We start from the raw sequence: 55635 nt of genomic DNA, 5'->3' as shown, positions 1-55635 counted from the left end.
ATCGAGATGCCCGGCGGCTACCGCATGCAGGTGCTGGTCGACGGCACCGGCGTCGAACCCGGCGAGCAGCTGACCCTGGGCGTGCGCCCGGAGCACTTCGTCGCCAGCGAGCAGGCCGACTTCGCCTTCTACGGGCAGATCAGCGTGGCCGAGCGCCTCGGCGATCACAACCTGATCTACCTGAGCCTGGAAGGGGTGGAGGACATCATCACCCTGCGCGCGGATGGCGATCGCCGCGTGGCGGTGGGCGAGACCTTCGCCGCCGGGCTGATGGCCAACAAGTGCCACCTGTTCCGCGCCGACGGCCAGGCCTGCCCGCGGCATTACCGCGAGCCGGCGATCTATGGTTGAACGACGCGATATTCCAGCGACTTCAGAATGCTGGGAAAGAACAGAGTTGGAATACCCCGATAGGCACGGCGAATATGTTCATCCAAAGAGAATGTGGATGTGGCTAGAGCCGCAGCAGAACATGGATCCGGAAAAATTTAGGGCGCCTCTTGGATGCCCCTAGCGGCGTGTCAGTTGTCATATCTGAACTCCGAAAAGGCTATATGAATGCTGAATGGACCCAAGGGAGGGTGAACTGCCAACTGATTCTCGGAGCAAACGTCAGGGGGCTGCGGTCAGAAGCAGTCAGACAACTTGATCTTCGATCGGTAGTTATTTGGCTTGATAGCGAGACGGCCAGCTACGCTGAGCAGTTGAATTTGATCTGACAGTCTTATGTTTCAAAACTGCCAGATCAAATCCTGACCATTGGATGGTTGCGACATTGGGTCTGCATGCTGCAACGGTCACGTATCGACAGCGGGCAACTGCCTAAGCCGTTGGTGTCGCGATATCAAAGAAGCTGGCCTGGCCTTGAAGGTTTTCACCCGTAATCGCTGCCCCTTCAATGTGGTAGACCTTCGGTTCCTCCGAGAAAAATTTCTCCAAACCCATCATGAATGTCTGATGGTCTGCACTCGCTTCGAAACCCGGGGCGTGGTCCTCAAGGGATTGCCAGCGCACGATCAGGTTGAAAGTCTCGGGGCTTTCGATTCCTGGCGCGAGCATATGACCGCCATAACCCTTGGCGCGTTTGAGCAAGGGAGCCACTTCGGCAAATGCCTGTTTGAACTGTTCGATATGTTCACTGTGAACGGGCAGCAGTGCGATTTCATAAATCATGGGGCATTCCTCCAGAGTAAGTTCTGCGGTTAAACGCGCGCACCGGCCAGGTGGGCTTGGGGCTCGACTGCAATTGCGATTTTTCCCTGGAGGCCATTGTTTGGGCTCTCCAGTCGGGCATGGGCGAGTGGGATGTCGGCAAGCGAGTACACTGCGCCTACATGCGGCCGCAGCTGTCCGCGCTCGACCAATGCGCTGAGTTCATCGAGCTTGCCGCGGTTCTGTCGGGTGAAGACGAAGTGATAACTGGCGTTCTTGCCCCAGGCCTGAATGAGGTTTTGTGGTTGGGCGATGTCCACGATCGAGACCACCCGGCCAAGCTGTGCGAGCGCGTCGGGGCTGCGCGACAGGGTGTTGCCGCCGATGGTGTCGAAGATCACATCGACGCCCTGGCCATCGGTTTCCCGCAGGATGGCGTCCACGTAGTCCTCTTTTTCGTAGTCGATGACCACGTCGGCGCCCATGCGTCTCGCGAACTCGAAGTTTGCTTCGCGCACGGTGGTGAATACCCTGGCGCCCACGGCTTTTGCCAGCTGGATCGCCACATGCCCGACGCCGCCCGCGCCGCCGTGCACCAGGATGCTCTCACCCACTCTGAGCGCCGCACGCACGACCAACGCTTCCCACGCCGTCCCGCCCACCAGCGTCAGGCTGGCCGCCTCGAGATGGCTCAGCGAGGCAGGCTTCTTCCCGACAATGCTTTCGGCAGCAACGTGGTACTCGGCGTAGCTTCCGGGGCCGTCAAAGATCTGCGGGGTGTACCAGACTTCGTCGCCCGGCACGAAGCTCGTCACCCCCGGGCCGACTGCTTCGACGACACCGGATACGTCATGGCCGGTAATGGCGGGGAGGGGAACGTAGTCGACGTAATCGCCACGTCGTACCTGGAAATCCAGCGGGTTGATGGAGGTTGCGTGTACCCGCACCAGAACTTGTCCTGCGTGGGGTAATGGTTTGGCCACGTCGCTCAGCTCGAACGATGTCGAGCCGCCAAAGGATTTGAGAATTTGCGCTTTCATTGTAGATACTCGTTTCTGGAAAAAGGGATATAGGGAATTTTCGATGTAATGAATTGAAAAATTTACGCGGCGCTGCCTATGCTCTCTCCATCGTGAATCCTCGTTTCGGCTAAAAGAGATATCGAGAATAATCGATATATTGAGTGAAAAAATTACAGCTCCTTGCCTATGATCTCGGCCAGGGCACGGATGTTGGCTTCATTACGCTTGTAGTAGGTCCATTGTCCGATCCGACGGACTTCGACCAGGCCAACTCGTTGCAACGTTGCGAGGTAATCGGACACCGTCGACTGCGACAGACCGACGCCTTCCTGAATACTGCTGACGCAGACGCCCACGGTATGAACGTCCCCTTCATCCTGTGGAGGAAAGTTCTTCGCCGGATCCTTCAGCCCCTTGAGGATTCCAAGGCGCGTAGGATTGGAGAGGGCTTTGAATACATTGATCAGTTCCATGGCGCGATAATATCGAGATTTACCGATATGTCAATTCAAGAATCAGCCGTCCGTCAGGAAAACAGGGGGCAGATTCATTCTCCATCACGAATGTCCGCATCTGACAGGTTGTTGAGCGCGCCGACCGAATGATATCGGGCGGTTCCGGCCCTTGATGATGGCTCCTGTCGACCGCCGGGTCTTACCCGCGCGTTGCCGCCATCCTCCTGCACCAGGTTCGAGTTCAGCCGCCCTGGCATCGCGGTACGTGCGGTGCACCCTACGAGGTTATGCTCGCGCTTCGTTCTACGGCCCGGAAAGGATTTCGCCATGCATGCTCCCGTCGTCTTTATCCACGGCCTGATCGGCACCCTGCAGCTGCCCGAGTTAAGCGCCGCCTTTGTCCCGGGGCGCTTCCTGGCGCCCGACCTGCTCGGCTATGGTGCGCTGCGCCAGGTATCGGCCGAGGCGATCGATCTGCCGGCGCAGGTCGCGCATCTGCATCGGGTGATCGAGGCGCAGTTTCCCGGCGAGGCGGTGCACCTGCTCGGCCATTCGGTCGGTGGGGCGGTCGCCATGCTGTTCGCCCAGGCCCATGGCGAGCGGGTGCGCAGCCTGGTCAGCGTGGAGGGCAATTTCAGCCTGGACGACGCCTTCTGGTCGGCCGCGGTGGCGCGCATGTCGGTGCTCGAAGCCGAGGCAATGCTCGATGGCTTTCGCGCCGACCCCGCCGCCTGGCTGACGCGCGCCGGGGTCGCCGTCGATGCCCGCAGCCTGGGCATCGCCGAGCGCTGGCTGGCCCAGCAGCCGGCCAGCACGCTGCAGGCCATGGCCCGTTCGGTGGTGGCGCTGACCGCGCCGGACAGCTATCGGGATCGCCTGCGCCGGGTCTTCGCCGATCATCCCGTGCATCTGCTGGCCGGCGCCCGCTCGCGCGGCGGCTGGCACGTACCGGCCTGGGCCGAGCGGGCCGCCGCCAGCCAGACGCTGATCGAAGGTAGCGGCCATCTGATGATGCTGGAGCAGCCGCAGGCCTTTCTCGCCGCGGTGAAGCGCGTCTTGCAGCTGGCCTGAAAAAAGGTTCTTCGCATAGTTTAAGGAGGGTGTGGGCTGACACCAGACTGGCAAGTTTGTGTGCGCATCGCTTACCGGCTTAGCACTATCCATCACCGCGCCTACCGAACGTTTGGGTTGCGCCCCTTACGGGCGCCACACCTTTCTTGCTTGCCCAAGAAAGGTGTGCCAAAGAAGGGCACCCGGCATCCGGGTTTCGCTACGCGAAACTTCCCTCGTTCCGGTGCCGCTCCGGGGGGCGGCTTACAAGGGCCGTCCCTGGCCCTTTAAGCCTCTCGCCGCATCCATGCGACTCGTCCCCCTACGCGACACCTCCACTCGGCCTCCTGACGGGACCGGGGCGCGAGCTTGCGTAATCTCCGAAAGATTAAACTCGGCGGCGTCTGGCTTCTGCTTTTCAACTGCGATCTCACAGACGACGCCAAGTCCCCTTCAGGAGGCCGAGTGGAATCACCATGGAAGGGGTTGAGCGACATGGATGTCGCGAGAGCCACGATGGGCCAGGGATGGCCCTTCGTGGCGGGCCTCTGGAATGGTGATGGAGCGAGGGAACCCCGGCGCAGCCGGGGCCGGATGTCGGGGTGCCCTTCTCTTTGGTTACTTTCTCTTGGGCAAGCAAGAGAAAGTGACTCGCCCGTAAGGGGCGAAACCCATCAGGCCAGACGGCGCATTAATGGATAGTGCCAAGTTGTCCGCAGCACACACTTAGTTGCCAGTCCGGTGCCAAGCGGATCTTCCCCACAAAATGCGAAAACCTGAAAAAACTTCCGCGCCCTGTCGATTCGTCCGTCGCCCGCTCGACTAGTCTTCAGAACCCCAGCCATGGGTTCAGTGTCAGCCGTAGGGAGACCCCTGCGCTACTTCGACTCGAACAAGGAGAAAGGCGATGCGTTTTATGGTGATAGTCAAGGCCACCGCGGATTCCGAAGCCGGCGTGATGCCCAGCGAGGAGCTGCTGGCGGCGATGGGGCGCTACAACGAGGAACTGGTGGAGGCCGGGGTGATGCTCGCCGGCGAAGGCCTGCAGCCCAGCAGCAAGGGCGCGCGGGTGCGTTTCTCCGGCAGTCAGCGCACGGTGATCGATGGCCCGTTCATGGAGACCAAGGAGCTGGTTGCCGGCTTCTGGATCTTTCAGTGCGAGTCGCTGCAGGCCTGCATCGACTGGGTCAAGCGTTGCCCCAACCCCATGCCTGGCGATTCCGATATCGAGATCCGCCAGATCTTCGAGGCCGAGGATTTCGGCGAAGAGTTCACCCCCGAACTGCGCGAGCAGGAAGAGCGTATTCGCGCGCGCATCAGCAGCGAAAACTAAGGAGAGTTGCGATGAAGATTCATGCCTATCTGATGTTCGACGGCCAGTGCGAGGCCGCCTTCAACCGCTACGCCGAGGTCTTCGGCGGCCAGCTGGAGATGATGCGTTACGCCGACAGCCCCGAGGACATGGAAATCCCGGCCGAGTACCGGCAGCGCGTCATGCATGTGTGCCTGAGCGTCGGCGACCAGTTGCTGATGGCCTCCGACAATCTGCCGCAGTATCCCTATGAGGGCATCAAGGGCTGTTCCGTTTCCCTGCAGGTGGACAACCTGCCGGAGGCCGAGCGCCTGTACGCCGCGCTGTCGGCCGGTGGTTCGGTGCAGATGGAGCTGCAGGCCACCTTCTGGGCCACCCGTTTCGCCATGTTCACCGATCGTTTCGGCGTGTCCTGGATGATCAACTGCGTGGTGGATAGCCAGCAGGGTTGATTAGCCCTTACGGCGTCCCCGCGACTGTTGGCGGGCGGCGAAGCGTAGGGTGGATGTCGCTTTTCACATCCACCAGAAATGGTGGATCGATAGAGCGCGATCTACCCTACGCCTGGCCCACGTAGCCCGGATGCAATCCGGGAATGGGGCGAGGCGATTCCCCGGATTGCATCCGGGCTACGAGACGGTGCGCACCGTGCAGTTAGCTGGCCAGCACCAGCGCTTCCGGTTCCTGCTCCACAGCGACGCCGGCGAGGAACTCCTCGCCCCAGCGGCGGATATCGTTGTAGCAGACGATATCGAACAGCTCGCGCAGGCGCGCCAGGGCCTCGCTCGCGGGCATGTTCAGCGCCAGGTAGCAGGTCTGCGCCAGGTCGGCCGGGTCGTGCGGGTTGGTCAGCAGCGCGCCCTTGAGTTCGGCCGCGGCGCCGGCGAATTCCGACAGCACCAGCACGCCGCGCCCACCGAGCAGGCCTTGCGCGGCGACGAACTCCTTGGCCACCAGGTTGAGGCCGTCGCGCAGTGGGGTGATCCACATCACGTCGGCCATGGCGTACCAGGCGCTGACTTCCTCGAACGGCAGGCTGCGGAAGAAGAACTGCAGCGGCGTCCAGCCGATGCGGGCGAAGCGCCCGTTGATGCGGCCGACCGCCTGTTCGATCTGCGTCTGCAGCTCGTCGTAGATGGTCATTTCCTTGGCCGCCGGCACGCAGACGGTGACCAGGGTGACCTTGCCCAGCAGCTCCGGGTTGTCGGCCAGCAGGCGCTCGTAGGCGTTGAGCTTCTCCAGGATGCCCTTGGTGTAGTCGAGGCGCTCCACCGAGAGGATCAGCTTGACCCCCTGCATCTCCTCGCGCAGGTGCGCCATCAGCTCCTTGATCTTCGGCGCCTCCAGGGCACTGCGCACGCGCTCGATATCCAGCCCGACCGGGTGCGCGCCGAGCCTGACCTGGCGGGTGCCGGAGTCCAGCGCGGTGGTCATGCGCTCCAGGCCCACGGCGCAGCCGTAGGTGATGAAGCGCGGCGCACAGCTCTGCCGCTCCAGGGTCTTGAGCGGGAACACGCCACGGGCGACGTCGACGAAGTTCTCCACCTGGCGCGGGATATGAAAGCCGATGTAGTCGCACTGCAGCAGGCTGCCGACGATCTGCCGGCGCCAGGGCAGCACGTTGAACAGGTCGGCCGAGGGGAAGTAGGTGTGGTGGAAGAAGGCGATGCGCAGATCCGGACGCAGCTCGCGCAGGTAGGCCGGCACCATCCACAGGTTGTAGTCGTGCAGCCAGACGATGGCGCCTTCGGCGGCCTCCAGCGCGGTGCGTGCGGCGAAGGCGCGGTTGACCTTGAGGAACACCTGCCAGTCGTCCTCGTTGAAGGTGGCGCGCTCCCAGAAGGTGTGCAGGGTCGGCCAGAAGGCCTCCTTGGAGAAGCGCTTGTAGAAGATGTCGACTTCCTCCTTGCTCAGTTTGACCCGCGCCGCGGTGAGCTTGGGGTAGCGCTCGGCGTCCACCGTGGTGTGGCTGTCGAACGGCTCGGCGTCGTCCTCGTGCACGGCCCAGGCGACCCAGGAGCCGGGGCGGCCGTCGCCGAAGAAACTCAGCAGGGTGGGGATGATGCCGTTGGGCGAAGTCGGGCGGCGGCGCTGCAACTTGCCGGCGGCATTGCGGTATTCCTCGTAGGGCAGGCGGTGGTAGACCATCACCAGCTCGGCCTTGCCCGGCTGCGCGGCCTGGCGGCGTTCGGCGGCGATACCGTGCTCACCGAGAAAGCCGAAATGGGCGAAGGCTTCGAGGATGCCGCCGCAGCCCGGCCGACCGGCGTGCAGGGTGCGCGAGTGGTGGGCGGTGGCCTCCAGCAGCGCGGTTTCCGACTGGCCGACGCAGACGCCGTGGAAGCTGGCGCTGAGCATGGACAGGTCGTTGAGCGTATCGCCGGCGGCCAGCACCTGGTCGTGATCCAGCTCCAGCCAGTCGGCCAGGGCCTTGAGGCTGCTGCCCTTGTTTACGCCCTTGGGGAGGAAATCGAGATACAGCTCGGCGGAATACAGCAGGTCGCAACCCAGCTCGTCGGCGATCTCGCGCAGCGCCGGGTTGGTGGCCTGCTCGGGCGTGCAGAAGTAGGAGCAGCGGCGTGCCTGCGGTACGTCCTGGCGCTCCAGGGCGAAGGCCTCGATGGCGCTGGCCACCTGGCTTTCGCCGGGCCAACGGGCGTCGACCACGCTCTGCAGCGGCTGGATCGGTTGCAGGCTGTCGCCATGCACCAGGGTCGCGCCGACGTCGGCGATGATGTAGTCCGGCTGCGGCAGCGTAGGGTCGGCCAGCAGCGGCAGCACCGCCTCCAGGCTGCGCCCGGTGACGTAGGCGAGCTTGATCTCGGGGTGGGCGGCGATGGTCTGGTAGAGGCTCAGGCGATCCTCGGGATCGCCGGCGAGAAAGGTTCCATCCAGGTCGGTGGCTAATAGCATCGTTGTTTCTCCAGAAGCGGCGTCGTGCGCCGGTGTTCTGGCTGCTTGGGGTAGGCTCGGGGCCTTGCCGAAACAGCCGGTTGCGTGACTTCAGGACTGGGTCGTCTCCTCCGTCGAATCATGGGGCGGTGCATCGGGCATCAGCTCCAGCACCGTCGGGCTGGTGCGCAGCATGGGCACGAAGTGGGCGGCGTCGCCGCTGACCAGATCGCTGACATGGCGCAGGCGGTACAGGGTGTAGACGGCCAGCAGGCCGAGGGTGCCGGCGAAGTACAGCTGCAGCGCGCCGGCGCCGAGTTGCTCCATCAGCACCCCGGCCAGCAGCGGTCCGCACACCGAGCCGATGCCGTTGACCATCAGCAGGCTGGCGGAGCCGGAGAGGATCTCGTCGCTGTGCAACTGGTCGATCAGTTGCGCCACGGCGATGGGGTAGATGGCGAAGGCCAGACCGCCCCAGACGAAGATTGCGCCGAGCAGCAGCGGGCCGGCCGGCAGCAGGCTCATCGCCAGTGCCAGGCCGATCGCCAGCAGCACCACCCAGAGCAGCACCCGACGGCGGTCGTGGCGATCCGAGTAGAGGCCGATGGGCCATTGCAGCAGGGCGCCGCCGAGGATGGTGGCGGTCATCAGCAGGCCGACGCCGGGCGTGTCGAAACCGGCCAGGCTGGCGTACACCGGCGCCATGCCCCAGAACGCACCGAGCGCAAGGCCGGACAGGCCCGCCGCGACTATGGCCAGCGGGGCGATGGCCCACAGCTGGCGCAGGTTGCTCGGCGGCGTTTGCGGCAGGCTCGGCTGCACCTGGCGAGTCAGGGTGATGGGCATCAGCGCCGCGCTGATGAGGATGGCGGCGAGGGCGAACAGGGTGAACTGCACCGGGTCGGCCAGGTGCAGCAGCTGCTGGGCCAGGGCCAGGGCGCCGAGGTTGACCGCCATGTAAATGGCGAACACCTGGCCGCGCTGCTGGTTCGGCGCCTGGGCGTTGAGCCAGCTCTCGATCACCATGTACAGCGTCACCAGGGCCAGGCCGTAGAGCACGCGCAAGCATAGCCAGATCCACGGATCGATCAGCAGCAGGTGGAGCAGGGCGGCGATGGCGGCCAGGGCGGCGCAACAGGCGAACGCGCGGATATGCCCGATGCGCCTGACCAGCGGCGTCGCCAGCCAGGTGCCGAGGAGGAACCCGACGAAGTACCCGGACATGATCAGGCCGAGCATCGTGGTGGAGTAGCCTTCGGCGACGCCACGCAGGGTCAGTAGGGTGTTGAGCAGGCCATTGCCGAGCAGGAGCAACGCGACCCCGCTCAGCAACGAGCCGATGGGGGCAATCAGGGACCACATGCGGACTACCCTAGGCAACTGTGCCACCGATGGCAAGCAGGAAGTACGCCAATGATTAGCTGGGCAATTAATTAAGCCATTGAAAAATAAGAAGTAAATTTATCGATAAACGGTTCGTGGATTTTTTCTGCGCGCGGCGGCGCACCCTGTCGGTGCAGGGCTGGGTCGATAGTCCAGGACTGTCGCGAGCGGCGTTCGTGCGTGCGCCCGGAAAAAAGATCCGTCGGCGCTGTAACGCCCGGCAGGCTGCCCCGTCCATTTCGGCGAGGGGGCCAATCCGGCCCCACGCAGGAAAACTTCTGGAGAATTGCCATGAAACAGCTCAATACCCTGACCGCCACCCTGGGCGCCGCGCTGCTGACGTCCGTTGCCTTTACCGCCCAGGCGGCGGGCAATCCCTTCGCCGCCGAGGAACTCGCCAGCGGCTACAGCCTGGCCGCGCACGAGAAGGGCCATGAGGGCACCTGCGGCGAAGGCAAGTGCGGCGGCGAGATGAAGGCCGACGGCGAGGGCAAATGCGGCGAAGGCAAGTGTGGCGGCGAGATGAAGGCCGACGGCGAAGGCAAATGCGGCGAGGGCAAGTGCGGCGCCGAGAAGAGCGAATAAGGGGCGGGGGACGGATCATGCAGGCTCGTTTCGTCAGTGGCGCCGGCCTCGGCTTGCGTCGCGGCCTGCTCGCCGCCTTGCAAGAGGATGGAGCGAGCGGTGCGGACTTTCTCGAAGTGGCGCCGGAGAACTGGATCGGCGTCGGTGGGCGCCTGGGCAGGCAACTGCGCGCGCTCAGCGAACGCCGGCCGCTGCTCTGCCATGGCCTGTCCCTCAATCTCGGCGGCTTCGCGCCGCTGGATCTGGATCTACTGCGGGCCATCAAGGCGTTTCTCGATGCCCATGGCGTGCTCGGCTACAGCGAGCACCTGTCGGCCTGCGCCGACCACGGCCAGCTCTACGACCTGATGCCGCTGCCGTTTTCCGAGGAGTCGGTGGTGCGCATCGCCGAGCGCGTGCGCATTGTCCAGGATGTGCTGGAGCGGCCGCTGATCATCGAGAACGTCTCGGCCTATGCGCAGTTGCCGGGCGAGCTGGACGAGGCGAGCTTCGTCCGCGCGGTGCTGGAGCGCGCCGATTGCCAGCTGCTGCTGGACGTCAACAACCTCTACGTCAACAGCATCAATTTCAACTTCGATGCCCAGGCCTATATCGCCGCGCTGCCGAGCGAGCGCATCGCCTACCTGCACGTGGCCGGGCACTTTGATCAGGCCGCCGATCTCAAGATCGACACCCACGGCGCGCCGGTGATCGACCCGGTGTGGGCCTTGCTGGCGCATGCCTACGCGCGGCATGGCGTACGCCCGACCCTGCTGGAGCGCGACTTCAACTTCCCGCCGCTGGCCGAGCTGTACGCCGAGCTGGCGCAGATCCGCCGCCTGCAGGGCGCGGCCGCGGGTGCGCGCCGGTACGGCACATGAACGGCGTCGACCATCAGCGCGCCTTTGCCGCGCGCATCCGCCAGCCCGATGCCGAGCCCCTGCCGCCCGGCATCGCGGCCGAGCGCATGGCGGTCTATGAAGAACTGTTCTTCAACAATATCGAGGGTTTCGTCAGCGGCGCCTTCCCGGTGCTGCGTTCGCTGTTCGACGCGGCGCGCTGGCGGGCGCTGCTGCGCGCCTTTATCGCCGATCACCGGGCGGCGACGCCCTACTTTCTCGAGATCAGCCAGGAGTTTCTCGCCTGGCTGCAGCAAGGCTACCGGGCGCAGGCGGGCGATCCGCCGTTCATCCTCGAGCTGGCGCACTACGAATGGGTGGAGCTGGCGCTGGACGTCAGCGAGGCCGAGCTGCCGGCCCGCGGCTGGTCGCCGCTGGCCTGGCCGCTGGCCTATGCCTGGCCGGTGCAGCGTATCGGCCGCACGTACAGCCCCGCGCAGCCGCCGGGCGAACCCAGCTGCCTGCTGGCCTGGCGCGACGGCCAGGACAAGGTGCGCTTCATGCAGCTGGCGCCGTTCGCCTACCGCCTGGCGCTGCGCCTGCAGGCCGGCGAGGCGCCCGCTGCCGCGCTCGCGGCCCTGGCCGCCGAGCATGGCCTGGTCGCCGACGGCGACTACCTCGATAACGCCCGCGCGCTGCTGGACGACTGGCAGCGGCGCGATATCTGGTTTCCCTTTGCCGAGGAATGACCCTCATGCTCGCCGTGCTCAATCGCTGCCAGGATGCCCTGGACGCCACCCGCCGCCTGGATTTTCTCGCCCCGCTGCTGTTGCGCCTGTACCTGGTGCCGGTGTTCTGGATGGCTGGTACGCAAAAGCTCAAGGATATCGACGCCACCGCCGCCTGGTTCGGCAACCCGGACTGGGGCCTGGGCCTGCCGTTTCCCGAGCTGCTGGCCTGGGCCGCGGCGCTGACCGAGGCCGGCGGGGCGATTCTGTTGCTGTTCGGCCTGGCGCTGCGCTGGGTGAGCATTCCGCTGATGGTGACCATGCTGGTGGCGATCTTCGCCGTGCACTGGCCCTATGGCTGGCAGGCCATCGCCGACCCGTCCGCGCCCTTCGCCAACGAGCGGGTGCTGGCGGCGGCGGAGAAACTGGAGCGGGCACGGGCGCTGCTGCGCGAGCACGGCAACTACCAGTGGCTGACCGGCAGCGGCCAGTTCGTGGTGCTGAACAACGGCATCGAGTTCGCCGCCACCTACCTGGCGATGCTGCTGGCGCTGTTCTTCGGCGGGGCGGGGCGCTGGCTGAGCCTGGATTACTGGCTGGCGCGGCGCTGGCGGCGGTAGCAGCGGGCACGGGTGGACGGCGTGGCCTAGCCCGGGTGTAATCCGGGACAGTGATCGTTGGGCTTCGCTGCGCTCAGCGCCAACCTACATCTCCAGCCGTAGCTCGGATGTAATCCGGGAACGGTGGTTGTTGGGCTTCGCTGCGCTCAGCGCCAACCTACATCTCCAGCCGTAGCTCGGGTGCAATCCGGGACGGCGATCGTTGGGCTTCGCTGCGCTTAGCGCCAACCTACATCTCCAGCCGTAGCTCGGGTGTAATCCGGGAACGGTGGTTGTTGGGCTTCGCTGCGCTTAGCGCCAACCTACATCTCCAGCCGTAGCCTGGGTGTAATCCGGGAACGGTGGTTGTTGGGCTTCGCTGCGTCGGCGCCAACCTACGTCTCCAGCCATTCCTTGGGCACGTCGCGCTTGAGCGCCAGCTGGCACTGCTGGCTGTCGGGGTCGAAGACGATCACCGCCTCGCCCTTGTCGAGGGCGCGGCGCACCCGCTGCACGCGGGTCTCCAGCGGGGTCTCGTCGCCGTTGTCGGTGCCCTCGCGGGTGACGAAGTCCTCGATCAGCGCGGTGAGGGTGTCGGCTTGCAGCAGGTGGGCGGGAATCAGCACGGCAGGAAGGCTCCAGTCAAACGGCGCCCATGCTAGCGCGCGCGTCAGGCACTGTGCACCCGCAGAAAACGCTCCAGGGTGCTGTAGAGCAGGCCGCTGTCCAGCGGTTTGCCGAGAAAGTCGTCCATCCCGGCGTCCAGGCCGTGCTGGCGGTGTTCGTCGAGGATATGCGCGGTCAGCGCGACGATCGGCACCGCCGCCAGCTGCTGGCTGCGCTCCAGGCGGCGGATCTGCCGGGTGGCCTCGAAGCCGTCCATCAGCGGCATCTCGCAGTCCATCAGGATCAGCTGGATGGCGCCGGGGTCGCGGCTGTATTCGGCGACCGCGGCTTGGCCGTCGGTGACCAGGCGCACGCTGTAGCCGCGTTTCTTCAGGAACCCCTGGACCACCAGCTGGTTCACCGGGTTGTCTTCGGCCACCAGGATGCAGGGGGTGTCGCTGTCGTTGCTGCGTGTCTCTCTGACCAACTGATACACCTGTGCACGGGGTTCTTCGTAGAGTTCGCCCAGCGCCTGGCGCAGGGCGTTGACCGCCATCGGCTGGGCCAGGTGCTGCAGGCGCAGGCCCTGGCTGGCCGGCAGCTGCTGGCAGGCTTCGGGCGGACAGACCAGCAGCACGCGCTGCTGTGGCTGCAGCTTGGGTCGCAGCGAGTCGAGCCAGTGGTTGACGCTTCCCGGCCAGGGCGCCATCAGCACCAGCAGCGGCGGCGCGGCGAAGTCCTCCAGGTAGTCCTGCAGGCGCTCCGGGGTCTGGCAGCGTTCGGTGCGCATGCCCCAGCGGCCGAGCAGGCGGCTGGTGGCGTCCAGGCCGAGGCCGTCGAGCGAGGCGAGCAGGGCGGTGCGCCCGGCCAGCAGGCGGCCGAGTTCGTCGGGCGCCTCGCTCTCGCTCAGCAGCGGGATATCGAAGGCGAAGCGGGTGCCCTGGCCGGGGGTGCTCTGCACCTCAATGCGGCCGCCCATCATCTCCACCAGCTCCTTGCTGATGGCCAGGCCCAGGCCGCTGCCGCCGTAGCGGCGGGTGGTGCTGGAGTCGCCCTGGGCGAAGGATTCGAACAGCTGCGCCAGGGCCTGCTCGCTGATGCCGATGCCGCTGTCGCTGACGGCGAACACCAGGTGTGGCTGGCCGTGGCTGTCGCTACGGCGGCTGACGCTGATCGCCACGTGGCCCTCGGCGGTGAATTTCAGGGCGTTGCTGAGCAGGTTCATCAGCACCTGCTTGAGCCGCGTCGGGTCGCCCTGGATGCGCCGCGGCACGCCGCCTTCGAGGCTGACGTAGAGGCGCAGGCGCTTGTCCAGGGCCTGGCCGGTGAACAGGCTGAGGGTCTCGGAGATCAGGTCTTCCAGGTCGAATTCGATCTGCTCCAGGCTGAGCTTGCCGGACTCGATGCGGGCGTAGTCGAGGATGTCGTTGATCACCGCCATCAGCGAGCTGCCGGAGCTGGAGATGGTGTCGACGTAGAAGCGCTGGCTGCGATCCAGCGGCGTCTCGCGCAGCAGCTGCAGCATGCCCAGCACGCCGTTGAGCGGGGTGCGGATCTCGTGGCTCATCTTGGCCAGGAAGCGACTCTTGGCCTGGCTCTCGAACTCGGCCTGCTCGGCGGCGCGGCGCGAGCGGAAGCCTTCCTCCTTGAGCAGGTTGATGCGGTCGGCCAGGCCGATGGACAGGGTGATCAGCTCGATGGTCACACCGATCTTCACCACCGTGGCGCCGAACACGCCGAACACTTCCAGACCCAGCGAGCCGGTAGTGGCCTGGATGAAGGCGAACAGCAGGATGGCCCAGGCCAGGGTGTAGTAGGAGCCGTAGCGCACGCCCCGGCGCCAGACGTAGACGCCGGTGAGCAACAGGATCAGCGACACCAGCGAGACGGTGACGCTGGCCAGGATGTTCCAGGCGGAAAGGCCGATCAGCGGCGCCGACAGCAGGATGCCGGCGCAGGCCAGCATCAGCAGGCGCAGGCCGGTGTCCAGGCGCGGGAAGTACTGGCGCGCGTGGAGGAAGTGGCGGCTGAACTGGATGGCGGTCAGGCAGTGCAGGTACATCAGGATGTAGATGCTCACCGACTGGAAGGCCACGTGCTCGGGCAGCAACTTGAACAGCATGCCGTCGAAGCAGGCGGCGAGCAGGCCGACGTTGAGGTTGTAGGCCAGGTACCAGAGGTAGGCGGCTTCGCGCAGCGACAGGTAGAGGAACAGGTTGTAGCAGAACATGGCGAACAGCACGCCGTAGAACGCGCCGTTGAAGCCCATGAGGTTTTCCTGGGCCACCGCGCTGGCGCCGTAGGTGCTGAAGAACAGCGGCACGAACACCGTGCTGGTGGTGTCGACGCGCACCAGCAGGGTGCTGACGCCGGGCTCCAGCTGCAGCGGGAACCAGAAGTTGCGCACCTGCACCGGGCGCTGGGAGAAGGCGTAGCGGTCGCCGCTTTCCTGTTCCAGGCGGCGGCCGTCGGGGCCGACGAGGAACACCTGCAGGTGGTCGAGCAGCGGGTAGTTGACCTCCAGGTAGCCGCCCAGCTCCCGCGTCAGGCCGTTGACCAGACGCACCTTGAACCACCACACCGAGGCGTTCTTGCCCTGGTTGGCGTGCTCGCCCGTGATGCGGCGGAAGGCGTCGTCGTCCAGTGCCAGCGCCCGGTCGACGCTCAACTGGCCGCCGACGTCCTCGTAATAGCCGGTGTAGGGGCCGAGGGAAAGGCGCAGGTCGTCGCTATCCAGCGGCGCGGGTGGCAGGGCCCAGCTCGGGGACGTCAGCCAGAACAGCAGCAAAGCCAGGCACAGACGAGGCATCCGGAAACCTCAGTGGGCCACCAACAATGGCCGGGAATCATGTCTAACGTCGCGTCGCGACGGCCCGAGGGGTGACCGCCAGGGATGCCTGGCGGTTGCAGCGGGGGCGCTCGCGGCCCCCTGGTTCTTTCGCGCCACTTTGCCCGGATGCGCGGGCCCCTTCAAGCGTCCTTGTCGTGCTGACCGAGCAGGCTGTCCACCGGCGGGACGCGCGTCTCGCTTTCCATCTGCGCGTCGTGTTCGAGCTGGTGGCTGAAACGCTCCAGCGAGCCCTGCGCCGGCTGCGCGTCGCTGGCGAATACCGGCGGGCTGAGCAGGTAGGCGGTGAGCAGGCGGCTGAGCGCCTTGAGGCTGTCGATATGGGTGCGCTCGTAGCCGTGGGTGGCGTCGCAGCCGAAGGCCAACAGCGCGGTGCGGATGTCGTGGCCGGCGGTTACCGCCGACTGCGCGTCGCTGTGGTAGTAGCGGAACAGGTCGCGGCGCACCGGGATTTCCTGCTCGGCGCCCAGGCGCAGCAGCTGGCGCGACAGGTGATAGTCGTAGGGGCCGCCGGAGTCCTGCATGGCCACGCTGACCGCGTGTTCGCTGGACTGCTGGCCGGGCGCCACCGGGGCGATGTCGATGCCGACGAACTCGCTGACGTCCCAGGGTAGCGCGGCGGCGGCGCCGGAGCCGACCTCCTCGGTGATGGTGAACAGCGGGTGACAGTCGATCTCCGGCTGTAGGCCATGCTCCTTGATGGTCTTCAGCGAAGCCAGCAGGGCGGCGACGCCGGCCTTGTCGTCGAGGTGGCGGGCGCTGATATGGCCGCTCTCGGTGAATTCCGGCAGCGGGTCGAAGGCGACGAAATCGCCCACCGAGATGCCCAGCGACTCGCAGTCGGCGCGGGTGGTGGCGTAGGCGTCGAGGCGCAGCTCGATGTGGTCCCAGCTGATCGGCAGGCTGTCCACCGCGGTGTTGAAGGCGTGCCCGGACGCCATCAGCGGCAGCACGCTGCCGCGCAGCACGCCCTGGTCGGTAAATACGCTGACCCGGCTGCCCTCGGCGAAGCGGCTCGACCAACAGCCCACCGGGGCCAGGCCGAGGCGGCCGTTGTCCTGCACCTCGCGGACGATGGCGCCGATGGTGTCGAGGTGCGCCGACACCGCGCGGTCGCAGCGCTCGCAGTCGCTCTGGCAGCCCTTGAGGGTGGCGCGGATGGTACCGCGACGGGTCAGCTCGAAGGGAATCTCGAGGTCGTTCAGGCGTTCGGCGACGTAGCGCACTATGGTGTCGGTGAAGCCGGTGGGGCTGGGGATGGCGAGCATCTCCAGCAGCACCTTCTGCAGGTAGTCGAGGTCGGGTTCGGGTAGTGCTTGTTTCATGCAGACTCCTCTGGCGTGTTCGGCCCGGGTGCCCAGGCGTAGGGTGGCCATGGCGTAGCCTTGTCCACCGTCGGCTAGGAGATGGCGGACAAGCCTTCGGCATGTCCGCCCTACGGTCTGGAGCTCGGGCTGGCTTCAGCCCGTAGCCCGGATGCAATCCGGGGCGGTTGACGGAGGTTCCCGGATTGCATCCGGGCTACCGATCAGCACTCAGCTGATCACCTGGCTCAACGGGAACAGCAGGTCGACGAAGCGTTCGGCGGTCGGCTGCGGTTCGTGGTTGGCCAGGCCGGCGCGTTCGTTGGCCTCGATGAACACGTGCTGCGGCTGGTCGGCGGCCGGCACCAGCAGGTCGAGGCCGACCACCGGGATCTCCAGGGCGCGCGCGGCCTTGATCGCCGCCTCGCGCAGGGCCGGGTGGAGGATCGCGGTTACGTCCTCCAGGGTGCCGCCGGTGTGCAGGTTGGCGGTCTTGCGCACGGCCAGGCGGGTACCGGCCGGCAGCACGCTGGCGTAATCGAGGCCGGCGCCGTGCAGGGTGCGCAGGGTCTCGGCGTCCCTGGGAATGCGGCTTTCGCCGCCGGTGGCGGCCTGGCGCCGGCGGCTCTGGGCGTCGATCAGCGCGCCGACGCTGTGGCGGCCGTCGCCGATGATCTCGGCCGGGCGGCGGATGGCGGCGGCCACCACCTCATAGCCGATCACCAGCACGCGCAGGTCGAGACCCGGGTGGAAGCTTTCCAGCAGCACGCGCTGGTCGAACACCCGCGCCCGCTCGATGGCGTCCTGCACCTCGCCGGGCGTGCGCAGGTCGACCGCCACGCCCTGGCCCTGCTCGCCGTCCACCGGCTTGACCACCAGGGCGCCGTGTTCGGCGAGAAAGGCGGCGTTGTCCTCGGCGCTGCCGGCCAGGCGCTGCGCCGGCACGGCGAGGCCTGTGCGGGACAGGGCGCGGTGGGTCAGGCGTTTGTCCTGGCACAGGGTCATGCTCACCGCGCTGGTCAGGTCGGTCAGCGATTCGCGGCAGCGGATGCGCCGGCCGCCCTGGCTGAGGGTGAACAGCCCGGCCTCGGCGTCGTCCACCTGCACCTCGATGCCGCGGCGCAGCGCCTCGTCGACGATGATGCGCGCATAGGGGTTGAGTTCGGCCTGCGGACCGGGGCCGAGGAACAGCGGCTGGTTGATGCCGTTCTTGCGCTTGAGGCTGAAGGTCTGCAGTTCGCGAAAGCCCAGTTTGGCGTAGAGCTGCTTGGCCTGGCGGTTGTCGTGCAGGACGGAAAGATCGAGATAACTGAGCCCGCGGCTCATAAAGTGCTCGATCAGGTGGCGCACCAGCACCTCGCCGACGCCGGGGCGGCTGCACTGCGGGTCCACCGCCAGGCACCAGAGGCTGCTGCCGTTCTCCGGGTCGTGGAAGGCGCGCTGGTGATTCAGGCCCATGACGCTGCCTATCACCGCGCCGCTGTCCTCGTCCTCGGCCAGCCAGTAGGTGGGTCCGCCCTCGTTGTAGGGGGTGAGTTTCTCCGCATCGATCGGCAGCATGCCGCGCATCTGGTACAGGCAGTTGATCGCCTGCCAGTCGGCCTCGTTCTGCGCGCGGCGAATGCGGTAGCCGCGAAAGCCGCGGCGCGCCGGGCGGTAGTCGGTGAACCACAGGCGCAGGGTGTCGGAGGGGTCGAGGAACAGCTGCTGCGGCGCCTGCGCCAGCACCTGGTGCGGGGCGGCGACGTACAGGGCGATATCGCGTTCGCCGGGGCGTTCGTCGAGCAGGGCTTCGGCCAGCGCCGTGGCGTCCGGGTAGGTGTGGCCGATCAGCAGGCGGCCCCAGCCACAGTGCACGGCCAGTGGCTGGCTGGGCGGGGCGTTGTGGTCTTCGGCCAGACGCGCCTGCAGGCGTTCGTAGGAGGGCGTCTGGCCGCGCAGCAGGCGTTGGTTGTAGGCAGTGGCGCGCATTGGAATGGTCCTTTGCTGTCTGCAACGCCCGGACAGGGTCCGGGCGCGAATGGAGTCGTGACATCCCCGGATGGCATCCGGGCTACGGCTGTGCCGGGGCGCAGGGCGGATGCCGCTGTGCATATCCGACGGCATCCACCCTGCGCGGTTACAGGCCTTGCTCGCTCAGCCACAGGTTGAGCGCCGCCAGCTGCCACAGCTTGGAGCCGCGCAGCGGCGTCAGCTGGCCCTGCGGGTCGGTCAGCAGCTGGTCGAGCATGGCCGGGTTGAACAGGCCGCGATCCTGGCTGGGGTCGAGCAGCAGGTCGCGCACCCAGCCCAGGGTGGCGCCTTCCAGGTGCTTGAGGCCGGGCACCGGGAAGTAGCCCTTGGGCCGGTCGATCACCTCGCCGGGGATCACCTGGCGCGCCGCTTCCTTGAGCACGTGCTTGCCACCATCCGGCAGCTTGAAACGGGCCGGGATGCGTGCCGACAGCTCCACCAGGCGGTAGTCGAGGAACGGCGTGCGCGCTTCCAGGCCCCAGGCCATGGTCATGTTGTCCACCCGCTTGACCGGGTCGTCGACCAGCATCACCGTGCTGTCCAGGCGCAGCGCCTTGTCCACCGGAGCGGCGGCGCCGGGGGCGGCGAAGTGCTGGCGGACGAACTCGCCGGCCAGGTCGCCGGTCAGCCACTGCGGCTGCACGCAGGCGGCGTACTCGTCGTAATCGCGGTCGAAGAAGGCCGCGCGGTAGGCGGCGAAGGCGTCGTCGGCGCCATCCACCTGCGGGTACCAGTGGTAGCCGGCGAACAGCTCGTCGGCGCCCTGGCCGCTCTGCACCACCTTGCAGTGCTGGGCCACCTCGCGCGACAGCAGGTAGAAGGCGATGCAGTCGTGGCTGACCATCGGCTCGCTCATGGCGCGGAAGGCCGCCGGCAACTGCTCGATGATCTCGTGCTCGTCGATGCGCAGCTGGTGGTGGCGGGTGGCGAAGCGCTCGGCGATCAGGTCCGAGTACTGGAACTCGTCGCCACGCTCGCCGCCGGCATCCTGGAAGCCGATGGAGAAGGTCAGCAGGTTGTCCACCCCGGCCTCGCGCAGCAGGCCGACCAGCAGGCTCGAATCGACCCCGCCGGACAGCAGCACGCCGACGTCCACTGCGGCGCGCTGGCGGATCGACACCGCCTCGCGCATGCCATCGAGCACGCGCTCGCGCCAGTCTTCCAGGGTGAAGGGGATTTCCTCGCGCTGCGGGCCGAACTCCAGCTGCCACCAGCTCTGCTGCTGACAGTTGCCGTCGGCGTCGATACGCATCCAGGTGGCCGGCGGCAGCTTCTCCACGCCGGCGAGGATGGTGCGCGGCGCCGGCACCACGGCGTGGAAGTTCAGGTAATGGTTGAGCGCCACGGCGTCCAGCGTCCTGGCGATATCGCCGCCCTGCAGCAGGGCGGGCAGCGACGAGGCGAAGCGCAGGCGCTCGCCGGTGCGCGACAGGTACAGGGGTTTGACCCCCAGGCGGTCGCGAGCGATGAACAGACTCTGCTTGTCGCGCTCCCACACGGCGAAGGCGAACATGCCGTTGAGCTTGGGCAGCAGTTTTTCGCCCCAGGCGTGATAACCCTTGAGCAGCACCTCGGTGTCGCCGCCGGAGAAAAAGCGATAACCCAGCGTCTCCAGCTCGGCACGCAACTCGGGGTAGTTGTAGATGGCGCCGTTGAACACCATGGACAGGCCCAGGTCGCTGTCGATCATCGGCTGGCCGGAGGCTTCGGCCAGGTCCATGATCTTCAGGCGGCGGTGGCCGAGGGCGATGGGGCCCTGGCTGTGGAAGCCGTGGGCGTCGGGGCCGCGAGGGGCCAGGTGATGGGTGATGCGCTCGACGGCCGCCAGGTCCGCGGGGCGGCGATCAAAACGTAGTTCTCCAGCTATTCCGCACATATTTTCCTTACCGGTATTGCCGTTGGGGAGGGGCTCGGTGGTGGCCGAGCCTTTTACACCAAAACAAAAAAATGCTTTTATGTCAAAGCTTATGGTGCGATATATAGGTGTATATGAGCGATAAAAAAGTTCCTACTGAAATAGATTTGTCATCCGTGCTGGCCTTCGAAATGCCCCTGTTCCAGGCCTTGCGACGGCTGCAGCAGGCGGGCGAGGTGCACGCCAAGCGCCTGGCCCGTTTCGGCGGGCTGACGCCCATGCAGCTGCTGATCCTGCAGGTGCTGGCCAGTGAGACGCGCCTGACCGCCAGCGCCCTCAGCGGGCGGGTGAGTCTGACCGCGGCGACCCTGTCCGGCATGCTCGACCGTCTCGAGGAACGCGGCCTGCTGCAGCGTCAGCGCGACGACCAGGATCGCCGCCGCCAGTGGCTGCTGATCAGCGACGCCGGGCGCGAGTTGATCCAGCAGGCGCCGTCGCTGCTGCCGCCGGAGTTCAACCGGCGCTTCGCCGCCCTGGCCGACTGGGAGCGCCACGGCCTGACCGCCGCGCTGCTGCGCGCCGCCGAGCTGTGTGGGGAAATGGATTGAGGCGGCAGCGCTTCGGGGCGGCGCTGAAAAACCGCCTTTTTCAGAAAAAATTCAAGCAGGGTGTTGACTTAGCGTCGTCGCCTGCATAAAGTGCGCGCCTCGCTAAGGCACATGGGTGATTAGCTCAGCCGGGAGAGCATCTGCCTTACAAGCAGAGGGTCGGCGGTTCGATCCCGTCATCACCCACCATAGCCATAGAGAGAAGGACGAAAGTCCACCGACGCGCAGCGGTAGTTCAGTCGGTTAGAATACCGGCCTGTCACGCCGGGGGTCGCGGGTTCGAGTCCCGTCCGCTGCGCCATTATTTCCCAGATCGATGTTTCATCGGTTTGAGATGGCAAAGTCCGCAAGGGCGCCATTAGATGCAACAGAGTTTCAAGAGTTTTCTGGACGAAAGTCCAACCGACACGCAGCGGTAGTTCAGTCGGTTAGAATACCGGCCTGTCACGCCGGGGGTCGCGGGTTCGAGTCCCGTCCGCTGCGCCATATAGGAAAACCCGCTGATCGCAAGATCAGCGGGTTTTTTGTTGCCCATCGTCTGGGCGCCGCTTCTCGGTGGCGGCGCTCAAGCGGCGAGCTTTGCGCGGCTGTCGTCGCGGCTAAGGAAGCTCTGAAATAGCCGTCATTCCCGCGCAGGCGGGACAGCGGCTTTATCGCTGAACAGCGCTTGCGCTGGCCCGAAGGGGAATAATCCAGAGCCTGCGTAATCCCTGGGCTCCCGCCTGCGCGGGAGTGACGATAAGTGGCTTTTCAGAATTTCCCTAAAGCCCCTCCCACGCTACCTGTGGGGCAGGGCTTTCTTTCCGCCAGCCATGGCGCCCGGCAATTTTTCCTGCCCGCGGCTTTTCGTCATCTTGTCTTCATCCCGCCGTTCTAGCCTGATGGGCATGTTTCTTGTTTATCGTTGAACGGGTCAGGCGGGAGGAGCGAGCGATGGACGATTATCAGGAAGAACTGCTGGAACTGAGCGCCCTGGAGCAGGATGCGGTGGATAGCGTCGAGGACGCCACCGAGCTGTAACGGGCCATGGCGCCCCGCAATGGGGCGCCGGTCAGGCGGCGGCTCGCTCTCGTGGCCCGGATGCAATCCGGGCTACCCGCGTTCAGGGCGACAGGGCGTCCAGCACCTGGCCTATGGCCGTTTCCAGCCCGGCAATGGGCGCGTCCTGGTTGTCTTCGATCAGCACCAGGCGGCTGCCGCCGTCGCTGATCGCCTTGGCCAGCTCCGCCGAGGGCTGGCGTGGGGCGAGCACGGCGGCGACCTCGTTGCCGCGCAGCTCGGCGCTCAGTTGCGCCAGGGTCTCGGTCGTCCATTGGCCGTCTTGCGCCACGCTCAGCTCGATGCGGTCGAGGTTGAGGCCGCCGATCAGGTAATCGAAGTGATCCGACAGGCTGGCCACGCCGAGGTTGTCCAGCTCGGCCAGGCGGCTTTCGCTGGCGGCGCTGAGCTGGAGTAGGCGCTGCTTGAGCGTCGCCAGGTTGGCCTCGATCTGCGGCTTGGCCTCCGGCGCCAGGCGGCCCAGGTCGGCGGCGATCACATCGGCCATGCGCCCGAGGTTGTTGATATTGAGCCAGGGTTGGCTGGCCAGGGCGTCGCCGCCGTCGCTGCGCAGGGCGATGCCGGGCAGGGCGCCGTCCACCGGGCGCGCGCCGTCGACTTCGACGATGCGGATATTGCTGCGCCGCGCCAGCGGGTAGAGCGGGTCGTCCGGCCACAGCGAGCGCAGGCCGATCACCGCGTCGGCGTCGCGCGCGGCCTTGTCCAGCGCGCCCGCGCCGCGGCCGGCGAAGTACGAGGGTTGGCGGCTGGCCGGCAGGTTGGCCGGGGCGGCGCGTTGCAGCTGCACGGCGCTGCCGTCGAGCAGGCTGGCGCCGAGATCGTAGGTGATCGGCAGGCTGGCGAGAATGCGCACGGGCTGCGTTCCGGCGTGCAGCGGGCCGGCGAGCAGGGCGCAGGCGGCGAGGGCGAGGCTCAGGCGTTGCAGGTTCATCCCAGGTTCCCTTTCAGACTAGGCAGGATGCCGCGGGCGATGGCGGCGAGGGCGAAGGCGAGGCCGGCGACCATGATGATCGCGGCGCCGGAGGGGACCGGCAGCTCCAGGGCGATCGGCAGGAAGATGCCGGCCAGGGTACTGCAGGTGGCGATCAGCACCGACAGCCAGAAAAAGCCCTTCAGCGACTGGCTGAGCAGCCGCGCGGCGGCCGCCGGGATCACCAGCAGGGCGCCGACCAGGATGGCGCCGATGACCTTGACCGCGGCCACGGTGACCAGCGACACCAGCATCACGAACAGGTAGTCCAGCGGCTTCACCGCGACGCCGCGCACGCTGGCCAGCTGCGGGTTGAAGCTGGCCAGCATGATGCGGTTGTACAGCGGCAGCGCCAGGCCCAGCACCAGCAGCGAGACCAGCGCCAGCACCGCCAGATCCTGGGCGTTGACCGTCAGCACCGAGCCGAACAGCACGTTCTCCAGGATATGGATGTTGATCTTGCCGGCGAGCACCAGCAGCAGGCTGGCGCCGACCGCCAGCGACACCGAGAGGAATACGCCGATCAGGGTGTCCGGCGCCAGGCCGGTGCGGTTGCGCAGGTAGTTGAGCAGGATGCCGAACAGCAGGCAGTAGCCGAACAGGCTGCCGTAGGGGCCGGTGTAGGGCTCGCCGAGCAGGATGCCGATGGCCACGCCGGTCAGCGCGGCATGGCCGACCGCCTCGGAGAAGAAGGCGAAGCGCTTGACCACCACCAGGGTGCCGAGGCCGCCGAGCACCGGGCCGATCAGCAGGCCGGCGAGCAGGGCGTTGACCACGAAGCCGTAGGCCAGGGCCTCGGGCAGATAGCCGGCGCTGGCCCAGGCCTGGATCGCCAGGCGGATGTCTTCGAAACTCATGACGAGGCCTCTGGCTGGCGCGGATGGCTGGAGAACAGTTCGAGCAGCCGTTCGGGGGTCAGCACCTGCTGCGGCGCATCGTCGAACAGCACGCGGCGGTTGAGCCCGGTGACGCGGTCGGCGAGGCGGCCGACGGCCTGCAGGTCGTGCTCGATCCACAGCACCGTGGTGCCGGCCTGGCGCCAGTCGCGCAGCAGTTGCTCGAACACCTGCACGCCCGGCTCGTCCAGTGCCGACATCGGTTCGTCGAGCACCAGCAGTTGCGCCTCGGGCACCAGGCCCTGGGCCAGCAGCACGCGCTGGCGCTCGCCGCCGGACAGCGCGCCCATGCGCCGCTTGCGCTTGTCGAGCATGCCAACCCGCGCCAGCGCCTGTTCGATGGCCGGGGCGTGGCGTCGCGACAGGCCGAGGAAGGCCGGGCGGCGCTGGCACATGGCAGCCATGAAATCGTCCACCGTCATCGGCAGGCCGCGGTCGAACTCCAGCGCCTGCGGCACGTAGCCGATGGTGCCGGGGCTGGCCGGCCAGTGCAGGCGCAGCTCGCCCTGGTGCGGCATCTGCCCGAGCAGGGTCTTGATCAGCGAGCTCTTGCCGCCGCCGTTGGGGCCGACCAGGGCGTGCACGCTACCGGCGCGCACCTGAAAGCTGACCTTGTCGAGAATCCGCGTGCGGCCGAGGTTGAGATCGACACCGGCGAATTCGACGCCGGGGCCCTGCAGGCGCGGCGGCGCGGTTTCGAGGGCGGTCATGCGCCTTCGTCCTGAATGGCGCGTACCACGGTGTCGAGGTTGCGCGCCATTTCCTCTTCGTATTTCCTGGCGGTGTACTCGCCGTAGGAAATATGGGTCAGCGGGTAGATCTTCACGCCGGACTCGCGCTGGATGGTGTCGACATAGCTGGAGGGGAAGTCCAGCTCGGAGAAGATCACTTGCACGTCCAGTTCCTTGAGCTGGTCGATGGTCTTCTTCAACTGGCTGGGGCTCGGTTCGATGCCGTGGGCCGGCTCGACCACCGCGGTGACCTCCAGGCCGAACTCGCGCAGCAGGTAGTCGTAGGCGCCGTGGATGGTGGCCACGCGCAGCTCGTTGCTCGAGGTGGCGCTGAGCTGGCTCAGCGCCGTCGCGCGCAGGCCGCGCAGGCGCTTGCCGTAGGCGCGGGCGTTGTGGCTGTAGAACCTGGCGTTGTCCGGGTCGAGCTTGCCCAGCTCGCGGGCGATGTTGTTGATCTGCGCGATCGAGGCGCTGATGGAGAGGAAGGTGTGCGGGTTGACCACCTTGCCGGCGCCGCGCGCGGCCTGGCCGGTGGCGGCCAGCAGCGGCACGCGGGCGTTGGCCTCGATCACCGGCACCTGCGGCTTCTCGCTGACGGCGATCATGCGGTCGGCGAAGTCGTCGTGGCCGACGCCGTTGAGCACCACCACGTCGAGGCCGCCGATGCGCTTGATGTCCTCGGCGCGCGGTTCGTAGGCGTGCGGGTTGAAGCCGGCGGGAATCAGCGGCACCACCTCGGCGCGGTCGCCGACTATGTTGCTGACGTAGCTGTAGTAGGGGTGCAGGGTGATGCCGATGCGCAGGCGCTTGGCTTCATCGGCACTGGCCAGGCCCGGCAGCAGCAAGGCGCTCAGCAACAGCGAAACGGCGCCGAGCAGGCGGCGGGAAAATACGGAGCGATTGGGCATGAAGGTGTCTTCCAGAATCAGTGACGGTGCTCGCGGGTAACCCCGGCGTCGTATTGAACGGCCACCTGCTTCCAGCCGGCATCGGCCAGAGCAGTCGTCTGCAGGTCAGTCGGCGCTGTGGCATCCGCATTGCGGTTGAGCCAGATATCCAGGCCCTCGTGAGCTGGGAACAGCAGGAAGGAGCCGGCCACACCGACATCGCCACTCAGGCCCAGGTACACGGCCTGGTCACCCAATTGCAGCAGCTGCCAGTGATGGGCGCCGCGTGTACGCGCGCTGCTGTCGTCGGCAAAGGGTGGCAAGGTCTCTTGCGCCAGCATCTCGGGGCTGGGCAGCGACTGTTGTTCTTCCTGTAGCAGGCGAATCTCGTCGAGCGCCACGCTGAGATCGGTATGGATGCCCTGCTCGGCGGCATTGAGGTCGCGACGGGCGTCGAGCTGGTGACCGGCGACCTCCTGCTGCGGCGTCGGCTCGCTGCGCCAGACGATGACCAGCGCGGCGAGGGCGAGGATCGCCAGGCTGAGCAGCAGCACCTGCAGGCTTTCATGCCCGGCGCCGGCCGGGCGTACCACCTGGGTGGTCATGGCGCGGCGATTTCCGTGTGGTCGATCTCCACCACGTGGCCGGGGCCGGCGTCGAACAGCACGTAGAACTCGCCGTCCGGGCGCTTGAAGCTGAGCCGGGAATCCTCGCCGAGCTTGCCGGGCACCAGCACCTCTTCCTCGTAGCTGATCACGTCGAGGGTCACGCCCGGGGCGCCGCTGCCGTCGGAGAAACCGCCGGTGCAGACGATTTCCTCGCCATCGCCGGCTTCGCACTGGCAGATCGGGTTGTGCGCCAGGGCCAGGGGCGCGAGCCCGACGCCGAGGACGCACAGGCCGATACGCAGGATGGGGGTCATGGTTTGCCTCCTTGTTGCTTGAGCCAGGCGAGGGTCGCCGGCGACGCCTCGGCCAGGGGAATGGATGCCTGGTGCACCGTGCCGTCCCAGCCTTCGGCGGTGATCCACAGCGCGGCGTCGGGCTTGGTGCGCGGCGGTACGGGAATGCTCGCGCCCATGCGGTAGGGGCTGCCGAAGAACAGCCCGCCGGCGGCACGCAGGCTGCGCGGCTTGCCGATGCGCAGGTAGGTGGCCTTGACCTGCTCGCCGCAGCCCTGGCACAGCGCGGCGTTGAACGCCTTCATATAGCCGGCCGGGCCTTCCAGTTGCGGCGGCAGGTTGCGGAACTCGGCCAGGCGCAGGCTCCAGGGGCCGACCTGGACTTCGCCGATTTCGCGCTCGCCGAGGCCGCTGTCGCCGCGAAACAGCGCCACGTCGTGGAAATACTTGGGCATGAAGCCCAGCGGAATCAGGATCAGCAGCGCATTCAGGTGGAAGCGCCACCTGTGCCACCAGCGGCTCAGGGCAGAAGGCGCCGGGGCGGCGGTTGCGGCCTTGCTCATGGACGACCCTCCGAGACTTCGGCGATGGCGATGGGCGCCGCCTGGGGCGGGCGCGGGGCGCGTCTGACCACCGCGGCGGTGGCCTGCACGGTGCGTTTGCTCCAGATCAACAGGCCGCTGAGCACCATCATGCTCAGCAGCAGGCCGAAGAAGCACCAGATCAGCTTGACCCAAAGGCCGCCGAAGTCGCCGACGTGCAGCGGGCGCATGGACTCGGTGACGAACTCCAGCGCGGAGCGGTCGTCGAGCAGGCGCGTGGCGTCGATCTCGCCGTTGTAGGGATTGACCGTCACCGACTGGAACATCAGCGGATACCAGCCGCGCCCCGAAACGGTGATATGGCCGTAGGCATAGATCGGCAGGTCGATGGAGCTGGCCTCCAGGCTGGGCACCGCGCCCTGGGCGATGCTCACCGCCCGGTCCAGGTCGATGCGCGGCACCTCCCGGGCGCTGGCCGCCAGCGGCACTTCCTCGCGGCTCACCACCGGCGGCACGCCCTCGGTGGAGATGGAAATATGGAAGTCGAACAGCAGGGCGCGGATCAGGAACCAGATGCCGGTGATGGAAATCACCGCGATGAACCAGATCGACCAGATGCCGGACAGGCGATGGAAATCGCCCCAGAAGATCCGCGCGCCCTGGTTGAAACGCAGGCGCGGACGCAGGAAGCCGCGCCAGAAGCGCTTGTACACCACCAGCCCGGTGATCAGCGACAGCAGCATCGGAATACCGGTCAGCGACACCAGGTACCAGCCCCAGCTGAAACCGTTGGTGAAGGGCACCAGCCACCAGCCGTGCAGGGCGCGGGTGAACTGGCGGAAGTCGAACTGCGGGCTGATGCCCTGGATCGCCCCGGTGTAGGGGTTGACGTAGATCGTCGGCGAGCTGCCATCCGGATAGCTCACCCGGGCGGTGAGGGCGAAGTGATCCTCGTCCGGACGGTCGATGCTCTGCACCACCAACTCCGGCTCGGCGCGCTGGATCGCCGCCAGCACCTGGCCGTAGCTGAGCCGCTCGGCGTCGTCCGACGGCTTGCTGGCGCGCACGTCCGGGTTGGCCAGCCAGACGATCTCCTGGCTGACCGTGGCCAGGGTGCCGGTGACGCAGATGATTAGCAGGAAGAACCAGACCGGCAGGGCCAGCCAGCTATGGACGAGAAACCAGAGTCTGGAGCGGGATTTCTTGGACATGGTCGCGGGGTCGTTGGCGCGCGGCGGAGCGGCGCGGAATGAAAGGAGTAAGAAGCGACCGCAAACGCGGATGAAAAGGATTCTAAGTTGCGAGAGCTTGTCGATCAAGGTCGCCGTGCGCGATCAGCCCGCTCGGCGTTGCGCGCGTCGGTAGTCGCCGGGCGTTTGCCCGAGCCAGCGCTTGAAGGCGCGCTGGAAGGCTTCGGCGGAGGCGAAGCCGAGCAGGTAGGCGATCTCGCCGAAGGCCAGTTCGGTGTCGCGGATATAGGCCATGGCCAGGTCGCGGCGGGTGTCGTTGAGAATGGCGCGAAACTGCGTGCCTTCCTCGGCCAGCTTGCGTCGCAGCGTCCAGCTCGGCAGTTGCAGGCGTTTTGCCAGCTCCTCCAGGTCCGGCTCGCGGCCGTGCAGCAGCGGGCCGAGCAACTGGATCACCCGTTCGCGCAGGCTGCGGGTGCGGGTCAGCTGCTCGCGCTCGCGCTCGCACAGCTCCAGCAGTTGCTGCCAGGTGCCGGGGCAGTGCTCCGGGTTGTCCTGGGCCAGGCTGGCGGCGTTCAGGCGCAGGCGGTTGGCGCCGGCGGCGAACTCCACCGGGCAGCCGAACAGCGCCTCGTAGCGCTCGGCATAGACCGGCGCCGGGAACTCGATCTCGACCTTCTCCAGGGTCGCCGGGCGGCCGATCACCTGGCTCAGGTTGCTCTGCCAGCCGGCCAGCACCGAGTCGACCACAAAGCGGTTGTAGGCGTTGTACGGGCTGATGGAATAAAAATGCAGCCAGGCGCCGCGGCCGTCCTCGACCAGGCCCGAACTGCCGCGGTAGTTGGCCGCGTACAGCGCCTCGAAATCGGTCAGCACGCGCGCCGCCGCGCCCAGGTTGGGCGCCTGGGCGGCGCAGATGCCGGCCAGGCCAACCTGGCCGAGGCGGCTCAGGCGGCCCATGTCCAGGCCCAGCGCCGGGTCGCCGCACAGCGCGATGGCGCTGTGACCCAGGCGCATGAAACGCGGGATCGATAGGCGCGCGCGCGGCTCGCTCAGGCGCGCGGCGTCCAGGCCGAACTGGGCGAACAGCGGCTGCGGGTCGTGACCCCGCTCGCGCAGGGCCGCGGCCAGCGCCTGGGTGAAGCCGACCGAGAGATCGCCGAGACGAACGCGCTGCGGCTTCATGGCGGTGTCGGCCAGAAACCGAGCAGCTGCGAGCCTTGGCCGTCCGTGGCGTCCTCGGGAATCAGGCGGATATGCCGCGTCGCGCCGCCTATCGGCCAGTCCAGCCTGCCGCGCAGATATAGCGGCGGGCTGCGCAGGTTGCTGTCGAGCAGGCGCAGGCGGCTCTGCGGGTGGCCGGCGTGCCAGTCGCGCTCGACTTCCAGGCGCCAGGGGCCGACCTCGAGCCGCTGCGTCTGGCCACTTGTCGCGCGCCAGGGCCAGGGTTCGCTGTACAGCTCGCCGAGCACCGCGCCGTCGCTGGCGAACACCAGGCTGGCGTTGCGCAGGGCGCCGTCGCCGCTGCGCAGCTGGCCGTCGACCAGCTGCGGCTCGGGCAGCAGGATCGAGCCGGCCAGCAGGGTGACCCGGTAGTCGCGGGCCAGGTCGGCGAACAGCTGCTGGTAGTCGCGGGCCATCTGCTTGGCCTTCATGCGCAGCAGGGCTTCGTCGAGGCGCGCGGCATCGAGGTTCTGCAGCAGCGCGCGGGTTGCCAGCAGCGGGTTGCCCAGCAGCAGCCAGTCGCGCACCTCCTGGCGGGTGCGGGCCTGGTAGAACTCGGCTTTCTCGTCGCGCGCCAGCAGCCAGGTGCCGATATGCTCGGGCAAGGCCACCAGGGTATCGCCCTGCAGCAGGCCGGCCTGGCGCGCGCGGTCGAGGGCGGCGGCCAGCTTCAGGCGCAAGCGCTGCGGGTGCTGGTAGTCGGCCGGGTAGAGTTGCGGGCGAATTAGCAGCAGGTTGGCCTGCGCCGCCGGTGGGCGAGGGCTGTCGAGCACCTGGCTGCGCAGGTCGGAGAGATAGTGGCTGGGCGGGCGCTGGCCGGCCCAGCTGAGGAACAGGGTCAGGCCGGTAAGGGCGAGCAGCAGCAGGGCGAAGAGCGATAGACGAAGTTTCATGGGGGCAAGGGTAGGAGCTGGCGGCGGCATTGCCAAGCTGCTTTGTTAGTTTTGATCAGTATGTTGTCAGTTTGGGTCATTGAGACGCTGCGGCAGCCTGACTATCGTCGTGCCCACATCGACCCTGTTCCGAATGAGACCAGGGCAATCCGTGAACTGCACCGCGATGTGGAGAATTCCATGACTGCTCGCTACCCGCACCTGCTGGCCCCGCTCGACCTCGGCTTCACCACGCTGAACAACCGCACCCTGATGGGCTCCATGCACACCGGCCTGGAAGAAAAACCGGGCGGCTTCGAGCGCATGGCGGCCTACTTCGCCGAGCGCGCCCGTGGCGGCGTCGGCCTGATGGTCACCGGCGGCATCGGCCCGAACGAGGAAGGCGGCGTGTACGCCGGCGCGGCCAAGCTCAGCACGGTCGAGGAGGCCGAGAAGCACAAGATCGTCACCCAGGCGGTGCACGAGGCCGGCGGCAAGATCTGCATGCAGATCCTGCACGCCGGGCGTTATGCCTATAGCCCCAAGTCCGTGGCGCCGAGCGCCATCCAGGCACCGATCAATCCGTTCAAGCCCAAGGAACTGGACGAAGAGGGCATCGAGAAGCAGATCGCCGACTTCGTCAATTGCGCCGCGCTGGCCCAGCAGGCGGGCTACGACGGTGTCGAGGTGATGGGTTCGGAAGGTTATTTCATCAACCAGTTCCTGGTCGCCCACACCAACCAGCGCAGCGACCGCTGGGGTGGCAGCTACGAGAACCGCATGCGCCTGCCGGTGGAAATCGTGCGTCGCGTGCGTGAGGCGGTCGGGCCGAACTTCATCATCATCTATCGCCTGTCCATGCTCGACCTGGTCGAGGGCGGCAGCACCTGGGACGAGATCGTCCTGCTGGCCAAGGCCATCGAGGCCGCCGGCGCCACCCTGATCAACACCGGCATCGGCTGGCACGAGGCGCGCATCCCGACCATCGCCACCAAGGTGCCGCGCGCGGCTTTCACCAAGGTCACCGCCAAGCTGCGCGGCGAAGTGGGTATCCCGCTGATCACCACCAACCGTATCAACACCCCGGAAGTGGCCGAGCAGGTGCTGGCCGAGGGCGATGCCGACATGGTGTCGATGGCCCGTCCCTTCCTCGCCGACCCGGATTTCGTCAACAAGGCCGCCGAAGGCCGCAGCGATGAGATCAACACCTGCATCGGTTGTAACCAGGCCTGCCTGGACCACACCTTCGGCGGCAAGCTGACCAGCTGCCTGGTCAACCCGCGCGCCTGCCACGAGACCGAGCTGAACTATATCCCCACCCAGCAAATCAAGAAGATCGCGGTGGTCGGCGCCGGCCCGGCCGGCCTGGCGGCGGCGACAGTCGCGGCCGAGCGCGGCCACAGCGTGACCCTGTTCGATGCCGCCGGCGAGATCGGCGGCCAGTTCAACGTGGCCAAGCGCGTGCCGGGCAAGGAGGAGTTCTTCGAGACCCTGCGCTACTTCAAGCGCAAGCTGGAAACCACCGGCGTCGATCTGCGCCTCAATACCCGCGTCGGCGTCGACGAGCTGGCGGGCGGCGGTTTCGACGAGATCGTCCTGGCCACCGGCATCGCCCCGCGCACCCCGGAGATTCCCGGCATCGAACACGCCAAGGTGATCAGCTACCTGGACGCCATCCTCGAACGCAAGCCGGTCGGCCGGCAGGTGGCGGTGATCGGCGCCGGCGGCATCGGTTTCGACGTTTCCGAATACATCACCCACCAGGGCCAGGCCACCAGCCTGGACCGCGAGGCGTTCTGGAAGGAGTGGGGCATCGACGGCCAACTGGAGGCGCGCGGCGGTGTCGCCGGTATCGCGGCTCAGCCGCACCCGGCGGCGCGCCAGGTGTTCCTGCTGCAACGCAAGAAGTCCAAGGTCGGCGACGGCCTGGGCAAGACCACCGGCTGGATCCACCGCACCGGGTTGAAGAACAAGAAGGTGCAGATGCTCAACTCGGTCGAGTACCTCAAGGTCGACGACGCCGGCCTGCATATCCGCATCGCCGGTGGCGAGCCGCAGCTGCTGCCGGTCGATACGGTGATCGTCTGCGCCGGCCAGGATCCGCTGCGCGAGCTGCAGCAGGGGCTGGAGGACGCCGGCCAGCGCGTGCACCTGATCGGCGGCGCCGACGTCGCCGCCGAACTGGACGCCAAGCGCGCGATCAACCAGGGCTCGCGCCTGGCCGCCGAGCTCTAAGCAAGAAGACGCCCCGCCTCGCGCGGGGCGTCGACTATCTGGCCGACAATAATAAGGAGAAGCCCGATGTCCCTCGAAGCCCAACTGCAGCCCGCCGTTGCGGCCAGTCTGCAACGCTGGCACCAGCTTATCGCCGCCAAGGATCTGGGGCCGCTGCCGGAGCTGCTGCACCCGCAGGCGGTGTTCCGCTCGCCCATGGCGCACAGCCCCTACCCGGGCGCGCAGGCGGTCAACCTGATCCTCAATACCGTGCTCAAGGTGTTCGAGGACTTCGCCTACCACCGCGAACTGGCCACGGCCGACGGCCTCAGCGTGGTGCTGGAGTTCAGCGCCAGGGTCGCTGGCCGGGACCTTAAGGGCATCGATATGATCCGCTTCGACGAGACCGGCAAGATCGTCGAGTTCGAGGTGATGATCCGCCCGATGAGCGGCCTGCAGGCGCTGGGTGCGGAGATGGCGCAACGCCTGGCGCCCTTTCTCGCCGCGGCCAAGCACTGAAATCCATCACAGTTTTGTTTTGCGGCCCGTCGCACTCTGCTGGGCGGCGGGTCGAGTGCCAAGCCCGTCACATTGCTGCGGCGGGTTTTTCCCCTAGACTTGGCTGAACAACGGACGGCGCCCGCCGCTCAGGCCTGGCAAGGCCTTGTCGGCAGCCGTCCGTGCGCGCAGATGCCACCCGCGTTTGGTCCAGAGGGAACCCGATGAGCATGCAGAACAAGCCGCAGATGGTGGAAGCCGTGATGTTCTTCAGTGACCGCGGTATCTGCAAACAGATGATGTTTCCCGAGTTCGAGGCCCTGCTCGACGGCGTGGTCAACATGCCTGAGTTCGCCGACCAGCAGATGCGCGTGGCCTTCGTCACCATCAATCCGCGCCTGTTGGTCAAGGCGGCGGTGTTCTTCTACCTGGATTTCGACGAGGACGGCAGCCCCGACAAGGGCTGGAACATTCCCCTGCAGCACCTGGCCGAGCGCGCCGGGCGCGGCCCCGACCTGGGCGCCGGGCCGATCCGCCTGGCCTGCCGTAGCCAATGCCCGGTGTCCTGGCACCAGATGCACCTGTGGGATCCCAGCCTGGCGCCGGGGCAGAACGATCTGGTGCTGCTGCGCGATGCGGTCAAGGGCAATAAGCTCGGGCTGCTGGTGGAGGACGAGAGTGCCCAGGCGGTGGTCGCCGAGCGCCTGCAGATGGCGTCCGAGGACAAGTGGTACGCCGCCGATCCGGCCAAGGAGGTGGCCGATCAGTTGGCGCGCAAGATGGATCAGGAACACCGCCTGAAGACCGCCCAGCTGATCAAGCAGCAGCGCCTGCGCATCAGCAGCCTGAGCCAGCAGCACGAGGAGGAGCTGGCCAAGGCCAAGCTGGCCAGCGAGGAGCGGAGCAAGCAGCTGCAGGCGCAGATCCACGGCCTGCACCAGGCGTTGCGCCAGCAGGAGGAGCTCAACGCCAGCCTCAAGGCGCAACTGGCCGCTCAGGCCGAGAGTTTCCAGAGCAGCCGCGAGGAAATGACCCAGCAACTGCGCGCCCTCGAGCGCCACGGCCGCACCGAAGGCGACATCCTCCGCGCGCAGTTCGACGGCGAGTTGCAGGCCAAGGTCGCCGCGGCCGTGGTGGAGTACAAGGAGCAGATCGCCATCCGCGACGTCGAGCTGGCCTACCGCAACGAGCAGGATGCCCAGTTGCAACGGGAGAACGAGCGGCTCAAGCGCGAGCGCGACGAATTCGCCAGCCAGGGCGGCGACCAGATACTCGAGCGCCTGGCCAAGCTCGGCGTGGTGTTCGTGGTCTACCACCCGGGCGCCGGCCACCTGACCATCCCGCTGCAGGACGTCGCCCGCTACCAGGACAACCCCATGGCCTATGCCGCGGCCAAGTGCTTCGTCTCCGAGCCGCAGTACCGCCAGTGGCTGGCGCATTATCAGCAGCCGACCTGCGACGCCAGCCTGCCCAGCGGCGAACGCTGCGCCATTCCCATCGACCGGATCGACTCGCCCAGTCGCTTCAACGCCGGCGACTCCAACTGCTGCGCGCGGCACAAGGCGGGTAGTCGCCTGCGTACCGTCGGCTGACCTTGGCCCTGCAATTCCCCGACTGGCGCCCGCAGGCGGCGCTGCAACCCGTGCATCTGGACTGGCTGGACGCGGCCGGCATCGAGCTGGCCTGCCTGCGTCTGGAGTTGATCGACCCGCTGGTGTCCGGCAACAAGTGGTTCAAGCTCGCCCCGCACCTGCAGGCCGCGGCTGCCGCCGGCGCAGCCGGAGTGATCAGCCTGGGCGGCGCCCACTCCAATCACCTGCATGCGCTGGCCGCGGCCGGCAAGCGCTTCGGCTTTGCCACCGTCGGCCTGCTGCGCGGCGAGCCGCAGCGGACGCCGACCGTCGCCGATCTGCAGGCCTGCGGCATGCAACTGCACTGGCTGGGCTACGGCGGCTACCGGGCGCGGCATCGGGCGGATTTCTGGCAGCCCTGGCTGCAGCGCTACCCAGGCTTTCACCCGGTTGCTGAAGGCGGCATGGGCTTGCTCGCGGCCGAGGGCTGCAGCGGCCTGGTGCAGATGGCGCGGGCGCAGCTGGCCGGCCTCGGCTGGGACGACTGCGACGGCTGGTGGCTGGCCGCCGGCACCGGCACCACCCTGGCCGGCCTGGTGCTGGGCGAGGCGGGGCGCTGCCCGGTGTACGGCGCCCTGGCGGTACCGGGCAGCCATGGCGTGGCCGCGCAGGTGAGCGCGCTGCTGCGCCAGGCCGGTCGCGACGACAACGGCTATCGTCTGGTGGAGGCCGCGCGAGGCGGCTTCGCTCGGCTGGACGACGAGCTGCGCGAGTTTATCCTGTGCAGCGAGCGGGCCGGCGGCCTGCTGCTGGAGCCGGTCTACACCGGCAAGGCATTAATGGCGTTGCGCCAGTATGTCGAGGGCGGTTACCTTGCCCCCGGCAGTCGCCTGATCTTCGTCCATACCGGCGGTCTGCAGGGGCGGCGCGCACTGATGGGCGCCGCCGCCGACTACACTGAGGTCTGACCAGCGGAGCCTGGAATCCCCCATGAGCGAACCTCTCCACCCCGAACAACTGCGTGGCCTGACCCCGCTCAACGTGCTGTCCGACCAGCAGTGGCGCGAGTTGCGCAGCCAGTTGGTGCCGCAACCCCTGCTGGCCGGCCAGTTGCTGTTCCGCCAGGGCGATCAGGCGCGCCTGACCTACTACCTGCTGGCGGGCGAGCTGCAGTTGCAGGGCGCCGACGGCCAGGTGCAGCGTCTGCTGGCCGGCAGCGAGGCCAGCTGCCATCCGCTGTCGCCCAGCCTGCCGCGCCTGCACGAGGCGCGCGCGCTGAGCGACGTCAGCGTGCTGGCCATCGACAGCGCCACCCTGGACCGTCTGCTGACCTGGCGCCTGGCCTACCAGGACCTGCTGCTGGCGCTGCAGCAGAGCGGCGCGGACGTCGAGTGGCTGGAGCGCCTGCTGGACAACCCGCTGTTCGCCAAGGTGCCGCCGGCCAACGTGCAGAACATGCTCGGCCGCCTGCAGCGCGTCGAGCTCCCGGCCGGCAGCCGGGTACTGGAGGAGGGCGCGGCGGGCGATTGCTGCTTTTTCCTCGAAAGCGGCCGTGCCGAGGTGATCCGCGGCGCCGGCGGCGACAGTCAGGTGCTGGCCGAGCTGGAGGTGGGCGCCTGCTTCGGCGAGGAGGCGCTGCTGGCCGACCGGCCGCGCAACGCCACGGTGACCATGCTCGAGGACGGCAGCGTGCTGCGCCTGGATCGCCAGGAGTTCTTCGCCCTGCTCAAGGCGCCGGTGGTGGCCGAGGTGTCGCTCGGCGAGGCGGCGCGCCTGCTGGCCCAGGGCGCGCAGTGGCTGGACGTGCGTCTGCTCGAGGAATACCAGCAGGCGCATGCGCCGCAGGCCCTGCACATGCCGCTGCAGCTGTTGCGGCTGAAGGCGCGTCTGCTGGACAAGGCGCGCACCTACCTGTGCTACTGCGACAGCGGCAAGCGCAGCGCCAGCGCGGTGTTCCTCCTCGCCCAGCTGGGTTACGGCGTCTACGCCCTGCGCAACGGCCTCGACGGCCTGCCGGCGGTGCAGCGCGACGCCCTGCTGTGCGAGAGCGGCGCCGGCTACCTGGCGCGCTCGGGCGGGCGCACCGAGCGCAGCCGCTGAGCTGACGGCGGCGCGGTTGCGGCGCGCATGCAATCCGCGGAGGGCTGCAGCCTGTCCCGGATTGCAGCCGGGCTACGGGCTGTCGACCGCCTGGGGCTCGGCCTGGCCCGGCCAGTGGTCGCCGACCAGAAAGATCCGCTGCACTTCCTGCCAGCTGCCGTCGGCGGCTTCTTCCAAACTTACCAGTAACTGCGCGCCGGCCTGCGCCGGCAGGGCATCCAGCCATTGCTGCAGGCGTTCGCCCGGCCAGCGTTGCTCGGCGTCCACCCGCGCCGGGGCCAGCCAGGCCAGGCGCGGCAGCGGCTGCCAGACGCTCGGCGGCTGCTCGCGGAGGAAGGCCGGCCAGTCGCGGCGGTGCAGCCAGCGTCCGCGCAGGTGCTGCGGCGAGGCCCCGCGCGGCGCGGCGCAGGTCTGCGCCCAGGGATAGAACAGGTAGCCGCCGAGCCACAGGGCGGCCTGGGTGTCGCCGAGTTGCAGGGCGTTGAGCGTACTGCGCGCCTCGCGCCGCGAGGACAGCGGCAGCTGGCGCTGGCTGAGGTGGGCCAGCTTGAGGTCGAGGCGGTCGTGGCTGCCGGGGCCGAGCCACTGCGCGGCGTCGCCGCCGTCTTCGGCGGGCGGGCCGAGGTAGAACTTCACCGCCAGTTCCAGGTGGTGCTCGCCCTCGGCGTCGCGCAGCAGCAGGTCGAGCTCGCCCAGGGTCTGGCCGCTCTGGCGGATCGGCAGGTTGGCCGCCAGCACCTCGATATCCGGCGCGCCATGCAGGGCGAACTGCCACAGGCGCTCGTAGTACAGGCCCAGGCGGCGCACCGGGTTGCCGGCCAGCCAGGCGCTCAGCTCGCCGTCGTCGCGGTCCAGGCGGCGCAGCCAGTCGGCCAGCAGCGCCGGCTGGGTGCCCCAGCGGCTGGCCTGCAGCGGGTGGCGCTGCGGTTTGGGCGTCTGCCCGAGCAGCGGCGGCGACAGCAGCACCCAGGCCAGGTCGCGGACGGCGGGGCGGTGCAGGTGGCGGGGCAGATCGTGGAGGACATCGAGCGGGCTCATGTAAGCGAGCATAGCCCAGTGCGCTGGGCGGTTTGCTGCGGCCTCGGCCTTTGACCGATAATCGCCGTCTCTCCCTTCTCGAGTCTGGCGGGCATCCCATGGAGCAATTTCGCAATATCGGCATCATCGGGCGCCTCGGCAGCACGCGGGTGCTGGAGACCGTCCGCCGACTCAAGCGTTATCTCATCGACCGCCACCTGCACGTGATCCTCGAGGACACCATCGCCGAGGTGCTGCCCGGCCACGGCCTGCAGACCTCCTCGCGCAAGATGCTCGGCGAGGTCTGCGACCTGGTGATAGTGGTCGGCGGCGACGGCAGCATGCTCGGCGCGGCGCGCGCGCTGGCCCGGCACAAGGTGCCGGTGCTGGGGATCAACCGCGGCAGCCTGGGCTTTCTCACCGATATTCGCCCCGACGAGCTGGAGTTCAAGGTGGCCCAGGTGCTCGAAGGCCAGTACCTGACCGAGAACCGCTTCCTGCTCGAGGCCGAGGTGCGCCGCCACGGCGAAGCCATCGGCCAGGGCGATGCGCTCAACGACGTGGTGCTGCACCCGGGCAAGTCGACGCGGATGATCGAGTTCGAGCTGTTCATCGACGGCCAGTTCGTCTGCAGCCAGAAGGCCGACGGCCTGATCGTCGCCACCCCGACCGGCTCCACCGCCTACGCGCTGTCGGCCGGCGGGCCGATCATGCACCCCAAGCTCGACGCCATAGTGGTGGTGCCGATGTACCCGCACACCCTGTCCAGCCGGCCGATCGTGGTGGACGGCAACAGCGAGCTGAAGATAGTGGTGTCGCAGGACATGACCATCTACCCGCAGGTCTCCTGCGACGGCCAGAACCATTTCACCTGCGCGCCGGGCGACACCCTGCACGTGGCGAAGAAGGCGCAGAAGCTGCGCCTGATCCACCCGCTGGATCACAACTATTACGAGGTCTGCCGCACCAAGCTGGGCTGGGGCAGCCGCCTCGGGGGGCACGACTGAATGTCCCTCGACCCCCAGCGTGGTTACGACCTGATCGGCGATATCCACGGCTGCGCGCGCACCCTGGAGCGCCTGCTGGCGCAGCTCGGCTATCGCCGGCAGGGCGGCGTGTGGCGCCATGCCTCGCGCCAGGCGATCTTCCTCGGCGACCTGATCGACCGCGGCCCCGGCATCCGCGAGACCCTGCACCTGGTGCAGGCCATGGTCGCGGCCGGCCAGGCGCTGTGCATCATGGGCAACCACGAATTCAACGCCCTGGGCTGGAGCACGCCGGCGCCACCCGGCAGCGGCCGGCAGTTCGTTCGCGAACACAGCCCGCGCCACCAGCGCCTGATGCGCGAGACCCTGGCGCAGTTCGAGGCTTATCCGCAGGAGTGGCGCGAGTTCCTGCGCTGGTTCTACGAGATGCCGCTGTTTCTCGATGCCGGGCGTTTTCGCGTGGTGCATGCCTGCTGGGACAGCGGCCTGATCGAGCCGCTGCGCGCGCAGTTCGCCGACGGTTGCATCGACGAGCATTTCGTCCAGGCCTCGGCAGTGCCCGGCAGCTTCGCCAACCTGGCCCTGGATCGCCTGCTGCGCGGCACCGACATGCGCCTGCCGCACGGCCTGACCCTGACCAGCGACGACGGCTTCACCCGCTCCTATTTCCGCACCAAGTTCTGGGAAGAGAATCCCGAGACCTACGGCGACATCGTCTTCCAGCCCGACGCGCTGCCCGAGCTGGCGGCGCAGACGCCCTTGACCGAACTGCAGAAGGACGAGCTGCTGCGCTACGGCGCGCACGAGCCGTTGCTGTTCGTCGGCCACTACTGGCGCCGCGGCAAGCCGGCGCCGATCCGCGCCAACCTGGCCTGCCTGGATTACAGCGCGGTGGTCGGCGGCAAGCTGGTGGCCTACCGCCTGGACCAGGAGCAGCGCCTGGAGGCGGGTAAGTTCGTCTGGGTCGACGTGGATCAAGCGGAGGCGCCGCGATGAGCGCCGTGGCCGTGCTGCGCCTGCCGCTGGCCGCCGATCTGAGCGGTTTCGTCGCCCTGCTGCGGCGTCTGCAGGTGCCGCACCGGGTGATCGAGGAGGGCGGCGAGCAGGTGCTCTGGGTGGCCGGCGAGGAGCTGGCCGAACAGGTGCGCGAGCTCTACGCGCGCTACCCGGACGGCGATGCCGCCGGCGAGGTTGCCGATCCCGTCGCGCCTGCGCGCGAGGGCGTATTGCAGCAGTTGCGCTGCAGTCCGCTGACTGGCGCCGTGCTGCTGCTGACTTTCATCGTCTTCGCCGTGACCGCGGCCGGGGAGAATTTCGCCGCCATCCGCTGGCTGAGTTTCGTCGACTTCCGTATCGACGGCGAGCACCTCTACCTGACCTACCTGGAGGCGACGCTCGCCAGCGGCCAGTGGTGGCGTCTGCTGACGCCCATGCTGATCCACTTCGGCTGGCTGCACCTGGCGATGAACAGCCTGTGGTACTGGGAGCTGGGCCGGCGCATCGAATTTCGCCAGGGCGCCATCGGCCTGCTCGGGCTGACCCTGCTGTTCGCCCTGGCGTCGAACCTGGCCCAGTACTGGTGGGCCGGGCCGTCGCTGTTCGGCGGCCTGTCCGGCGTGCTCTACGGTCTGCTCGGGCACTGCTGGATCTACCAGCGCCTGGCGCCCAATCCGGCCTACCGCCTGCCACCCGGCGTGCTGGCGATGATGCTGGCCTGGTTGCTGATCTGCATGACCGGCATCTTCGAGCTGCTGCAGTTCGGCGCCATCGCCAACGCCGCGCATCTCGGCGGCCTGCTCAGCGGCTGCCTGACCGGGCTGCTGGGCGGTGCGCTGGCGCGCCGGGCTGGGTAAACTGCCACTTTGCATTTGGAGGCGCTTATGTCGTCCTTTCTCGAAGCCATCGACAACATCACCCCGGAAATCTACCAGAGCCTCAAGCTGGCCGTGGAGATCGGCAAATGGCCCGATGGCCGCAAGCTGAGCCAGGAGCAGAAGGAGCTGAGCCTGCAAGCGATGATCGCCTGGGAACAGCAGAACCTGCCGGAAGATCAGCGTACCGGCTACATGGGCCCGCAGGAGTGCAGCAGCAAGTCCGAGCCGGTGCCCAACCTGCTGTTCAAGTCCTCGGAAACCCTGCACTGATGAGCGAGCTGGGACGTGGCTCGCTGAGCAAGATGGCGGCGCGCCTGGACGCGCCGGTGCAGTACGCCTTGCGCCTCGGCGACAGCGAGGTGGCGGTCAACCCGCTGCTGGGCAAGACCCTGCGCCTGGAGTACCTCGGCGCCATCCACTGCAGCCACTGCGGGCGCAAGACCAAGACCAGCTTCAGCCAGGGCTACTGCTACCCCTGCATGCAGAAGCTGGCGCAGTGCGATATCTGCATCATGAGCCCGGAGAGGTGCCACTTCGATCAGGGCACCTGCCGCGAGCCGAGCTGGGGCGAGCAGTTCTGCATGACCGACCATATCGTCTACCTGGCCAATTCCAGCGGCGTCAAAGTCGGCATCACCCGCGCCAGCCAGGTGCCGACGCGCTGGATCGATCAGGGTGCGACCCAGGCGCTGCCGATTCTGCGCGTGGCCACCCGCCAGCAGTCCGGCTTCGTCGAAGACCTGCTGCGTTCGCGCGTGGCGGACAAGACCAACTGGCGTGCGCTGCTCAAGGGCGATGCTGCACCGGTCGACCTGCCGGCGATTCGCGAGCAGCTGTTCGCCAGCTGCGCCGCGGGCATCGCCGAGCTGCAGCAGCGTTTCGGCCTGCAGGCCATTCAGCCGCTCGGCGCCGCCGAGGTGCTGGACATCCGCTACCCCATCGCGGCCTATCCGGCCAAGATCGCCAGCTTCAACCTGGACAAGCAGCCCCTGGCCGAGGGCACCCTGCTCGGCATCAAGGGCCAGTACCTGATGTTCGACACCGGCGTGATCAATATCCGCAAGTACACCGCCTACCAGCTGGCCGTCCACGAGATCGCCGCCTGACCCCCGATTGCCACCCGGCGCCCGGCGCGCCGCAGACGAGAGGCCAAGAGCCATGCGCACCGAACAACCGAAGATGATCTACCTCAAGGACTATCAGGCCCCCGACTACCTGATCGACGAGACCCACCTGACCTTCGAGCTGTTCGAGGACCATAGCCTGGTGCACGCGCAACTGGTGATGCGCCGTAATCCCGAGGCCGGCGCTGGCCTACCGAAGCTGGTACTCGACGGCCAGCAGCTGGAATTGCTCGAACTCAAACTGGATGACCGCGAGCTGGGCGAGGGCGATTATCAGCTCACCGACAGCCAGCTGAGCCTGCAGCCGAGCCAGGAGCGCTTCGTGGTCGACAGCACGGTGCGTATCCATCCGGAAAGCAACACCGCGCTGGAGGGCCTGTACAAGTCCGGCAGCATGTTCTGCACCCAGTGCGAGGCCGAGGGCTTTCGCAAGATCACCTACTACCTCGACCGCCCGGACGTGATGAGCAAGTTCACCACCACGCTCAGCGCCGAGCAGCACAGCTACCCGGTGCTGCTGTCCAACGGCAACCCGATCGCCAGCGGTGCGGAAGAGGGCGGTCGCCACTGGGCCACCTGGGAGGACCCGTTCAAGAAGCCGGCCTACCTGTTCGCCCTGGTCGCCGGCGACCTCTGGTGCGTGGAAGACAGCTTCACCACCATGAGCCAGCGTGAGGTGGCGCTGCGCATCTACGTCGAGCCGGAGAACATCGACAAGGTGCAGCACGCCATGGATAGCCTCAAGCGCTCGATGAAGTGGGACGAGCAGGTCTACGGCCGCGAGTACGACCTGGACATCTTTATGATCGTCGCGGTCAACGACTTCAACATGGGCGCCATGGAGAACAAGGGCCTCAACATCTTCAACTCCAGTTGCGTGCTGGCCCGCGCCGAGACCGCCACCGACGCCGCCCATCAGCGCGTCGAGGCGGTGGTGGCACACGAGTACTTCCACAACTGGTCGGGCAACCGCGTGACCTGCCGCGACTGGTTCCAGCTGTCGCTCAAGGAAGGCTTCACCGTATTCCGCGACGCCGAGTTCTCCGCCGACACCCACTCGCGCACGGTCAAGCGCATCGAGGATGTGGCCTACCTGCGCACCCACCAGTTCGCCGAGGACGCCGGTCCCATGGCCCATCCGGTGCGCCCGGATGCCTACATGGAAATCTCCAACTTCTACACCCTGACTATTTATGAAAAGGGTTCGGAAGTGCTGCGCATGATCCACACCCTGCTGGGGCCGGAGCTGTTCCGCAAGGGTTCCGACCTGTACTTCGCACGCCACGACGGCCAGGCCGTGACCTGCGACGACTTCGTCAAGGCCATGGAAGATGCCAGCGGCATCGACCTGACCCAGTTCAAGCGCTGGTACACCCAGGCCGGCACGCCGCGCCTGGAGGTTAGCGAGGCTTATGACGCCACGGCCCAGACTTACAGCCTGAGCTTCCGCCAGAGCTGCCCGGCCACGCCGGGGCAGAAGGACAAGCAGCCCTTCGTCATCCCCGTCGCGCTCGGCCTGCTCGATGCAAAGGGCAATGAGCTGCCGCTGCACCTGCAGGGCGAGGCTGTCGCGCAGGGCACCAGCCGCGTGCTGTCGGTGACCGAAGCCGAGCAGACCTTCACCTTCGAGGGCATCGCCGAGCGGCCGCTGCCGTCGTTGCTGCGCGGCTTCAGTGCGCCGGTCAAGCTGCATTTTCCCTACGACCGCGACCAGCTGATGTTCCTCATGCAGCACGATTCGGACGGCTTCAATCGTTGGGAAGCCGGCCAGCAGCTGTCCGTGCAGGTGCTGCAGGAACTGATCGGCCAGCAGCAGCGTGGCGAGGCGCTGGTGCTGGATCGGCGCCTGGTCGTGGCGCTGCGCACGTTGCTCGAGGACGAAGCGCTGGATCAATCCATGGTCGCCGAGATGCTCTCGCTGCCGGGCGAGGCCTACCTCACCGAGATCAGCGAGGTGGCCGACGTCGAGGCCATCCACGTCGCCCGCGAGTTCGCCCGCAAGGAGCTGGCCAGCGCGCTGTTCGAGCCACTGTGGGCGCGCTACCAGGCCAACCGCGAAGTGTCCAAGGTCACCCCCTATGTCGCCGAGGCTGCCCACTTCGCCCGCCGCAGCCTGCAGAACATCGCCCTGTCCTACCTGATGCTCAGCGAGCGGCACGAGGTGCTGGCCGCCTGCGTCGATCAGTTCGAGAACGCCGACAACATGACCGAGCGCCTGGCGGCGCTGGCGGTGCTGGTCAACTCGCCGTTCCGGGACGAGCAGGGCAAGGCCCTGGCGATGTTCGCCGACTTCTTCAAGGACAATCCGCTGGTGATGGATCAGTGGTTCAGCGTGCAGGCCGGTTGCCCGCTGCCCGGCGGCCTGGAACGGGTGCATGCGCTGATGCAGCACGAGGCCTTCACCCTGAAGAATCCGAACAAGGTGCGCGCGCTGATCGGCGCCTTCGCCAACCAGAACCTGGTCAACTTTCACCGCGCCGACGGTGCGGGCTACCGCTTTCTCGCCGACCAGGTGATCGCCCTCAACGCCCTCAACCCGCAGATCGCCTCGCGCCTGCTGGCGCCGCTGACCCGCTGGCGCAAGTACGGCGCCGCCCGTCAGGCGCAAATGCAGGCCGAACTGCAGCGCATCCTCGCCTCCGGCGAGCTGTCCAGCGACGTCTACGAGGTGGTGAGCAAAAGCCTGGCCTAAGACGGGTTCTGCGGCACAAGAAGTGTTACCAGTCTCTGGCTGGTAACACTTTTTTGTTACTCAAAGAAATATACCCTTCGCCTGTTATGCATTTGCACACTTAAGTTAGGGTCTTGACCCTTGACTGAGTGGCGCTCTTGCGTGTGCGAAAACCCACGCAAGACCTCTAGCAAGCGGCATAAAGCGTCGGATCGTAGGACAAAAGGCGCCACCGGCCAGGCGAATAGCTGACAGATTGGTCAGTGAATGATCAGTCACCGAAGGAAACACCGCCGATTGTCTAACTAGCGCCTTTGCGCTGATACGCCCGTTTGAATTGGCACCATGGTTGCAGTGCAGGACGGGATTCGACCCCACGCCGCTGCGCCAGGGGCCGCTGCAACGCATTGACGCAAGCCAAAAAAAGCCGTCGTCAGTACGGCATATCGCCGTCCCGTCTGCGGGATCGCCCAAAAGAATGATCTGTCCACGGAGTAAAGTCTCGATGGAAATTAAGTCCCGCAAGCCCGTTCTGCGATTTGCCCCGGCCACCGCCGGCTTCGCGTTCGCTGGCGTCCTGCCGTTGCTGGTTGCCGCCCAGGTTCAGGCGGTGGAGTTCAGCTTCGCCGACAACGAAGTCACCGGTTCCATCGATACCACCCTGTCCTACGGCCAGCTGTGGCGCGTGCAGGGCCAGGACAAGAGCAACAACGACATCAACACCAACGATGGCAACCGCAACTTCGATACCGGCCTGGTTTCCGAAGTGTTCAAGATCACCACCGATCTGGAAGCCTCGTACCAGAACTACGGCGTGTTCGTGCGCGGCACCGCGTTCTACGACACCCAGATCATGGACAAGCGCAACGACTACTACGGCGCCAACGATCCGGCCCAGCCGAGCCAGAATTTCCCGCGCGACGACAGCTTCACCTACGAAACCCGGCACAAGGCCGGCCGCGATGCGCAGATCCTCGACGCCTATGTCTACGGCAACTGGGACGTGGGCGATATGCCGGTCTCCGGTCGCCTCGGCAAGCAGGTGTTCAACTGGGGCGAAGGCCTGTTCTACCGCGGCGGCATCAACACCACCAACCCGGTCGACGCCGCCAAGTTCCGCCTGCCCGGCTCGGAGGTGAAGGAAGTGCTGGTGCCGGTCGAGGCGCTGAGCTTCAACCTCGGCCTGACCGACAATCTGTCGATGGAAGCCTTCTACCAGTGGAACTGGAAGGAAACCGCGGTCGACCCGGTGGGCACCTACTTCTCCGAGACCGATCTGTTCGCCGATGGCGGCAATACCGCTTACACCACGGTCGATGCACTGTCCAATCCGCTGTTCCAGACCGTTTACAACGGCGCGGTTAATGGCGGTTTCGCCGGTCTGCCGGCCAACTTCGGCGGCTTGCAGGGCACCAACTATCTGGACAGCAACGGCGTGATCAAGGTGGCCAGCGTCGGCTCCGACATCAATGCCAAGAACGATGGCCAGTTCGGCGTCGCCTTCCGTTATATCGCCGAAGAGCTCAACTCCACCGAGTTCGGCTTCTACTTCGTCAACTACCACGCCAAAGAACCGACCATCTACGCCGATATCAACTCCACCTACGCCGGCCTGAACATCGATCAGCTGGCCAGCCTGGGCAGCCTGCTGGGCGTCAGCGCCACCAGCTACGACGATCTGGTCAGTCAGGCCGCCAGCAACCCGGCCGCGGCTACCGTGCTCGGCCTGGTCAACGGCGCCGCCGCCGTGGACGTGGCCAACCAGGTCAACGCCCGCCGCGAGTACGCCGAAGATATCCGCATGTACGGCATGAGCTTCAACACCACGGTCGGCGAGGCCTCGGTGTTCGGCGAACTGTCCTACCGGCCGAACCTGCCGATCGGCATCGCCACCACCAACGACCTGCTCGGCGACCTGCTCGGCCAGGCCGCCCACCTGTCCGCCGGCCGCCCGGTGAACATCGGCGGTCAAACGGTCGATATCGACGATCAGATCCACAACTCCACCCGTGTCGAGGCCTTCAACACCTCGCTGGGCACCATCTACAACTTCGGTCCGTCGCTGGGCTTCGACTCGCTGTTCGGCGTCGCCGAGCTGGCGTCCGAGCACGTGCGCGGCGACAGCCTGCAGTACGTCGATTACCAGGGCAACGTGCGCTACTACGCCGGCCGGCCGAACAACTCCTACGTTTCCGGCTATGACCGCGACGACCAGATCAACAAGAACGCCTACGGCTACACCCTGGTCATGTCCGGCACCTGGAACGACGTCTACGCCGGCGTCAACCTGTCGCCCTTCGCCGTGTTCAAGCACGACTTCGAAGGCAACTCGCACCAGACCGGCAACTTCGTCGAAGGCCGCATGGCCTACACCCTCGGCATGCGCGCCAGCTACCTGAACAGCCTGGAAGCCGAGATCCAGTACACCGAGTTCTACGGCGCCGGGCAGAACAACGGTTCGCGCGACCGCGACAATGTCGGCGTCAACGTCAAGTACTCCTTCTAAGACCCATAACCAGAAAAACAGCCGGGCGCCGCAGGGCGTTCGGCCAGACTCTTCACGGAGAATTACCATGCTGAACAAGCACAGGCTGATGGCCGTAGCCGTTGCACTGGCGTTTTCCGCCGGCACCGCGCTGGCTGCCGTGTCCCCGCAGGAAGCCGCCAAGCTCGGCGATACCCTGACCCCCTTCGGCGCCGAGAAGGCCGGCAATGCCGCCGGCACCATCCCGGCTTGGACCGGCGGCATCACCCAGGCGCCGGCCGGTTACACCCGCTCGGGCCAGCACCACGTCAACCCCTTCCCGGAAGACAAGCCGCTGTTCACCATCACCGCGGCTAACCTGAGCCAGTACCAGGCCAACCTGACCCCGGGTCAGATCGCCATGTTCAAGGCCTATCCGGAAACCTACCAGATGCCGGTCTACCAGACCCGCCGCTCCGGCTCCGCGCCGCAGTGGGTCTACGACAACAGCATCAAGAACGCCACCAGCGCCAAGCTGGCCGATGGCGGCAACGGCTTCAGCAATGCCTATGGCGGCATCCCGTTCCCGATTCCGCAGAACGGCGTCGAGGCGCTGTGGAACCACATCGCCCGCTACCGCGGCACCTACATCGTGCGCCGCGCCTCGGAAGTGGCGGTGCAGCGCAACGGCGCCTACTCGCTGGTGACCTCGCAGCAGGAGGCGATGTTCAAGTACTACATGCAGAACGGCTCCTTCGCCGATCTGAACAACATCATGTTCTACTACCTGTCGTTCACCACCAGCCCGGCGCGCCTGGCCGGTGGCGCCACCCTGGTTCACGAGACCCTCGACCAGGTCAAGGAACCGCGTCAGGCCTGGGGCTACAACGCCGGCCAGCGTCGCGTGCGGCGTGCGCCGAACCTGGCCTACGACACCCCGATCGCTGCCGCCGACGGCCTGCGTACCGCCGACGACACCGACATGTTCAACGGTGCGCCGGATCGCTACGACTGGAAACTGGTGGGCAAGAAGGAAATCTACATCCCCTACAACAACTACCAGGTCACCAGCCCGGACGTGAAGTACAAGGATCTGCTGCAGGTCGGCCACCTCAACCCGGCGCTGACCCGCAACGAGCTGCACCGCGTCTGGGTGGTGGAAGGCACGCTGAAGTCCGGCGCCCGCCACATCTATTCCAAGCGCACCCTGTTCCTCGACGAGGACAGCTGGCAGGCCGCGGTGGTGGATCAGTACGACGGTCGCGGCGAGCTGTGGCGCGTCTCCATCGCCTACCTGAAGAACTACTACGACCTGCCGACCACCTGGTCCGCGCTGGACGTGTTCCACGATCTGCAGGCGCGTCGCTACCACGTGCAGAACCTGGACAACGAAGAGAACAACACCATCGACTTCAGCCAGGCGATTCCGGACGACGGTTATTTCAAACCGGCCGCCCTGCGTCGTCGCGGCACCCGCTAATAGTCGTGTAGTCTCACGCGAAGGCCGCTACAGTAGTAGCGGCCTTTTCGTATCAGCTCGGCGAATGGGCCGTGCTCAAGCGGCTGCGGCCTTAACAAAACATAACGTCGCGCCGATTGTCAGGGCTTTCCGAAGCTCGCTAGGATGAGCGGCCTGCTAAGAGCCTATTCACGATCTCGCGAGCTAGAGCCATGCAAGGCAAAAACAGGCGAGGAAGCGGAGTGTACTTTTGTACATGAGCATTCCGAGCCGGTTTTTAACGTAGCAGGGCCGACGCGCAGCAGATCGTGAACAGGCTCTAAAGGCAGTACCGCCTATAACAAGAAAGGGGGAAGGTATATGAGTGAGCCCGTCATGCGGCGCACCCAGTCCGGTCTGGCGTCCATCCTGGCGCGCAAACCGGCGCTCCGTGTCCATTCGCCGCTGGCCAAAGCGCTCTCGCTGTGCAGTGTGCTGTCCGTGTTGAGCTTCGCCGCCGCGCCGCTGCAGGCCGAAACCTCGGCTGCCGCAGAGGCCGGCTATGCCATCGAGTCGCCCCAGGCGGTGCACAGCCTGCTGCTCGATGTGGTTAACACCGGCAAGCGCCTGGTCGCCGTCGGCGACCGCGGCCATATCCTTTATTCCGACGACCAGGGACAGAGCTGGGTGCAGGCCAAGGTGCCCAGCCGGCAGATGCTCACCTCGCTGTTCTTCGTCGATGCGCAGCATGGCTGGGCCGTGGGCCACGACGCGCAGATCCTCGCCACCAGCGACGGTGGGCTGAGCTGGACCAAGCAGTTCGAAGACCTCGAGCGCGAAGCGCCGCTGCTGGACATCTGGTTCAAGGACCTGCAAACCGGCTACGCCATCGGCGCCTACGGCGCGCTGCTGGAAACCAGCGACGGCGGGCAGAACTGGGAAGACGTCAGCGACCGCCTCGACAACGAAGATGCCTACCACCTCAATGCCATCACCGCGGTGAAGGATACGGGGCTGTTCGTCGTCGGCGAACTCGGCCAGATGTTCCGTTCCGCCGACTGGGGACAGACCTGGGAACGCATCGAGGAGCAGCCCTACGATGGCTCGCTGTTCGGCGTACTCGGCACCGACCAGGCCGGCACCCTGCTGGCCTACGGCCTGCGCGGCCACCTGTTCCGCTCCAGCGATTTCGGCAGCAGCTGGCAGCAGATCGTCATCAACACGCCGAACAACGGCCCGCTGGAATTCGGCCTGGCCGATGGCACCCTGCTGGGCGACGGCAGCATCGCCGTGGTCGGCCATGGCGGCACCGTGCTGCGCAGCACCGACCATGGGCAGAGTTTCAGCCTGATCAACCGTCCCGACCGCCTCTCGCTGGCCGGGGTAACTGCACTGGATAACGGCAACCTGATCCTGGTGGGGCAGGGCGGCGTTCACCTCGCCGCCGCGACCGGCGCCGATCTGGGCCAACAATAACAAGCCGGGAGCCTTTGCATGACCAAGCATCAACAAACGCCTGCCTCTTTCCTCGAGCGGCTGATTTTCAACAATCGCCCGGCGGTGATCCTGATCTGCCTGCTGATCAGCCTGTTCCTGTTCTACCAGGCCGCCCAGGTACGCCCGCAGACCAGCTTCGAGAAGATGATTCCGCTGGGCCACCCCTATATCCAGAAGATGCTCGAGCACCGTAACGACCTGGCCAACCTGGGCAATACGGTGCGTATCTCGGTGGAAGCCACCGAGGGCGACATCTTCAGCAAGGAATACATGGAGACCCTGCGGCAGATCCACGACGAGGTGTTCTACATCCCCGGCGTCGATCGTTCCGGCCTCAAGTCGCTGTGGAGCCCCAGCGTGCGCTGGACCGAAGTGACCGAGGAAGGCTTCGCCGGCGGCGAGGTGATTCCGCAGACCTACGACGGTTCCGTGGAAAGCCTGGAGGACCTGCGCAGCAACATCCTCAAGTCCGGACAGATCGGCCGCCTGGTGGCGAACAACTTCAAGTCCAGCATCATCGACGTGCCGCTGCTGGAGTCCTACCCGGACCCCAACGACCAGAGCAAGCTGGTGTCCCTGGACTACCAGAAGTTCTCCCACGAGCTGGAAGAGAAGATTCGCGAGAAGTACCAGGCGCAGAACCCCGACGTTAAGGTGCACATCATCGGCTTCGCCAAGAAGGTCGGCGACCTGATCGACGGCCTGGTCGGCGTGGCGCTGTTCTTCGCCGTGGCCATCGGCATCACCTTCGTCCTGCTGCTGTGGTTCACCCACTGCTTCAAGAGCACCCTGGCGGTGGTCATCACCACCCTGATCGCGGTGGTCTGGCAGCTCGGCCTGCTGCACACCCTGGGCTTCGGCCTCGACCCCTATTCGATGCTGGTGCCCTTCCTGGTGTTCGCCATCGGCATCTCCCACGGGGTGCAGAAGATCAACGGCATCGCCATGGCCTCGGGCGAGGCGACCGATGCCCTGTCCGCCGCGCGCATGGCCTTCCGTCAGCTGTTCATCCCCGGCCTGGTGGCGCTGCTGTCCGACGCCGTGGGCTTCGTCACCCTGCTGCTGATCGACATCGGCGTGATCCGCGAACTGGCCATCGGCGCCTCGATGGGCGTGGCGGTGATCATCCTGACCAACCTGATCCTGCTGCCGGTGATGATTTCCTATATCGGCATCAGCAAGAAGGCGGTGAAGATCAGCCGCGAAGAGGCGGCCAAGGAACATCCGCTGTGGCGTGCCATCTCCAACTTCGCCCACCCGATGGTGGCGCCGATCTCCGTGGTGGTCGCCGTGGTGGCCTTGGCCGGCGGCGTCTGGTACGGGCAGAACCTGAAGATCGGCGACCTCGACCAGGGCGCCCCGGAACTGCATCCGGACTCGCGCTACAACCTGGACAACGACTTCGTCATCCGCAACTACTCGACCAGCTCCGACGTGCTGGTGGTGATGATCAAGACTGCCACCGAAGGTTGCTCCACCTATCCGGCCCTGGCCGCCATGGACGAGCTGATGTGGCAGATGGAGAACACCCAGGGCGTGCAATCGGCCATCTCCATGGTCACCGTGTCCAAGCAGGTGATCAAGGGCATGAACGAGGGCAACCTGAAATGGGAAACCCTGTCGCGCAACCAGGACGTGCTGAACAACTCCATCGCCCGTGCCGAAGGCCTGTACAACGCCGACTGCTCGGTGGCGCCGGTGCTGGTGTTCCTCGAGGACCACAAGGCCGAGACCCTGTCGCGTGCCGTGGCCGCCGCCGAGGCGTTCGCCAAGCAGCACAGCAGCGACGACCTGCAGGTGGTGCTGGCGGCCGGTAACGCCGGTATCGAGGCGGCCACCAACGAGGTGATCGCCGCGTCCGAGACCACCATGCTGATCGCGGTCTACGCGGCGGTGAGCATCATGTGCCTGCTGACCTTCCGTTCGCTGGCCGCGACCCTGTGCGTGATCCTGCCGCTGGTGCTGACCTCGATCCTCGGCAACGCCCTGATGGCCTACATGGGCATCGGCGTCAAGGTCGCCACCCTGCCGGTGATCGCCCTCGGCGTGGGCATCGGCGTGGACTACGGCATCTACATCTACAGCCGCATGGAGACCTACCTGCGTCAGGGTCTGTCGCTGCAGGACGCCTACTACGAGACCCTCAAGTCCACCGGCAAGGCGGTGCTGTTCACCGGCGTGTGCCTGGCCATCGGCGTGGCGACCTGGATCTTCTCGGCGATCAAGTTCCAGGCCGACATGGGCCTGATGCTGACCTTCATGTTCCTCTGGAACATGATCGGCGCGATCTGGCTGCTGCCGGCCCTGGCCCGCTTCCTGATCAACCCGGAGAAGCTGCGCGCCAAGGGCTGATGCCCGGCCTGCAGCAGAAGAACCGCGGCCCTTGGGTCGCGGTTTTTTTTGTCCGGCAGAAGGGGGTGTTTTCTTCAATACGCCGGGGTCGCCATTGCTTACCGTGCAGCCGTTCATTTCTGTGACGGAGCGGTTATCGATGAGTCTTTTCCTATCCATGGCGGCCTTTGCCCTGGCCATGTCCATTTCCCCGGGGCCGGTCAATATCGTGGCCCTGAGTGCCGGTGCGCGCTACGGCGTCCGGGCCAGCATGCGCCACGTCAGCGGGGCGACCATCGGCTTCACGGCGCTGCTGATCCTGGTCGGCTTGGGTCTGCATGAGGTGCTGGTGCGTTGGCAGGGGCTGACCCTGGCCATCCGCTTCGGTGGCGTCGCCTTTCTGCTGTACATGGCCTACAAGCTGGCGCGGGACGATGGTCAACTGTCGGCGGTAGAAGGCGGCAAGGGGCCGTCGTTCCTGCAGGGCGCGGCGATGCAGTGGCTCAACCCCAAGGCCTGGCTGGCATCGGTGGCGGGCATGGGCGCCTTCGTCGCCAACGGGGACGTGCCGCTGCTGCTGCAGTTCGCCCTGATCTACTTCGTGATCTGCTACCTGTCGGTGGGCAGTTGGGCCGTTGCCGGCGGCTTTCTGCGCCGGCACCTGAGTGAGCCGGGCAAGGTGCGCCTGTTCAATCGCGGTATGGCCGCGTTGCTGGCGGCGAGTGCCTTCTATCTGCTGTGGGGCTAACCCCGGTACTGCCCCGGCGTGGCCGCCAGCAGTTGTTTGAAGGCGCGCTGGAAGTGCGCCTGATCGGCGAAGCCGGCGGCCAGCGCGACCTCGGCCAGCGGCTCGCCGCGCTTGAGCAGCTGGCGGGCGAGCTGAACCCGCTGGTTGAGCAAGAACGCGTGCGGGGTCATCCCGTACAGCTTCTTGAAGGCGCGGATCAGATAGGACGGCGACAGCTCGGCCGCCGCGCAGATATCCTCGATCTTCAGCGCCTGCGCGCAATGCGCCTGGATGAACGCCGCCGCGCGCCGCAGCTTGTCATGGGCCTCGGATTGCGGGGGTGGAGCGGCCCCGAGCGTCCGCAGGAGGTGGCTGAAAAAGGCAGTGGCCGCGTCCTGCTTGGTCGGCGCGGATAGGCTGCCATCGACGAGCACGCCGTACAGCTCCACTACTCCCTGATACAGCGCCCGGTCGAGGCTCATGATGCTGCTCAGCGGCTGAAACCCGGGCAGCGCCGACATCCCCAGCGTGCGTTGCAGGTCACCCAGCCAAGCCGTGTCGACATACAGCATCAGGTAGGACCAGGGCAGGCCGTCGATCGGGTTGCAGGCGTGCACGTCCCCCGGGTTCATCAACACCACGGTGCCCTCGCACACTCGCAGGTGAACCTCGCGATTGATATAGGTGCTTTCCCCTCGCGTGATCGCGCCGATGGAAAAGGTCTCGTGGGCATGCCGCGTGTAACACAGCTGCCGTCCGTCCTCGACGCCGCGGGCTTCGATGAACGGCAACGCGTTGTCACGCCAGAACTGGGCGGCGGGGGAGGACCTTCGGGTCCGGACGGGACGGGTCATTGCCAGGTACTCCTCAACGCGGGTACAGCGGCGGCAGCGGGCTGGCTTCCTGGGCGCTTTCCTGCTTCGCTTCGGCGGCCGGCAGGTTGCGGATCGCCTTCCACAGCTCCTCGCCCTGCCACTGCTGGCCGGTTTCGCTGTACAGCGCGCCGTTGAGGCCGTCGAGGGCGTCGGACAGCGGCACGTAGCGCGCCGCCATGTCGGCCAGGGTTTCCGGTTGCTGGCGCGCCCAGGCGTCGAGGGCGTGGCGGGTGGTCTGGGCGTCGCCGGCCAGGCAGGCGCGCTTGAGGTCGTCGAGCAGGGTGCGCGGGCTCGGGCCGCTCTGTGCGGCGCGCTGGATCGCCGGCTGGCGCCGGGCGTGCCACCACAGGCCGAAACCGAGCAGGCTGGTGCCGGCGAGCAGGGCGCAGGCCAGCTGCCAGGGCCACAGCGGCGGGCCTTCGAGCACCTGCGTGGTCACCACGCTGGGGCTGGCCGGCTCGTCGCTGTGCAACTGCGGGTTTTCCGCCACCTGCAGGGTGCGCGCGGGCAGGGCGGTGCGTTCCAGGCTGTCGGTCTGGGTGTTCCACCACAGCACCTCCAGCGCCGGCAGCTCGAAGCTGCCGCTGCGGCTCGGCACCAGCGCCTCGCGGTCTTCGCGACTGCCGATGATGCCGGTTTCGCTGCGCTGGTCGCCGAGCTGCGGCTGATCCGGATAACGGCGCAGGCCGTCGACCTGGGTGGCGGGCAGCGGCGGCAGCTGGGCGCTGGACAGGCCGTCGACCTTGAGGATCAGGCGGCGGGTCAGCGACTCGCCGACCCGGCTCTGCCCCGGCTGCGGGTTCCAGGTTTCCGCCAGGCCCAGGGCGCGTGCCGGCAGCCAGGGGGCGTCGGCCGGGTACTCGGCCGGCTTGGCCTTGACCTGCAGCGGGATGTCCGGCGATTTGACCCGCGACACCTTGCCGGCGCGCGGGCCGAAGGGCAGGAAGTCGTCGCCGCGCGAGCGGTCGACCAGAGTGGCGCTGAACACCTGGCCGGGGATGCTCAGCTCGCCGCTGCGCTGCGGGTAAATGGCGTACTGCAGCTCGATCACGCCGTGGCGCACCCCGCCGATGGTCTTCTCGTAGGTGCGCGGCTCGCCCAGTTGCTCGATGCGCGCATCCTGCATCTGCAGCGGGGTCAGGCTGCTGTCGTCGTACATCGACACCGAGTGGTAGATGCGCAGGGTCAGCACGGCCTGGGCCTGCACGTAGACGCTGTCCTGATCCAGGCTGGCGTCGATGAACACCGGCGCCAGCTTCTCGCCGTTGCCCGGCTCGCCGCTCGCCTGCACCTGCAGAGTGATGGGCAGGGTCTCGGCGTCCTCCAGGCGGATCGGCGGGATCACCACCTCGCCGCTGTGTTTGGGTTGCAGGGTGAGGATCCAGCGCGTGGCGGCGCGCGGCGTGTCGCCGAGGTTGCTCAGGCGGTTGACCTGGCGGCTGCCGAGGATTTCGAAGTGCTCGTCCAGCGGGCTCAGGTCCGGCCGGCCGAAACGGGTCGGGTCGGTGGACTCGAGGGTCAGCACCACGGTCTCGCCTTCGTTCAGGCGAGTGCGGTCGACGCTGGCGAAGAAGGCCTCGGCGCTGGCCTGGCTGGCCAGCAGGAGAAGGAGCAGCGTGGCTAGACGCTTCATCGGGAGGGTTCCTGACGCTGTTGCTGTTCGTACCAGAATTTACGCCGCAACAGCTCGGCCGGGTCGTCCGGGATCTGTCGCAGCCATTGTTCCAGCGCCTGCTGGCGCTCGTCGGC

Annotated in this window: 50 protein-coding genes and 3 tRNA genes (2 of these 53 only partly in view); 29 read left to right on the top strand and 24 right to left on the bottom strand. The window is 66.8% G+C overall.

The genetic code is table 11. The features are described from left to right. Positions 1-351: the 3' end of a maltose/maltodextrin ABC transporter ATP-binding protein MalK gene (malK, locus tag ACIGKL_RS04115; RefSeq protein ID WP_397485429.1), read on the top strand. It extends 765 nt beyond the left edge of the window; the window shows 351 of its 1116 coding nt (coding positions 766-1116); the start codon falls outside the window, past its left edge; the stop codon is at positions 349-351. 471 nt (positions 352-822) lie between these two features. Here malK and ACIGKL_RS04110 read toward each other — a convergent pair whose 3' ends face one another. The 3 genes from ACIGKL_RS04110 to ACIGKL_RS04100 all read right to left on the bottom strand — a co-directional run bounded on the left by ACIGKL_RS04110 (position 823) and on the right by ACIGKL_RS04100 (position 2647). Beyond that, on the bottom strand, positions 823-1173 hold the full coding sequence (locus ACIGKL_RS04110) for an antibiotic biosynthesis monooxygenase family protein (protein ID WP_397485428.1): 351 nt from the start codon (positions 1171-1173) through the stop codon (positions 823-825). Positions 1174-1202: 29 nt separating this feature from the next. Beyond that, complete coding sequence (locus ACIGKL_RS04105; protein ID WP_397485427.1) at positions 1203-2192, bottom strand: zinc-dependent alcohol dehydrogenase family protein; 990 nt, start codon at positions 2190-2192, stop codon at positions 1203-1205. Between the two features lie 152 nt (positions 2193-2344). Continuing rightward, a complete protein-coding gene (locus tag ACIGKL_RS04100; protein WP_397485426.1) occupies positions 2345-2647 on the bottom strand; it encodes an ArsR/SmtB family transcription factor in 303 nt (100 codons plus the stop codon). Between the two features lie 309 nt (positions 2648-2956). Here ACIGKL_RS04100 and ACIGKL_RS04095 point away from each other — a divergent pair, with 309 nt between their 5' ends. The 3 genes from ACIGKL_RS04095 (at position 2957) to ACIGKL_RS04085 (ending at position 5443) form a co-directional block, all read left to right on the top strand. Next, positions 2957-3700, top strand: a complete 744-nt coding sequence (locus ACIGKL_RS04095; protein ID WP_397485425.1) for an alpha/beta fold hydrolase — start codon at positions 2957-2959, stop codon at positions 3698-3700. Positions 3701-4586: 886 nt separating this feature from the next. Continuing rightward, complete coding sequence (locus ACIGKL_RS04090) at positions 4587-5012, top strand: YciI family protein (RefSeq protein WP_397485424.1); 426 nt, start codon at positions 4587-4589, stop codon at positions 5010-5012. Positions 5013-5023: 11 nt separating this feature from the next. Then, complete coding sequence (locus tag ACIGKL_RS04085; protein ID WP_397485422.1) at positions 5024-5443, top strand: VOC family protein; 420 nt, start codon at positions 5024-5026, stop codon at positions 5441-5443. A gap of 202 nt (positions 5444-5645) precedes the next feature. Here the strand turns inward: ACIGKL_RS04085 and ggpS are convergent, their stop codons facing one another. Together ggpS and ACIGKL_RS04075 are read right to left on the bottom strand one after the other, a co-directional pair. Continuing rightward, positions 5646-7904 (bottom strand): glucosylglycerol-phosphate synthase, encoded by a 2259-nt coding sequence (ggpS, locus tag ACIGKL_RS04080; RefSeq protein WP_397485421.1) that lies wholly within the window; start codon positions 7902-7904, stop codon positions 5646-5648. 90 nt (positions 7905-7994) lie between these two features. Next, positions 7995-9245 (bottom strand): MFS transporter, encoded by a 1251-nt coding sequence (locus ACIGKL_RS04075; RefSeq protein ID WP_397485420.1) that lies wholly within the window; start codon positions 9243-9245, stop codon positions 7995-7997. A gap of 312 nt (positions 9246-9557) precedes the next feature. On the opposite strand from ACIGKL_RS04075, the gene ACIGKL_RS04070 reads away from it, so the two are divergent. The 4 genes from ACIGKL_RS04070 to ACIGKL_RS04055 are packed head-to-tail and all read left to right on the top strand — an operon-like array spanning position 9558 to position 12017. Continuing rightward, on the top strand, positions 9558-9851 hold the full coding sequence (locus ACIGKL_RS04070; RefSeq protein ID WP_397485419.1) for a hypothetical protein: 294 nt from the start codon (positions 9558-9560) through the stop codon (positions 9849-9851). Positions 9852-9868: 17 nt separating this feature from the next. After that, entirely contained in the window at positions 9869-10711 is an 843-nt protein-coding gene (locus ACIGKL_RS04065; RefSeq protein WP_397485418.1) for a DUF692 domain-containing protein, read from the top strand. Then, positions 10708-11418: a DUF2063 domain-containing protein gene (locus ACIGKL_RS04060; RefSeq protein WP_397485417.1), complete on the top strand. Its 711-nt coding sequence runs from the start codon at positions 10708-10710 to the stop codon at positions 11416-11418. Before ACIGKL_RS04065 ends, ACIGKL_RS04060 begins: the two co-directional genes overlap by 4 nt. A gap of 5 nt (positions 11419-11423) precedes the next feature. Continuing rightward, positions 11424-12017 (top strand): DoxX family protein, encoded by a 594-nt coding sequence (locus ACIGKL_RS04055; protein WP_397485416.1) that lies wholly within the window; start codon positions 11424-11426, stop codon positions 12015-12017. A gap of 374 nt (positions 12018-12391) precedes the next feature. Here the strand turns inward: ACIGKL_RS04055 and ACIGKL_RS04050 are convergent, their stop codons facing one another. The 5 genes from ACIGKL_RS04050 to ACIGKL_RS04030 all read right to left on the bottom strand — a co-directional run bounded on the left by ACIGKL_RS04050 (position 12392) and on the right by ACIGKL_RS04030 (position 20643). Beyond that, positions 12392-12622, bottom strand: coding sequence for a YheU family protein (locus ACIGKL_RS04050; protein WP_397485415.1), 231 nt, complete (start codon positions 12620-12622; stop codon positions 12392-12394). 44 nt (positions 12623-12666) lie between these two features. After that, positions 12667-15411: a 7TM diverse intracellular signaling domain-containing protein gene (locus tag ACIGKL_RS04045; RefSeq protein WP_397485414.1), complete on the bottom strand. Its 2745-nt coding sequence runs from the start codon at positions 15409-15411 to the stop codon at positions 12667-12669. A gap of 161 nt (positions 15412-15572) precedes the next feature. Then, positions 15573-16775, bottom strand: a complete 1203-nt coding sequence (locus tag ACIGKL_RS04040) for an osmoprotectant NAGGN system M42 family peptidase (RefSeq protein ID WP_397485412.1) — start codon at positions 16773-16775, stop codon at positions 15573-15575. Positions 16776-16985: 210 nt separating this feature from the next. After that, positions 16986-18725, bottom strand: a complete 1740-nt coding sequence (ngg, locus tag ACIGKL_RS04035) for an N-acetylglutaminylglutamine synthetase (protein WP_397485410.1) — start codon at positions 18723-18725, stop codon at positions 16986-16988. A gap of 148 nt (positions 18726-18873) precedes the next feature. Further along, positions 18874-20643, bottom strand: coding sequence for an N-acetylglutaminylglutamine amidotransferase (locus ACIGKL_RS04030; protein WP_397485409.1), 1770 nt, complete (start codon positions 20641-20643; stop codon positions 18874-18876). A gap of 113 nt (positions 20644-20756) precedes the next feature. On the opposite strand from ACIGKL_RS04030, the gene ACIGKL_RS04025 reads away from it, so the two are divergent. From ACIGKL_RS04025 to ACIGKL_RS04005, 5 genes are all read left to right on the top strand, one after another. Then, positions 20757-21230 carry a MarR family winged helix-turn-helix transcriptional regulator gene (locus tag ACIGKL_RS04025; protein WP_397485408.1) on the top strand — a complete coding sequence of 158 codons (474 nt, stop codon included), beginning with the start codon at positions 20757-20759 and terminating at the stop codon, positions 21228-21230. A gap of 113 nt (positions 21231-21343) precedes the next feature. Further along, positions 21344-21419: transfer RNA gene (locus tag ACIGKL_RS04020), tRNA-Val, on the top strand. Between the two features lie 35 nt (positions 21420-21454). Next, positions 21455-21531, top strand: a tRNA-Asp gene (locus ACIGKL_RS04015). A gap of 108 nt (positions 21532-21639) precedes the next feature. Next, positions 21640-21716: transfer RNA gene (locus ACIGKL_RS04010), tRNA-Asp, on the top strand. Between the two features lie 408 nt (positions 21717-22124). Further along, the gene (locus ACIGKL_RS04005; RefSeq protein WP_397485406.1) at positions 22125-22250 is read left to right on the top strand and encodes a hypothetical protein; all 126 of its coding nucleotides are present in this window, start codon (positions 22125-22127) and stop codon (positions 22248-22250) included. Positions 22251-22332: 82 nt separating this feature from the next. Here the strand turns inward: ACIGKL_RS04005 and ACIGKL_RS04000 are convergent, their stop codons facing one another. From ACIGKL_RS04000 to ACIGKL_RS03955, 10 genes are all read right to left on the bottom strand, one after another. Beyond that, positions 22333-23220, bottom strand: a complete 888-nt coding sequence (locus ACIGKL_RS04000; protein ID WP_397485405.1) for a metal ABC transporter solute-binding protein, Zn/Mn family — start codon at positions 23218-23220, stop codon at positions 22333-22335. Beyond that, positions 23217-24116: a metal ABC transporter permease gene (locus ACIGKL_RS03995; RefSeq protein WP_021444947.1), complete on the bottom strand. Its 900-nt coding sequence runs from the start codon at positions 24114-24116 to the stop codon at positions 23217-23219. The genes ACIGKL_RS04000 and ACIGKL_RS03995 overlap by 4 nt, the downstream gene beginning before the upstream one ends. Beyond that, a complete protein-coding gene (locus tag ACIGKL_RS03990; RefSeq protein WP_397485403.1) occupies positions 24113-24865 on the bottom strand; it encodes a metal ABC transporter ATP-binding protein in 753 nt (250 codons plus the stop codon). The genes ACIGKL_RS03995 and ACIGKL_RS03990 overlap by 4 nt, the downstream gene beginning before the upstream one ends. After that, the gene (locus ACIGKL_RS03985; RefSeq protein WP_397485402.1) at positions 24862-25794 is read right to left on the bottom strand and encodes a metal ABC transporter solute-binding protein, Zn/Mn family; all 933 of its coding nucleotides are present in this window, start codon (positions 25792-25794) and stop codon (positions 24862-24864) included. Before ACIGKL_RS03985 ends, ACIGKL_RS03990 begins: the two co-directional genes overlap by 4 nt. Before the next feature lie 17 nt (positions 25795-25811). Then, positions 25812-26378: a DUF6162 family protein gene (locus ACIGKL_RS03980; RefSeq protein ID WP_397485401.1), complete on the bottom strand. Its 567-nt coding sequence runs from the start codon at positions 26376-26378 to the stop codon at positions 25812-25814. Beyond that, positions 26375-26695 (bottom strand): hypothetical protein, encoded by a 321-nt coding sequence (locus ACIGKL_RS03975; protein WP_397485400.1) that lies wholly within the window; start codon positions 26693-26695, stop codon positions 26375-26377. Before ACIGKL_RS03975 ends, ACIGKL_RS03980 begins: the two co-directional genes overlap by 4 nt. Next, positions 26692-27237: a thiamine pyrophosphate-binding protein gene (locus tag ACIGKL_RS03970; protein WP_397485399.1), complete on the bottom strand. Its 546-nt coding sequence runs from the start codon at positions 27235-27237 to the stop codon at positions 26692-26694. Before ACIGKL_RS03970 ends, ACIGKL_RS03975 begins: the two co-directional genes overlap by 4 nt. Continuing rightward, positions 27234-28427, bottom strand: a complete 1194-nt coding sequence (locus ACIGKL_RS03965; protein ID WP_397485397.1) for a PepSY-associated TM helix domain-containing protein — start codon at positions 28425-28427, stop codon at positions 27234-27236. Before ACIGKL_RS03965 ends, ACIGKL_RS03970 begins: the two co-directional genes overlap by 4 nt. A gap of 123 nt (positions 28428-28550) precedes the next feature. Then, on the bottom strand, positions 28551-29588 hold the full coding sequence (locus ACIGKL_RS03960) for an AraC family transcriptional regulator (RefSeq protein WP_397485396.1): 1038 nt from the start codon (positions 29586-29588) through the stop codon (positions 28551-28553). After that, complete coding sequence (locus tag ACIGKL_RS03955; RefSeq protein WP_397485395.1) at positions 29585-30520, bottom strand: hydrolase; 936 nt, start codon at positions 30518-30520, stop codon at positions 29585-29587. Before ACIGKL_RS03955 ends, ACIGKL_RS03960 begins: the two co-directional genes overlap by 4 nt. A gap of 180 nt (positions 30521-30700) precedes the next feature. On the opposite strand from ACIGKL_RS03955, the gene ACIGKL_RS03950 reads away from it, so the two are divergent. The 5 genes from ACIGKL_RS03950 (at position 30701) to ACIGKL_RS03930 (ending at position 36882) form a co-directional block, all read left to right on the top strand. After that, the gene (locus tag ACIGKL_RS03950; RefSeq protein WP_397485394.1) at positions 30701-32734 is read left to right on the top strand and encodes an FAD-dependent oxidoreductase; all 2034 of its coding nucleotides are present in this window, start codon (positions 30701-30703) and stop codon (positions 32732-32734) included. A 66-nt stretch (positions 32735-32800) separates the two neighbouring features. Further along, positions 32801-33232 (top strand): nuclear transport factor 2 family protein, encoded by a 432-nt coding sequence (locus tag ACIGKL_RS03945; RefSeq protein WP_397485393.1) that lies wholly within the window; start codon positions 32801-32803, stop codon positions 33230-33232. Positions 33233-33435: 203 nt separating this feature from the next. Beyond that, positions 33436-34803, top strand: a complete 1368-nt coding sequence (locus ACIGKL_RS03940; RefSeq protein WP_397485391.1) for a chromosome partitioning protein ParA — start codon at positions 33436-33438, stop codon at positions 34801-34803. 8 nt (positions 34804-34811) lie between these two features. Beyond that, a complete protein-coding gene (locus ACIGKL_RS03935; protein ID WP_397486244.1) occupies positions 34812-35750 on the top strand; it encodes a 1-aminocyclopropane-1-carboxylate deaminase/D-cysteine desulfhydrase in 939 nt (312 codons plus the stop codon). 22 nt (positions 35751-35772) lie between these two features. Further along, positions 35773-36882, top strand: a complete 1110-nt coding sequence (locus ACIGKL_RS03930) for a cyclic nucleotide-binding domain-containing protein (RefSeq protein WP_397485390.1) — start codon at positions 35773-35775, stop codon at positions 36880-36882. A 72-nt stretch (positions 36883-36954) separates the two neighbouring features. Here the strand turns inward: ACIGKL_RS03930 and ACIGKL_RS03925 are convergent, their stop codons facing one another. After that, complete coding sequence (locus tag ACIGKL_RS03925) at positions 36955-37920, bottom strand: DUF1853 family protein (protein WP_397485389.1); 966 nt, start codon at positions 37918-37920, stop codon at positions 36955-36957. Between the two features lie 98 nt (positions 37921-38018). Between ACIGKL_RS03925 and ACIGKL_RS03920 the strand changes: the two genes are divergently transcribed. From ACIGKL_RS03920 to ACIGKL_RS03870, 11 genes are all read left to right on the top strand, one after another. Continuing rightward, positions 38019-38906, top strand: coding sequence for an NAD(+) kinase (locus ACIGKL_RS03920; RefSeq protein ID WP_397485388.1), 888 nt, complete (start codon positions 38019-38021; stop codon positions 38904-38906). Further along, on the top strand, positions 38907-39881 hold the full coding sequence (locus ACIGKL_RS03915; RefSeq protein ID WP_397485386.1) for a metallophosphoesterase: 975 nt from the start codon (positions 38907-38909) through the stop codon (positions 39879-39881). After that, positions 39878-40738, top strand: a complete 861-nt coding sequence (locus tag ACIGKL_RS03910) for a rhomboid family intramembrane serine protease (RefSeq protein WP_397485385.1) — start codon at positions 39878-39880, stop codon at positions 40736-40738. The genes ACIGKL_RS03915 and ACIGKL_RS03910 overlap by 4 nt, the downstream gene beginning before the upstream one ends. Positions 40739-40765: 27 nt before the next feature. Continuing rightward, on the top strand, positions 40766-41029 hold the full coding sequence (locus ACIGKL_RS03905) for a YeaC family protein (RefSeq protein ID WP_397485384.1): 264 nt from the start codon (positions 40766-40768) through the stop codon (positions 41027-41029). Next, positions 41029-41865, top strand: coding sequence for a DUF2797 domain-containing protein (locus ACIGKL_RS03900; RefSeq protein WP_397485383.1), 837 nt, complete (start codon positions 41029-41031; stop codon positions 41863-41865). Before ACIGKL_RS03905 ends, ACIGKL_RS03900 begins: the two co-directional genes overlap by 1 nt. Positions 41866-41917: 52 nt before the next feature. Then, the gene (pepN, locus tag ACIGKL_RS03895) at positions 41918-44575 is read left to right on the top strand and encodes an aminopeptidase N (protein ID WP_397485381.1); all 2658 of its coding nucleotides are present in this window, start codon (positions 41918-41920) and stop codon (positions 44573-44575) included. Positions 44576-45059: 484 nt separating this feature from the next. Beyond that, the gene (locus ACIGKL_RS03890; protein WP_397485380.1) at positions 45060-47060 is read left to right on the top strand and encodes a DUF1302 domain-containing protein; all 2001 of its coding nucleotides are present in this window, start codon (positions 45060-45062) and stop codon (positions 47058-47060) included. A 67-nt stretch (positions 47061-47127) separates the two neighbouring features. Continuing rightward, the gene (locus ACIGKL_RS03885) at positions 47128-48498 is read left to right on the top strand and encodes a DUF1329 domain-containing protein (RefSeq protein WP_397485379.1); all 1371 of its coding nucleotides are present in this window, start codon (positions 47128-47130) and stop codon (positions 48496-48498) included. A gap of 339 nt (positions 48499-48837) precedes the next feature. Then, positions 48838-49932 carry a WD40/YVTN/BNR-like repeat-containing protein gene (locus ACIGKL_RS03880; RefSeq protein ID WP_397485378.1) on the top strand — a complete coding sequence of 365 codons (1095 nt, stop codon included), beginning with the start codon at positions 48838-48840 and terminating at the stop codon, positions 49930-49932. An 18-nt stretch (positions 49933-49950) separates the two neighbouring features. After that, positions 49951-52305 carry an RND family transporter gene (locus tag ACIGKL_RS03875; RefSeq protein WP_397485377.1) on the top strand — a complete coding sequence of 785 codons (2355 nt, stop codon included), beginning with the start codon at positions 49951-49953 and terminating at the stop codon, positions 52303-52305. Positions 52306-52444: 139 nt separating this feature from the next. After that, positions 52445-53032 (top strand): LysE family translocator, encoded by a 588-nt coding sequence (locus ACIGKL_RS03870; protein ID WP_397485376.1) that lies wholly within the window; start codon positions 52445-52447, stop codon positions 53030-53032. Here the strand turns inward: ACIGKL_RS03870 and ACIGKL_RS03865 are convergent. The 3 genes in view from ACIGKL_RS03865 to ACIGKL_RS03855 are tightly spaced (at most 13 nt apart) and all read right to left on the bottom strand, a layout consistent with a single transcriptional unit that may run on beyond the window. After that, positions 53029-53865, bottom strand: a complete 837-nt coding sequence (locus tag ACIGKL_RS03865) for a helix-turn-helix domain-containing protein (RefSeq protein WP_397485375.1) — start codon at positions 53863-53865, stop codon at positions 53029-53031. The two genes, ACIGKL_RS03870 and ACIGKL_RS03865, sit on opposite strands and share 4 nt — an antisense overlap. Positions 53866-53878: 13 nt before the next feature. Next, positions 53879-55519, bottom strand: a complete 1641-nt coding sequence (locus ACIGKL_RS03860) for a BatD family protein (RefSeq protein ID WP_397485374.1) — start codon at positions 55517-55519, stop codon at positions 53879-53881. After that, positions 55516-55635, bottom strand: partial view of a VWA domain-containing protein gene (locus ACIGKL_RS03855; RefSeq protein WP_397485373.1) — the 3' end only. 1638 nt of this gene lie beyond the right edge of the window; 120 of the gene's 1758 nt are visible here — the last part of the coding sequence; its start codon lies beyond the right edge, outside the window; its stop codon occupies positions 55516-55518. The genes ACIGKL_RS03860 and ACIGKL_RS03855 overlap by 4 nt, the downstream gene beginning before the upstream one ends.

The organism is Pseudomonas sp. NPDC077186, assembly GCF_044543505.1.
Classification (GTDB): Bacteria; Pseudomonadota; Gammaproteobacteria; order Pseudomonadales; family Pseudomonadaceae; genus Aquipseudomonas.
Note: the sequence above shows the minus strand (reverse complement) of the source record. Positions and strands in the feature narration are given on the sequence as shown.

What these genes read in the sequence shown, in the direction of transcription:
- ACIGKL_RS03900 (WP_397485383.1), top strand. Translation starts at nt 41,029, where the DNA reads ATGAGCGAGCTGGGACGTGGCTCGCTGAGCAAGATGGCGGCGCGCCTG.
- ACIGKL_RS04065 (WP_397485418.1), top strand. Translation starts at nt 9,869, where the DNA reads ATGCAGGCTCGTTTCGTCAGTGGCGCCGGCCTCGGCTTGCGTCGCGGC.
- ACIGKL_RS03945 (WP_397485393.1), top strand. Translation starts at nt 32,801, where the DNA reads ATGTCCCTCGAAGCCCAACTGCAGCCCGCCGTTGCGGCCAGTCTGCAA.
- ACIGKL_RS03885 (WP_397485379.1), top strand. Translation starts at nt 47,128, where the DNA reads ATGCTGAACAAGCACAGGCTGATGGCCGTAGCCGTTGCACTGGCGTTT.
- ACIGKL_RS03925 (WP_397485389.1), bottom strand. Translation starts at nt 37,920, where the DNA reads ATGAGCCCGCTCGATGTCCTCCACGATCTGCCCCGCCACCTGCACCGC.
- pepN (WP_397485381.1), top strand. Translation starts at nt 41,918, where the DNA reads ATGCGCACCGAACAACCGAAGATGATCTACCTCAAGGACTATCAGGCC.
- ACIGKL_RS03970 (WP_397485399.1), bottom strand. Translation starts at nt 27,237, where the DNA reads ATGAGCAAGGCCGCAACCGCCGCCCCGGCGCCTTCTGCCCTGAGCCGC.
- ACIGKL_RS03995 (WP_021444947.1), bottom strand. Translation starts at nt 24,116, where the DNA reads ATGAGTTTCGAAGACATCCGCCTGGCGATCCAGGCCTGGGCCAGCGCC.
- ACIGKL_RS04060 (WP_397485417.1), top strand. Translation starts at nt 10,708, where the DNA reads ATGAACGGCGTCGACCATCAGCGCGCCTTTGCCGCGCGCATCCGCCAG.
- ACIGKL_RS03940 (WP_397485391.1), top strand. Translation starts at nt 33,436, where the DNA reads ATGAGCATGCAGAACAAGCCGCAGATGGTGGAAGCCGTGATGTTCTTC.
- ACIGKL_RS03975 (WP_397485400.1), bottom strand. Translation starts at nt 26,695, where the DNA reads ATGACCCCCATCCTGCGTATCGGCCTGTGCGTCCTCGGCGTCGGGCTC.
- ACIGKL_RS04025 (WP_397485408.1), top strand. Translation starts at nt 20,757, where the DNA reads ATGAGCGATAAAAAAGTTCCTACTGAAATAGATTTGTCATCCGTGCTG.
- ACIGKL_RS03920 (WP_397485388.1), top strand. Translation starts at nt 38,019, where the DNA reads ATGGAGCAATTTCGCAATATCGGCATCATCGGGCGCCTCGGCAGCACG.
- ACIGKL_RS04030 (WP_397485409.1), bottom strand. Translation starts at nt 20,643, where the DNA reads ATGTGCGGAATAGCTGGAGAACTACGTTTTGATCGCCGCCCCGCGGAC.
- ACIGKL_RS03910 (WP_397485385.1), top strand. Translation starts at nt 39,878, where the DNA reads ATGAGCGCCGTGGCCGTGCTGCGCCTGCCGCTGGCCGCCGATCTGAGC.
- ACIGKL_RS04085 (WP_397485422.1), top strand. Translation starts at nt 5,024, where the DNA reads ATGAAGATTCATGCCTATCTGATGTTCGACGGCCAGTGCGAGGCCGCC.
- ACIGKL_RS03860 (WP_397485374.1), bottom strand. Translation starts at nt 55,519, where the DNA reads ATGAAGCGTCTAGCCACGCTGCTCCTTCTCCTGCTGGCCAGCCAGGCC.
- ACIGKL_RS03955 (WP_397485395.1), bottom strand. Translation starts at nt 30,520, where the DNA reads ATGAAACTTCGTCTATCGCTCTTCGCCCTGCTGCTGCTCGCCCTTACC.
- ACIGKL_RS03870 (WP_397485376.1), top strand. Translation starts at nt 52,445, where the DNA reads ATGAGTCTTTTCCTATCCATGGCGGCCTTTGCCCTGGCCATGTCCATT.
- ACIGKL_RS04095 (WP_397485425.1), top strand. Translation starts at nt 2,957, where the DNA reads ATGCATGCTCCCGTCGTCTTTATCCACGGCCTGATCGGCACCCTGCAG.
- ACIGKL_RS03965 (WP_397485397.1), bottom strand. Translation starts at nt 28,427, where the DNA reads ATGTCCAAGAAATCCCGCTCCAGACTCTGGTTTCTCGTCCATAGCTGG.
- ACIGKL_RS04105 (WP_397485427.1), bottom strand. Translation starts at nt 2,192, where the DNA reads ATGAAAGCGCAAATTCTCAAATCCTTTGGCGGCTCGACATCGTTCGAG.
- ACIGKL_RS03950 (WP_397485394.1), top strand. Translation starts at nt 30,701, where the DNA reads ATGACTGCTCGCTACCCGCACCTGCTGGCCCCGCTCGACCTCGGCTTC.
- ACIGKL_RS04090 (WP_397485424.1), top strand. Translation starts at nt 4,587, where the DNA reads ATGCGTTTTATGGTGATAGTCAAGGCCACCGCGGATTCCGAAGCCGGC.
- ACIGKL_RS03865 (WP_397485375.1), bottom strand. Translation starts at nt 53,865, where the DNA reads ATGACCCGTCCCGTCCGGACCCGAAGGTCCTCCCCCGCCGCCCAGTTC.
- ACIGKL_RS03980 (WP_397485401.1), bottom strand. Translation starts at nt 26,378, where the DNA reads ATGACCACCCAGGTGGTACGCCCGGCCGGCGCCGGGCATGAAAGCCTG.
- ACIGKL_RS04100 (WP_397485426.1), bottom strand. Translation starts at nt 2,647, where the DNA reads ATGGAACTGATCAATGTATTCAAAGCCCTCTCCAATCCTACGCGCCTT.
- ACIGKL_RS03875 (WP_397485377.1), top strand. Translation starts at nt 49,951, where the DNA reads ATGACCAAGCATCAACAAACGCCTGCCTCTTTCCTCGAGCGGCTGATT.
- ngg (WP_397485410.1), bottom strand. Translation starts at nt 18,725, where the DNA reads ATGCGCGCCACTGCCTACAACCAACGCCTGCTGCGCGGCCAGACGCCC.
- ACIGKL_RS04075 (WP_397485420.1), bottom strand. Translation starts at nt 9,245, where the DNA reads ATGTGGTCCCTGATTGCCCCCATCGGCTCGTTGCTGAGCGGGGTCGCG.
- ACIGKL_RS04055 (WP_397485416.1), top strand. Translation starts at nt 11,424, where the DNA reads ATGCTCGCCGTGCTCAATCGCTGCCAGGATGCCCTGGACGCCACCCGC.
- ACIGKL_RS04040 (WP_397485412.1), bottom strand. Translation starts at nt 16,775, where the DNA reads ATGAAACAAGCACTACCCGAACCCGACCTCGACTACCTGCAGAAGGTG.
- ggpS (WP_397485421.1), bottom strand. Translation starts at nt 7,904, where the DNA reads ATGCTATTAGCCACCGACCTGGATGGAACCTTTCTCGCCGGCGATCCC.
- ACIGKL_RS03990 (WP_397485403.1), bottom strand. Translation starts at nt 24,865, where the DNA reads ATGACCGCCCTCGAAACCGCGCCGCCGCGCCTGCAGGGCCCCGGCGTC.
- ACIGKL_RS03905 (WP_397485384.1), top strand. Translation starts at nt 40,766, where the DNA reads ATGTCGTCCTTTCTCGAAGCCATCGACAACATCACCCCGGAAATCTAC.
- ACIGKL_RS03880 (WP_397485378.1), top strand. Translation starts at nt 48,838, where the DNA reads ATGAGTGAGCCCGTCATGCGGCGCACCCAGTCCGGTCTGGCGTCCATC.
- ACIGKL_RS03915 (WP_397485386.1), top strand. Translation starts at nt 38,907, where the DNA reads ATGTCCCTCGACCCCCAGCGTGGTTACGACCTGATCGGCGATATCCAC.
- ACIGKL_RS03985 (WP_397485402.1), bottom strand. Translation starts at nt 25,794, where the DNA reads ATGCCCAATCGCTCCGTATTTTCCCGCCGCCTGCTCGGCGCCGTTTCG.
- ACIGKL_RS03890 (WP_397485380.1), top strand. Translation starts at nt 45,060, where the DNA reads ATGGAAATTAAGTCCCGCAAGCCCGTTCTGCGATTTGCCCCGGCCACC.
- ACIGKL_RS03960 (WP_397485396.1), bottom strand. Translation starts at nt 29,588, where the DNA reads ATGAAGCCGCAGCGCGTTCGTCTCGGCGATCTCTCGGTCGGCTTCACC.
- ACIGKL_RS04000 (WP_397485405.1), bottom strand. Translation starts at nt 23,220, where the DNA reads ATGAACCTGCAACGCCTGAGCCTCGCCCTCGCCGCCTGCGCCCTGCTC.
- ACIGKL_RS04070 (WP_397485419.1), top strand. Translation starts at nt 9,558, where the DNA reads ATGAAACAGCTCAATACCCTGACCGCCACCCTGGGCGCCGCGCTGCTG.
- ACIGKL_RS03930 (WP_397485390.1), top strand. Translation starts at nt 35,773, where the DNA reads ATGAGCGAACCTCTCCACCCCGAACAACTGCGTGGCCTGACCCCGCTC.
- ACIGKL_RS04110 (WP_397485428.1), bottom strand. Translation starts at nt 1,173, where the DNA reads ATGATTTATGAAATCGCACTGCTGCCCGTTCACAGTGAACATATCGAA.
- ACIGKL_RS04045 (WP_397485414.1), bottom strand. Translation starts at nt 15,411, where the DNA reads ATGCCTCGTCTGTGCCTGGCTTTGCTGCTGTTCTGGCTGACGTCCCCG.